The organism is Candidatus Afararchaeum irisae, assembly GCA_034190545.1.
GTDB lineage: Archaea > Halobacteriota > Halobacteria > Halobacteriales > Afararchaeaceae > Afararchaeum > Afararchaeum irisae.
Window position 1 is genome coordinate 1 of the sequence record JAXIOF010000001.1, and the last position, 57,331, is coordinate 57,331.

57 protein-coding genes and 1 tRNA gene (1 of these 58 cut by a window edge) are annotated in these 57,331 nt (G+C 56.7%); 32 read left to right on the top strand and 26 right to left on the bottom strand.

What is annotated here, in order from left to right; translation table 11 throughout:
* Positions 1-86 precede the first annotated feature (86 nt).
* Genes SV253_00005 through SV253_00020 form a run of 4 tightly spaced genes read right to left on the bottom strand, consistent with a single transcriptional unit; the run spans position 87 to position 5,621 of the window.
* Positions 87-1,826 carry an adenosylcobalamin-dependent ribonucleoside-diphosphate reductase gene (locus SV253_00005; GenBank protein MDY6774473.1) on the bottom strand — a complete coding sequence of 580 codons (1,740 nt, stop codon included), beginning with the start codon at positions 1,824-1,826 and terminating at the stop codon, positions 87-89.
* A 49-nt stretch (positions 1,827-1,875) separates the two neighbouring features.
* Positions 1,876-3,756 carry a Glu-tRNA(Gln) amidotransferase subunit GatE gene (gene gatE, locus SV253_00010; GenBank protein ID MDY6774474.1) on the bottom strand — a complete coding sequence of 627 codons (1,881 nt, stop codon included), beginning with the start codon at positions 3,754-3,756 and terminating at the stop codon, positions 1,876-1,878.
* Between the two features lie 46 nt (positions 3,757-3,802).
* On the bottom strand, positions 3,803-4,852 hold the full coding sequence (locus SV253_00015) for a hypothetical protein (protein MDY6774475.1): 1,050 nt from the start codon (positions 4,850-4,852) through the stop codon (positions 3,803-3,805).
* Between the two features lie 4 nt (positions 4,853-4,856).
* Positions 4,857-5,621 carry a sulfite exporter TauE/SafE family protein gene (locus SV253_00020; protein ID MDY6774476.1) on the bottom strand — a complete coding sequence of 255 codons (765 nt, stop codon included), beginning with the start codon at positions 5,619-5,621 and terminating at the stop codon, positions 4,857-4,859.
* Between the two features lie 54 nt (positions 5,622-5,675).
* Here SV253_00020 and SV253_00025 point away from each other — a divergent pair, with 54 nt between their 5' ends.
* Positions 5,676-6,251 carry an MBL fold metallo-hydrolase gene (locus SV253_00025; GenBank protein MDY6774477.1) on the top strand — a complete coding sequence of 192 codons (576 nt, stop codon included), beginning with the start codon at positions 5,676-5,678 and terminating at the stop codon, positions 6,249-6,251.
* A gap of 1 nt (position 6,252) precedes the next feature.
* Here the strand turns inward: SV253_00025 and SV253_00030 are convergent, their stop codons facing one another.
* Complete coding sequence (locus SV253_00030; protein ID MDY6774478.1) at positions 6,253-6,519, bottom strand: ubiquitin-like small modifier protein 1; 267 nt, start codon at positions 6,517-6,519, stop codon at positions 6,253-6,255.
* A gap of 31 nt (positions 6,520-6,550) precedes the next feature.
* A complete protein-coding gene (locus SV253_00035) occupies positions 6,551-6,988 on the bottom strand; it encodes a desampylase (protein ID MDY6774479.1) in 438 nt (145 codons plus the stop codon).
* A gap of 94 nt (positions 6,989-7,082) precedes the next feature.
* Between SV253_00035 and SV253_00040 the strand changes: the two genes are divergently transcribed.
* Positions 7,083-7,709 (top strand): CBS domain-containing protein, encoded by a 627-nt coding sequence (locus tag SV253_00040; protein MDY6774480.1) that lies wholly within the window; start codon positions 7,083-7,085, stop codon positions 7,707-7,709.
* Positions 7,690-8,253, top strand: coding sequence for a DUF192 domain-containing protein (locus SV253_00045; protein MDY6774481.1), 564 nt, complete (start codon positions 7,690-7,692; stop codon positions 8,251-8,253). The genes SV253_00040 and SV253_00045 overlap by 20 nt, the downstream gene beginning before the upstream one ends.
* Here the strand turns inward: SV253_00045 and SV253_00050 are convergent.
* On the bottom strand, positions 8,234-9,310 hold the full coding sequence (locus SV253_00050; protein MDY6774482.1) for a M20 family metallopeptidase: 1,077 nt from the start codon (positions 9,308-9,310) through the stop codon (positions 8,234-8,236). The two genes, SV253_00045 and SV253_00050, sit on opposite strands and share 20 nt — an antisense overlap.
* A gap of 93 nt (positions 9,311-9,403) precedes the next feature.
* Between SV253_00050 and SV253_00055 the strand changes: the two genes are divergently transcribed.
* The 5 genes from SV253_00055 (at position 9,404) to SV253_00075 (ending at position 14,715) form a co-directional block, all read left to right on the top strand.
* Positions 9,404-11,119: a cation:proton antiporter gene (locus SV253_00055; GenBank protein MDY6774483.1), complete on the top strand. Its 1,716-nt coding sequence runs from the start codon at positions 9,404-9,406 to the stop codon at positions 11,117-11,119.
* Positions 11,082-12,650, top strand: a complete 1,569-nt coding sequence (locus SV253_00060) for a cation:proton antiporter (GenBank protein ID MDY6774484.1) — start codon at positions 11,082-11,084, stop codon at positions 12,648-12,650. The genes SV253_00055 and SV253_00060 overlap by 38 nt, the downstream gene beginning before the upstream one ends.
* On the top strand, positions 12,569-12,778 hold the full coding sequence (locus tag SV253_00065; protein MDY6774485.1) for a hypothetical protein: 210 nt from the start codon (positions 12,569-12,571) through the stop codon (positions 12,776-12,778). The genes SV253_00060 and SV253_00065 overlap by 82 nt, the downstream gene beginning before the upstream one ends.
* Before the next feature lie 218 nt (positions 12,779-12,996).
* Positions 12,997-14,334, top strand: a complete 1,338-nt coding sequence (gene glnA, locus SV253_00070) for a type I glutamate--ammonia ligase (GenBank protein MDY6774486.1) — start codon at positions 12,997-12,999, stop codon at positions 14,332-14,334.
* A gap of 51 nt (positions 14,335-14,385) precedes the next feature.
* Positions 14,386-14,715, top strand: a complete 330-nt coding sequence (locus SV253_00075) for a hypothetical protein (GenBank protein MDY6774487.1) — start codon at positions 14,386-14,388, stop codon at positions 14,713-14,715.
* Between the two features lie 4 nt (positions 14,716-14,719).
* On the opposite strand, the gene hisG is transcribed toward SV253_00075, so the two are convergent.
* From hisG to SV253_00100, 5 genes are all read right to left on the bottom strand, one after another.
* On the bottom strand, positions 14,720-15,568 hold the full coding sequence (gene hisG / locus SV253_00080) for an ATP phosphoribosyltransferase (protein MDY6774488.1): 849 nt from the start codon (positions 15,566-15,568) through the stop codon (positions 14,720-14,722).
* A gap of 67 nt (positions 15,569-15,635) precedes the next feature.
* Positions 15,636-16,289 carry a triose-phosphate isomerase gene (tpiA, locus tag SV253_00085; protein MDY6774489.1) on the bottom strand — a complete coding sequence of 218 codons (654 nt, stop codon included), beginning with the start codon at positions 16,287-16,289 and terminating at the stop codon, positions 15,636-15,638.
* A 30-nt stretch (positions 16,290-16,319) separates the two neighbouring features.
* Complete coding sequence (locus SV253_00090) at positions 16,320-16,838, bottom strand: multiprotein bridging factor aMBF1 (protein ID MDY6774490.1); 519 nt, start codon at positions 16,836-16,838, stop codon at positions 16,320-16,322.
* A gap of 43 nt (positions 16,839-16,881) precedes the next feature.
* Positions 16,882-17,256, bottom strand: a complete 375-nt coding sequence (gene sepF / locus SV253_00095) for a cell division protein SepF (protein ID MDY6774491.1) — start codon at positions 17,254-17,256, stop codon at positions 16,882-16,884.
* 63 nt (positions 17,257-17,319) lie between these two features.
* A complete protein-coding gene (locus tag SV253_00100; GenBank protein MDY6774492.1) occupies positions 17,320-17,796 on the bottom strand; it encodes an RNA-binding protein in 477 nt (158 codons plus the stop codon).
* Between the two features lie 72 nt (positions 17,797-17,868).
* On the opposite strand from SV253_00100, the gene SV253_00105 reads away from it, so the two are divergent.
* The 4 genes from SV253_00105 to SV253_00120 all read left to right on the top strand — a co-directional run bounded on the left by SV253_00105 (position 17,869) and on the right by SV253_00120 (position 19,861).
* Positions 17,869-18,087: an LSM domain-containing protein gene (locus SV253_00105; GenBank protein ID MDY6774493.1), complete on the top strand. Its 219-nt coding sequence runs from the start codon at positions 17,869-17,871 to the stop codon at positions 18,085-18,087.
* Positions 18,088-18,101: 14 nt separating this feature from the next.
* Complete coding sequence (locus tag SV253_00110) at positions 18,102-18,275, top strand: 50S ribosomal protein L37e (protein MDY6774494.1); 174 nt, start codon at positions 18,102-18,104, stop codon at positions 18,273-18,275.
* A 12-nt stretch (positions 18,276-18,287) separates the two neighbouring features.
* The gene (purF, locus tag SV253_00115; protein MDY6774495.1) at positions 18,288-19,712 is read left to right on the top strand and encodes an amidophosphoribosyltransferase; all 1,425 of its coding nucleotides are present in this window, start codon (positions 18,288-18,290) and stop codon (positions 19,710-19,712) included.
* A 64-nt stretch (positions 19,713-19,776) separates the two neighbouring features.
* Positions 19,777-19,861: transfer RNA gene (locus SV253_00120), tRNA-Leu, on the top strand.
* Positions 19,862-20,078: 217 nt separating this feature from the next.
* Here SV253_00120 and SV253_00125 read toward each other — a convergent pair.
* Positions 20,079-20,393 carry a DUF167 family protein gene (locus SV253_00125; protein ID MDY6774496.1) on the bottom strand — a complete coding sequence of 105 codons (315 nt, stop codon included), beginning with the start codon at positions 20,391-20,393 and terminating at the stop codon, positions 20,079-20,081.
* 106 nt (positions 20,394-20,499) lie between these two features.
* Here SV253_00125 and SV253_00130 point away from each other — a divergent pair, with 106 nt between their 5' ends.
* Both SV253_00130 and SV253_00135 read left to right on the top strand, forming a co-directional pair.
* On the top strand, positions 20,500-21,966 hold the full coding sequence (locus SV253_00130; protein MDY6774497.1) for a tryptophan--tRNA ligase: 1,467 nt from the start codon (positions 20,500-20,502) through the stop codon (positions 21,964-21,966).
* Positions 21,967-22,011: 45 nt separating this feature from the next.
* Complete coding sequence (locus tag SV253_00135; protein ID MDY6774498.1) at positions 22,012-22,566, top strand: FAD-dependent oxidoreductase; 555 nt, start codon at positions 22,012-22,014, stop codon at positions 22,564-22,566.
* An 88-nt stretch (positions 22,567-22,654) separates the two neighbouring features.
* On the opposite strand, the gene SV253_00140 is transcribed toward SV253_00135, so the two are convergent.
* Positions 22,655-22,939, bottom strand: a complete 285-nt coding sequence (locus SV253_00140) for a sulfurtransferase TusA family protein (GenBank protein ID MDY6774499.1) — start codon at positions 22,937-22,939, stop codon at positions 22,655-22,657.
* Positions 22,940-23,019: 80 nt separating this feature from the next.
* Between SV253_00140 and SV253_00145 the strand changes: the two genes are divergently transcribed.
* Positions 23,020-23,274 (top strand): thioredoxin family protein, encoded by a 255-nt coding sequence (locus SV253_00145; protein MDY6774500.1) that lies wholly within the window; start codon positions 23,020-23,022, stop codon positions 23,272-23,274.
* 17 nt (positions 23,275-23,291) lie between these two features.
* Here the strand turns inward: SV253_00145 and SV253_00150 are convergent, their stop codons facing one another.
* The 4 genes from SV253_00150 to SV253_00165 all read right to left on the bottom strand — a co-directional run bounded on the left by SV253_00150 (position 23,292) and on the right by SV253_00165 (position 25,023).
* Positions 23,292-23,834, bottom strand: coding sequence for a GNAT family N-acetyltransferase (locus SV253_00150; protein MDY6774501.1), 543 nt, complete (start codon positions 23,832-23,834; stop codon positions 23,292-23,294).
* Positions 23,831-24,199, bottom strand: coding sequence for a universal stress protein (locus SV253_00155; GenBank protein MDY6774502.1), 369 nt, complete (start codon positions 24,197-24,199; stop codon positions 23,831-23,833). Before SV253_00155 ends, SV253_00150 begins: the two co-directional genes overlap by 4 nt.
* A 58-nt stretch (positions 24,200-24,257) precedes the next feature.
* Entirely contained in the window at positions 24,258-24,731 is a 474-nt protein-coding gene (locus tag SV253_00160) for a phosphate-starvation-inducible PsiE family protein (GenBank protein ID MDY6774503.1), read from the bottom strand.
* Positions 24,732-24,828: 97 nt separating this feature from the next.
* A complete protein-coding gene (locus SV253_00165; GenBank protein ID MDY6774504.1) occupies positions 24,829-25,023 on the bottom strand; it encodes a cold shock domain-containing protein in 195 nt (64 codons plus the stop codon).
* A gap of 188 nt (positions 25,024-25,211) precedes the next feature.
* On the opposite strand from SV253_00165, the gene SV253_00170 reads away from it, so the two are divergent.
* The 6 genes from SV253_00170 (at position 25,212) to SV253_00195 (ending at position 32,396) form a co-directional block, all read left to right on the top strand.
* On the top strand, positions 25,212-26,774 hold the full coding sequence (locus SV253_00170) for a 2-isopropylmalate synthase (GenBank protein ID MDY6774505.1): 1,563 nt from the start codon (positions 25,212-25,214) through the stop codon (positions 26,772-26,774).
* A complete protein-coding gene (gene ilvB, locus SV253_00175) occupies positions 26,771-28,594 on the top strand; it encodes a biosynthetic-type acetolactate synthase large subunit (protein ID MDY6774506.1) in 1,824 nt (607 codons plus the stop codon). The genes SV253_00170 and ilvB overlap by 4 nt, the downstream gene beginning before the upstream one ends.
* Complete coding sequence (gene ilvN / locus SV253_00180) at positions 28,591-29,151, top strand: acetolactate synthase small subunit (GenBank protein ID MDY6774507.1); 561 nt, start codon at positions 28,591-28,593, stop codon at positions 29,149-29,151. The genes ilvB and ilvN overlap by 4 nt, the downstream gene beginning before the upstream one ends.
* Positions 29,152-29,217: 66 nt before the next feature.
* Entirely contained in the window at positions 29,218-30,246 is a 1,029-nt protein-coding gene (ilvC, locus tag SV253_00185) for a ketol-acid reductoisomerase (GenBank protein MDY6774508.1), read from the top strand.
* Positions 30,247-30,347: 101 nt separating this feature from the next.
* Complete coding sequence (leuC, locus tag SV253_00190) at positions 30,348-31,751, top strand: 3-isopropylmalate dehydratase large subunit (protein MDY6774509.1); 1,404 nt, start codon at positions 30,348-30,350, stop codon at positions 31,749-31,751.
* Positions 31,752-32,396, top strand: coding sequence for a 3-isopropylmalate dehydratase small subunit (locus SV253_00195; GenBank protein MDY6774510.1), 645 nt, complete (start codon positions 31,752-31,754; stop codon positions 32,394-32,396).
* Here SV253_00195 and SV253_00200 read toward each other — a convergent pair.
* Positions 32,393-32,890: a hypothetical protein gene (locus SV253_00200; protein MDY6774511.1), complete on the bottom strand. Its 498-nt coding sequence runs from the start codon at positions 32,888-32,890 to the stop codon at positions 32,393-32,395. The two genes, SV253_00195 and SV253_00200, sit on opposite strands and share 4 nt — an antisense overlap.
* A gap of 85 nt (positions 32,891-32,975) precedes the next feature.
* Here SV253_00200 and msrA point away from each other — a divergent pair, with 85 nt between their 5' ends.
* From msrA to SV253_00215, 3 genes are read left to right on the top strand one after another with little or no spacing between them, the layout of a single operon-like run.
* Positions 32,976-33,527: a peptide-methionine (S)-S-oxide reductase MsrA gene (gene msrA, locus SV253_00205; GenBank protein ID MDY6774512.1), complete on the top strand. Its 552-nt coding sequence runs from the start codon at positions 32,976-32,978 to the stop codon at positions 33,525-33,527.
* Between the two features lie 55 nt (positions 33,528-33,582).
* Positions 33,583-34,482: a 2-hydroxy-3-oxopropionate reductase gene (locus tag SV253_00210; GenBank protein ID MDY6774513.1), complete on the top strand. Its 900-nt coding sequence runs from the start codon at positions 33,583-33,585 to the stop codon at positions 34,480-34,482.
* Between the two features lie 57 nt (positions 34,483-34,539).
* Positions 34,540-36,246, top strand: coding sequence for a methylmalonyl-CoA mutase family protein (locus SV253_00215; protein MDY6774514.1), 1,707 nt, complete (start codon positions 34,540-34,542; stop codon positions 36,244-36,246).
* Positions 36,247-36,320: 74 nt separating this feature from the next.
* Here SV253_00215 and SV253_00220 read toward each other — a convergent pair whose 3' ends face one another.
* Both SV253_00220 and SV253_00225 read right to left on the bottom strand, forming a co-directional pair.
* Entirely contained in the window at positions 36,321-37,298 is a 978-nt protein-coding gene (locus tag SV253_00220; protein MDY6774515.1) for a transcription initiation factor IIB, read from the bottom strand.
* 64 nt (positions 37,299-37,362) lie between these two features.
* Positions 37,363-38,250, bottom strand: coding sequence for a universal stress protein (locus tag SV253_00225; protein MDY6774516.1), 888 nt, complete (start codon positions 38,248-38,250; stop codon positions 37,363-37,365).
* A 94-nt stretch (positions 38,251-38,344) separates the two neighbouring features.
* Here SV253_00225 and SV253_00230 point away from each other — a divergent pair, with 94 nt between their 5' ends.
* Genes SV253_00230 through SV253_00245 form a run of 4 tightly spaced genes read left to right on the top strand, consistent with a single transcriptional unit; the run spans position 38,345 to position 44,670 of the window.
* A complete protein-coding gene (locus SV253_00230; GenBank protein MDY6774517.1) occupies positions 38,345-41,317 on the top strand; it encodes an FAD-linked oxidase C-terminal domain-containing protein in 2,973 nt (990 codons plus the stop codon).
* A gap of 30 nt (positions 41,318-41,347) precedes the next feature.
* Positions 41,348-41,551, top strand: coding sequence for a hypothetical protein (locus SV253_00235; GenBank protein ID MDY6774518.1), 204 nt, complete (start codon positions 41,348-41,350; stop codon positions 41,549-41,551).
* A 48-nt stretch (positions 41,552-41,599) separates the two neighbouring features.
* Positions 41,600-42,313: a DnaJ domain-containing protein gene (locus tag SV253_00240; GenBank protein ID MDY6774519.1), complete on the top strand. Its 714-nt coding sequence runs from the start codon at positions 41,600-41,602 to the stop codon at positions 42,311-42,313.
* Positions 42,314-42,339: 26 nt separating this feature from the next.
* A complete protein-coding gene (locus tag SV253_00245) occupies positions 42,340-44,670 on the top strand; it encodes a DEAD/DEAH box helicase (GenBank protein MDY6774520.1) in 2,331 nt (776 codons plus the stop codon).
* A gap of 11 nt (positions 44,671-44,681) precedes the next feature.
* Here the strand turns inward: SV253_00245 and SV253_00250 are convergent, their stop codons facing one another.
* Positions 44,682-45,917, bottom strand: coding sequence for a transposase (locus SV253_00250; GenBank protein ID MDY6774521.1), 1,236 nt, complete (start codon positions 45,915-45,917; stop codon positions 44,682-44,684).
* A 409-nt stretch (positions 45,918-46,326) separates the two neighbouring features.
* Between SV253_00250 and SV253_00255 the strand changes: the two genes are divergently transcribed.
* Positions 46,327-46,806, top strand: a complete 480-nt coding sequence (locus SV253_00255; protein ID MDY6774522.1) for a GNAT family N-acetyltransferase — start codon at positions 46,327-46,329, stop codon at positions 46,804-46,806.
* Between the two features lie 21 nt (positions 46,807-46,827).
* Here the strand turns inward: SV253_00255 and SV253_00260 are convergent, their stop codons facing one another.
* Positions 46,828-48,309 carry a glutamate synthase subunit beta gene (locus SV253_00260; protein MDY6774523.1) on the bottom strand — a complete coding sequence of 494 codons (1,482 nt, stop codon included), beginning with the start codon at positions 48,307-48,309 and terminating at the stop codon, positions 46,828-46,830.
* Entirely contained in the window at positions 48,309-52,913 is a 4,605-nt protein-coding gene (gltB, locus tag SV253_00265) for a glutamate synthase large subunit (GenBank protein MDY6774524.1), read from the bottom strand. Before gltB ends, SV253_00260 begins: the two co-directional genes overlap by 1 nt.
* Before the next feature lie 173 nt (positions 52,914-53,086).
* On the opposite strand from gltB, the gene SV253_00270 reads away from it, so the two are divergent.
* Genes SV253_00270 through dapB form a run of 3 tightly spaced genes read left to right on the top strand, consistent with a single transcriptional unit; the run spans position 53,087 to position 55,442 of the window.
* The gene (locus tag SV253_00270) at positions 53,087-53,737 is read left to right on the top strand and encodes a helix-turn-helix domain-containing protein (GenBank protein MDY6774525.1); all 651 of its coding nucleotides are present in this window, start codon (positions 53,087-53,089) and stop codon (positions 53,735-53,737) included.
* Between the two features lie 42 nt (positions 53,738-53,779).
* Positions 53,780-54,658 carry a 4-hydroxy-tetrahydrodipicolinate synthase gene (gene dapA / locus SV253_00275; GenBank protein ID MDY6774526.1) on the top strand — a complete coding sequence of 293 codons (879 nt, stop codon included), beginning with the start codon at positions 53,780-53,782 and terminating at the stop codon, positions 54,656-54,658.
* Entirely contained in the window at positions 54,651-55,442 is a 792-nt protein-coding gene (dapB, locus tag SV253_00280; GenBank protein MDY6774527.1) for a 4-hydroxy-tetrahydrodipicolinate reductase, read from the top strand. The genes dapA and dapB overlap by 8 nt, the downstream gene beginning before the upstream one ends.
* 438 nt (positions 55,443-55,880) lie before the next feature.
* On the opposite strand, the gene dapF is transcribed toward dapB, so the two are convergent.
* Together dapF and SV253_00290 are read right to left on the bottom strand one after the other, a co-directional pair.
* Positions 55,881-56,714: a diaminopimelate epimerase gene (gene dapF / locus SV253_00285; protein ID MDY6774528.1), complete on the bottom strand. Its 834-nt coding sequence runs from the start codon at positions 56,712-56,714 to the stop codon at positions 55,881-55,883.
* 5 nt (positions 56,715-56,719) lie between these two features.
* Positions 56,720-57,331: the 3' portion of a DUF106 domain-containing protein gene (locus tag SV253_00290; protein ID MDY6774529.1), read on the bottom strand. It continues 336 nt past the right edge of the window; 612 of the gene's 948 nt are visible here — the last part of the coding sequence; the start codon falls outside the window, past its right edge; its stop codon occupies positions 56,720-56,722.

The following is a 57,331-nucleotide window of genomic DNA, read 5'->3' on the forward strand; positions in this document are numbered from 1 at the left end:
CACCGACGATTGGTTCGAAAAAATATTAAGTACTGACTTCTACACATGAGCGAATCTAATTTTTCTTTCTCACACTCTTCTTTATTCTACTCGGTTCGTACCCATTCGCACTCGGTTCCACACTCTTCCTTGAGGGGACTCTCACCGAGAACCTGCTGTCTCTTCGAGCCGGTTCTGAAGACTGTGACCCCCTTCACTCCGAGTTCGCGCGCCTTGACGAATATTTCCTTTACGTCCCTGACAGTCGCCGACTCGGGGAGATTCACCGTCTTGCTCACTGCGTTGTCGACGTTCTCCTGAAAAGCCGCCTGGATCTCGATGTGTCTCTCTGGGGGTACGTCGTGTGCCGTCTCGAAGAGTCTCTTGACATCGTCGGGTATCTCTTCTATGTCTTGTATAGTCGCTCGTCCCTCAACCTTCTCTATCAGATCTTCAGAGTAGAAACCGCGTCTCTTCGCGGTCTCGATGAACCTGTCGTTAACCACTTCGAGACCTCCCATGACGTTTTTCTCATACGCGACGTTGTATATCGGCTCTATGCTCGCCGAAGATCCCGCTATTAGGGATATACTTCCCGTGGGGGCTATAGTCGTAGTCGTGAGGTTCCTTACCTCGGTCTCGATCGTGGACTCCTCCCAGTTGGGAAAGACACCTCTCTCATCTGCAAGGTTCTCGGAGGCGTCCCATGCCTTCTCGCTCACGAACTCCATGAGTCTCCTCCCGAACTCGACGGCTTCGTCGGAGTCATAGGATATCCCGAGGTCGACGAGAGCGTCGTGGAACCCCATCACACCGAGACCCAGTCTCCTGTTTCTCTCGACGGCGTCGCGTATTTCTTCGACGGGGAACTCCGACATCTCTATACAGTCGTCAAGAAACCTCACTCCGAGACGTACAGTCTCTTCGAGATTTTCCCAGTCAATCCCGTCGCCGTCCGTCATATGTGAGAGGTTTACCGATCCGAGGACACACGCCTCGTACGGAAGCTCGGGAACCTCGCCGCACGGGTTGGTCGCCTTTATCTCTCCTATCTCACGTATCGGGTTGTCGTCGTTTACCGTGTCGAGGAAGAGAACTCCGGGATCGCCCGTCTCCCACGCCACTTCGGCTATCAGATCGAGTATATCCTCGGGGTCTTCAGAATCTACCTTTTCGCCGTTGCGCGGATTTATGAGGGGGTACTCGTCGCCCTCTTGGTAGGCTTCCCAGAAATCCTCGTCGGTCGCAACTGAGATGTTGAAATTCCTGAGAGACTCGGGGTCTCTCTTCTCAGATATGAAGCTCCGTATGTCGGGGTGATCGTAGTCGAGAACTCCCATGTTAGCGCCTCTCCGTCGTCCGCCCTGCTTGATCTGTTCGGTCGCGGCATCGAATATCTTCATGAAGCTCACAGGACCGCTTGCGACTCCTCCCGTCTTCTTGACGACATCACCCTCGGGACGTATCTCTGAGAAAGAGAAACCCGTTCCTCCGCCGCTCTGGTGGACGAGAGCGGTCTGTTTGACGGCTTCGAATATCGACTCGATCGAGTCCTCGACGGGGAGAACGAAACACGCCGCTAACTGCTGGAGTTGGGTTCCGGCGTTCATCAGAGTCGGCGAATTAGGGAGAAAGTCGAGACTTGATATCGCCTCGTAGAACTCTTCCTTGACCTTCTCTCTATCTCGCCCGCCGTACTTCTTCTCCGCCTTCGAGACATTAGATGCGACGCGTCCGAACATCTCGTCGGGAGTCTCGACTACCTCCCCTTTCTCGTCCTGTCTCAGATACCTCTTCCTCAGAACAGTCTCGGCGACTTCGTCGAGTTCGGACTCGGGCTCCGCCATAGCCGTCGTATAAAAGACGCCCACGTATAACTCTACCGCGCCTCTCCCTCTAACCGTTCACTGCTTGACCGAGCTTTTCCTGTAGAACGTCCGAGACTAGCTCTCCGTCCGCCTTACCTCTCATCTCTTCCATTACGACACCCATCAGGGCACCGAATGCACCCATGCCCTGTTCGTCTATGAGACCCTGTTTCTCGTCTATGACGTCCTCTACGACCTCTTCGACCTCGCCACGTCCCGCGCTTCTCAGACCGAGTTCGTCGACGAGCGTGTCTGTCCCTTTCTCGGTCTCAGCGAGTCCCGTCAGAAGCTCGGGGACCCCCTCCTTAGCTATCTCGTCTTCGACGACGAGCTCGAAGACAGAGAGTATCTCGTCGTCGGTGATCTCCTCGACGGGGACGCCTTCTCTCCTGAGTTCGACGAGGTCGCTTTCGAGCGTCTGTGCCACGAGGGACGGGTCGGCTCCCATCTCGACCCCCTTCTCGAAGAGAGGCATGTTACGTCCGAATGCGACCTGCTCGGCGAGGTTCGAGTCGAGACCGTACTCCTCCTCGTACCTCTCGGCTCTCTGGGTCAGAAGCTCGGGCTCCTCGACCTCGACGTCGCCGAGGTCGACCGAAAAGACGTCGGTTTCGGGGTACATCCTCGCCGCTCCCGGGAGAGGACGCAGGTAGCTCGAAGTTCCGTCCTGGTTGGCATCGCGCGTCTCCTCGGGGACTCCCTCAAGCGCCTCCTCCGCACGTTCCTTCGCCGCCTCTATCGCTCTCTCGGCGACCTCGGGCGAGTTGGCGACTATCGCGACTGCGTCGTCTTCGCCTGCTTCGACTTCGTCCCTCAGCCTCCCGATCTCGTCCTCGGTGATCCCGTACCCGGGAAGCTCGTCGGTGTGGAATATGCCTCCCGCTCCTCTCTTCTTCGCTCTGTCACTCATCTCGGTTCCGAGTCTCCTGTCGTCCTGTATCTCTCTTCCCACGACGCCGTCGAATCCTCTCAGGACGACTCCCATGACACGTCCGCCCGAGTCGAGCGCGCTTCTCAGGACTCCCGACTCTGTACCGTCGAAGACGTCTGTGACGTCGTATATATCTCCGACTTCTGCCTCGTTTTCGACGAGTTTGTCACGTATTTCGAGGAGGCTCTTCTGTCTCCTCGCCTCTTTCTCGACTATCTCGCCTATCATGTCGAGTTCCTGGACGCCCTTTATCTCGATACGCGCGCCCTCGTCTATCGATATGTTGATATCCTGACGTACAGTCCCGAGTCCTCTCTTGACCTTACCCGTTGACCTCAGAAGCATGCCTATCCTCTCTGCCGCTTCCTGTGCCTGCTGAGGCGTCCGTATGTCGGGCTCGGTTCCTATCTCGACGAGCGGAATCCCAAGTCTGTCGAGTGAGAAGACGACCTCGCCGTCGGTCTCCTCTACTCTCTGTGCCGACTCCTCTTCGAGACACAGGTCGGCGACACGCACATCTCCCTCCGAGGTCTCGATCTCGCCGCCGTGTGCGACCATAGACGACCTCTGGAATCCGGTCGTGTTAGAGCCGTCTATGACTATCTTTCTCATGACGTGTGCCTGATCGATCCTTCTCATCCCCATGAGTTCGGCTATCTCAAGAGCGGTTTCGAGAGCCTCGTCGTCGATCTCCTTCGGGGGCTCGTCGTCCTCCTCTACGAGACACGTCGTGTCGTAAGCCTTGTACCGGAAGACGCGGTCGAGTATGCTCTCTTCGAGCGCTGCCTCGTCGATCTCTCCGAGTTCGCTCCTCGCGGGATGGAGGTAACGTTCGAACTCCCTCTCGGCTTCGTCGACCTCTCTCAGACTCGTGGGACAGTTACAGAAGAGCTTCGTCTCGGTGTCGAGCTGCTGGTGTATCTCTAGCCCCGCCTTGAGACCGAGGTCGGAGTAGTCGAGATCCGCGTTCGTGCTCATACAGTTTGGTCGAACGCAGGGAGTTTAAGAGTAACGTAAACCGGGCTTAAGAGTCGGCGTATCTCTCGAAGACGTACTCTTCGGGTTTTCCTCTCAGGACGTATACTCCGTACCCCGTGTCTTCGAGAACCTCGGCGACCTCTCTCTGGCGTTTCGACATACGGCTGTCGCCGTACTTGACCTCGACGAAACACGGCTCCTCGGGTCTCCAGTCAGACTCCTCGGTCTCCTCGTCCCAGTCGTCGATCCTTGACTGAGAACCCTCGACGTAAAAATCAGGGATGCCGCTCACGTCTCCGAAGACGTGTTCGAGCCTGCGTCTCACGTCTCCGAGTCGTGCTTCTCTCAGAGCCTCACGTCCACGGAGACAGTCGACTCTCCTCTCGGCGCACAGATCCGAGAAGAACTCCTCGAATCCGCGTCCCTTCTTCTGGTTCTCGACTGATAATCTTGTCCTATCGGCGAGTGAGTCGCGGTACTTCTCACGGACGTGTCTCCAGACATCGGCTTCGAGTCCGCGTGTTACTCGGTGTCGGTGTAGAACCGGGTATCTCTCGCTGAGAAGAGCTTCGACGTCTTCCCGTCTCTCGATCTCTGTCAGATCAGCGTCCACGAAGATGTCTTCGAGTAGGTCATCCCTGATCCTCTCGCGAGTCTCCTCGGAGACGAATGAGCCGAAGTCGACGACCGACGACGGAGTGGCGAACCTGCGTATCTCCCAGACCTCAGACCCCGACGCTCGTACGACTTCGCGGAGGTAGTAATCTGAGAGAACCTCGTCATCCTCGAAGGCTTCGACGACGCTGAAATCGCTCGTATCGGTGACATACTCATCCACTGCTGTCCCGAGTATCTCCGAGGTCATCGACTCGACATCCTCGGCTGTCGTGCCTCCCACGACTATCCTCCCGTCGTCGAGGCTCAGACACGCGATGTGACCCACTCTGCCGACCTCGTCTACGTAACAGCCGAAGCAGTAGGTCTCGGCGTCGTCTCTCGAAGGCGTTAATCCGTTCTCGACGAAGAGGTCGGTCTCCAGAGAGCCCGTCTCGCCACAGACACGGCACCGTGATCTCGACCAGCCGAAGTAAGCCATTGTATTATGATAGACCTCTCGTTACCATTCTCACTCCTATGAACAGTAGAAGGACTCCGAATCCTCTCTTCAGGCTCTCGTCTGGGACGTACGCCGAGACGTGGGGTCCGACGCCCGCTCCCACGGTTATGCCGGCTATCAGGGGAAGCGCGAGTTCGGGTATGAGGTTGCCCTGACCGTACTGTTTGTACGACGCCACGACCGCACTCGGGAACATGGCGAAGAGCGATGTCGCTACTGCGCGCGTGATTGTGAGTCCTAGTAGCATCGTGAGTACGGGAACCATGAGGGAGCCGCCGCCGATACCGAAGAGACCCGACGAGAAGCCGACGACCCCTCCGAAGACAAAGACAAGTATACTACCATACCGTCCCTCAACGTCGACGGTCGCTGAGACGTCGGAGTCGAGTGCCATCTTGATCCCGGGGTAGAACATGAAGACGCCGAACGACGTCGCTAAGACCGACTCGGGGAGTACGTCGCTCGCAACTGCGCCCGCATAGCCGCCGACGACTGTCATCGGAGCGATCAGGAGACCGAGACGTAGGTCGACCGCGCCGTTTCTGAGGTAGCCGACGCTCGAAGAAAGCGACGTGAAGGCGACCGCCGATATGCTCGTCCCGACCGCGAACTTCGTCTCCGAGACGAAGCCCCCGAGTACGAGAAGGGGCACCATCAGACCCCCTCCTCCAATTCCGAGAAGGCTCGAAAATACGCCTATGAAGAAAGCCGCGACGAAGAGCGAGACTGTTTCGGCGAAGACGACCATGCTGTCTAATTGTAATTGCGTTGGAGTAAAGTCAGTCTTTTCGGAAGTAGACGTATGGAGATCACTAATCTCACACGAGACTCAGAAGCCTTCACCTCGAACGTCTTCTTAGTCGAGGGCGACACGAACGTCTTGGTCGATGTCGGTACCGTCCCCGGTATAATAGACGAAGTACGTGAAGCCGGGGGTATCGACGCAGTAGTTCTGACCCACTCACACCGCGACCACGTCGAACTCCTCCCGCGCGTCAAGCAAGAGTTCGATGTCGATGTCTGGGGCTACGACGGTTCGTTCGAGGCAACTGACCACGAGATCGACGACGGCGACACCGTCGAGATAGGCGACGAGACCTTCGAGGTTCTCTTCACTCCGGGTCACAAGACCGACCACGTCTGTCTCGTAGGTGAGACTGTCGTCTTCGCGGGCGACCTGATCTTCGACGGCGGCGCGTTCGGCAGGACGGACTTAGAGGAGGGGAACCGTGAGGCACTCATCGAGAGCATACAGAGGCTTCTTGAAGTGGTGGAGGACAAAGATGTGGAAGTCATCTACACGGGGCACGGCTCGGCGATACGCGGCGACGTCGAGGGCGCGGTACGTATGTCTCTCGAAAACGCGCGTCAGCTTTAGTCTAACCGCCGCTCGCAGCAGGAATTATACGTATCTCGTCGTCTTCTTCTAGGCTTGTCTCGATCCCCGCGAGGTTCCTTATGTCCTCGCCGTTGACATAGACGTTTATGTACTCCTTGACGTCGCCGTCGTCCATGACCTTCTCCTCTATCTCGGGACCGTGTTCCTCGGTATAGGCGTCTATCGCTTCCTCGACTGTGTCACCCTCTACCTCTACCTTCTTCGATCCCTCGTTCGTGAGAACCGCTGGAATGTTTATTACTGGCATTGTCTTAATTAGGGAAGTTTTGTGTCAAAAGCTAATCGGTACTCGTCTCCCGGCTGTCACCGTCGACCTCTATCTCCTCTCTCTCGAACTCGTCTCCCGTCCAGATCCAGGAGCCTACCTTGGGTTCGTCGTCACCGAGTGAGACTATGACATACGAGTGTCCCGTCCACGTAGCCCTATCGGCGTCAGTCTCACTCGTCCTGAATGGACCCTCGGGATGTGAGTGGTAGAATCCGACTACGTCGAGACCCTCGTCCTCTATAGCCTCGACTATCTCGAACTGTTCCTGGGGATCTATGAGGTAGTTCGTCTCGGGAGTCTCGCTGACGTTCTCGCAGTCGTAGATCTTCTCGACTGTCGCCTCTTTTTCACCCCTCTCACCCGCGAGCACGCCACAGATCTCGTAGGGCTTGCCATCCTTCGCGTGGTCTATTATCTCGTCGTAGTCGTCGACGTCGAACTCTATCATCACTCCGTGGTACGTCGCCTCGCGCCTAATATATTCCGGCACGTCTCCCGGTGTCCCATCAGTTTTAAGTCTACGAATTACTATCGGTTATATAATGGATCTTCCGACGCCCGAGAGACTCCGGGAAACGAGAAAGAGCCTCGGACTCACACAGGACGAACTCGCCGAGATGGCTGACGTCTCACAGCCTCTCATCGCACGTATCGAGAACGACGATGTCGACCCGCGTTTCTCGACCCTGAGACGTATAATCGATGTCCTCGAATCCGTCGAGGAGGAACAGAACGTCAAGGGAGAGTCGGTCACGGCTGAGGATCTGATGACGACTGGTATAATCAGTGTCTCGCCCGACGACACAGTCAAGGAGGTCGTCGACACCTTACAGGAGACGGGCTACTCACAGCTACCCGTCATAGAGGACGACGTCCCCGTCGGATCGGTAACCGACGCCCTGATAGCCCACGCTAGGTCGGAGATAGACGACCTCCCAGACGCAGAGGTCTCTGAGGTGATGGACGAGTCTTTCCCGACCGTCTCACCCAACGTCGATGTTGACACACTCTCGTCTTTCCTCGACGGAGCGAGCGCAGTACTCGTCACCACTGAGGGCTGTGTCGAGGGAATAGTCACCGACGCCGACATAGCCGCTTACTTCGGACGTTCCGAGTCTGAGGACGAAGACGAGCACGGTGGAGACGGCGATGACAGGGACGACGAGTAGGAGCCTCGTAGTAGTCTTAGCCCTCGCGCTCACGGTCGCCGGAGCCGGCTGTCTCTCGTCACCGGAGCCGTCTCCCGAGGAGACTGATACCGACGCTGACGCCGCCGACGCCGACGGAACTGCGAACTTCACAAATACGACGGATGGAGCCGAAGCCACTGCAGTCTTCACCCACGAAGGCGAGACCGTAGCCAGGCTCAGTCTCGAAGTCGCCGAGACTCCCGAGGAGAGAAGTAGGGGTCTGATGTACCGCGAGAGCCTCGAAGACCGAGGAGGGATGGTCTTCGTCTACGCCGAAGAGGAGAGACGTTCCTTCTGGATGAAGAACACCTACATACCTCTCGACATGGTCTTCGTCGGCGAGGACGGCAGGGTCAACGCCGTGAGGCACGCGTCTCCTCAGCCCAACGCTTCTGTCTCCGAACTCCGGAGGTACACGGGCGACGCCAAGTACGTCATAGAGACCAACAGGGGGTTTGCCAACGAGACGGGAGTCGGTGAGGGCACACGTGTCGAGATAGATCTCAGTCCAGAAGACGGCTGAGGACGCGTGTCGCCGTCACTACCTCGTCGGTCTCGACGTACTCGCGTTCGGAGTGAGCGACTGCGACCTCGTTCCCATCTTCGTCTGTCTCGGATATCGAGCCGGGACCGAAGACTGCGACGGGCATCTCCTTAGCGAGGTACGACGCCTCTGTCGCGGCGTCGAAGGGTCTCAGACGTGACTCGCCGGTGACCTCCTCGACTGCGTCGACGAGACGCTCCACGTCGTCTTCGTCGGTACGGAAGGCATCGAGGAAAGGTGTCGGACGCTCGGAGAACCTCACCTCGTAGTCGCAGTCTATACCTTCCATCTCCCTCTCGACCTCTTCGAGGAACTCGTCCTGTGTCTCGGGGGGAACGCTTCTCCTGTCTATGAAGAGGCTCGCGTTCTCGGGAACCTGGTTCTTTGCCTCGCCGCCGTCTATCTGTGTCACTGTCAGACTACTCTCTCCGAGGAGGTCGTCGTACTTCTGTTGTGTGGCTTCGAGCCTCCTCACCGCCTCCGCAACACACGAGACGGCGTTCAGACCGCTCTCCGGCGCGGCGGCGTGTGCAGCCTCTCCGAAGAAGTCAGCTATCACCTCGTAACGTCCTCTCGCGGCTGTGCAGACGTCGAGGTCGGTAGGCTCTCCGACTACACACAGGTCGGCGTCGAGGCTCACGTCTTCGAGGTAGTCGTAGAGACCTACTGAGTCGGTCTCCTCGTCGGGTGAGACTACGAGAGTCACACGTCCGTCCTCGGGATCGGCGCGCGAGAACGCCGACACCATCGCCGCGAGGCTCGCCTTCGCGTCACACGATCCTCTTCCCCTCACGACACCCGAGTCGGCGTCGTATCCGTACTCGATGTGGGGCGGTACCGTGTCCATATGTGTGTTGAGTACGGTGTGGAAGCCGCCGCTGTCTCCCTTCTCGGCGACTACACAGCCCGAACTGTGGAGCTTCGCGCCGTCGATGGATTCGAGTAGATACTCACGTATCTCGTCGACCGAGTCGTGGCTCTGTATCTGAACCATCTCTCTCAGGAGATCTACCGGACTCTGGGGATCTGTCTTCATATCTTATCTCCGAAGACGAGACCTCGACGTAAGTCTCTTTAGAGATCTGGCTGACCCGAGGCTTGATTAAACCCGGTATCAACTACTCAGACAATGGCTGTCGAGTCGGCACCTGCGACCGATCTGGCTACGATAATAGTAACAGCCACAGCCGTCGGCTTCGTCGCGCGACGGACGGGACAGCCTACGATAATCGCTTACATACTCACTGGACTTCTTCTCGGACCGCCCGTTCTCGGAGCCGTGACCCCGAGCGAACTCACGGAGTTAATGTCGGAGCTCGGACTTGCCTTCCTCCTGTTTTTACTCGGGATCAAGATGAGGATCGAAGACATCAGACACGTACTCTCTCCTGTAGTTAGGGTCTCTGTCCCACAGATGATACTCGTCGCAGCCGCGGGAGCCGTCACAGCAGTCGGTCTCGGCTTCGGTCTCATAGAGTCGGCTCTGATCGGCGCGGCTGTGACCTATAGCTCGACGGCGGTCGTCATCAAGATGCTCACAGACAACGACGAAGCCACGACGCTCCCCGGTAGGATCGACATAAGCGTACTTCTGGTACAGGACATCGCCGTGGTGGTTCTCCTCGCTCTTCTCTCGACCGGTGGAAGCCGCGGAGTCACCGATACGGCTCTCACACTCGTCACCGTACTCATCCTCATATCCCTCATAGGCGTCGCCTCGATGGCTTCCTCGCGTTACCTCCTTCCGGGGGTCTTCCGACGTGTCGCCGACGACAAGGAGGTCTTCCTCGTAGTCTCGATAGGATGGGCTTTCCTCTTCATACTCGTGTCTCTCCGGCTCGGTCTCTCGGTCGAGATAGGCGCGTTTCTCGCGGGAGTCTCTATCGCACAGCTTCCTTACAGCACCGAGCTACAGGATCGGATAACTCCTCTCACCGACCTCTTCATACTCGTCTTCTTCGCGTCGGTCGGTCTCGGACTCGAAGCCTCGGAACTGACTGCGTATCTCGGGGAGGCAGCCGTCGCCTCAGCCGTACTCATACTCGTCAAGTTCGTGGTCTTCTTCGTACTTATCGCCTCACACGACTTCAGCCTCGAAACGACCTTCCTAGGAACCATACATATGGTACAGGTCAGCGAGTTCGCACTCGTCTTCGGCGCCGTCGCAGTCTCCGAGGGTCTGATCGACGAGGGGGTTCTCGGCTTCCTGAGTCTCGTCGACGTCTTTACGATGGTCTTCTCCGTCTACGCTATTAAGTACAGCCACGGTATCTACGACGTAGTCTCACCGTGGCTCTCGAAGATCCGCGACTGGGACGGCAGGGAGGAGGTCTCCACCGAACATGAGGCACACGCCGTCGCAGTGGGTTTTGACAGACTTACTGAGGACGTACTACCCATACTCCAGGACAGTTACGGAGACGTCGTCGTCATAGACCGGAAGACGAGCCACATACAACAGCTAAGAGCTGAGGGGAAGTACGACTACGTCTTCGGCGACTTCCGACATGCCAAGGTACGCAAGGAGGCGAATCTCAAGAAAGCCTCCTTCGTCCTGAGTTCGAGCGTCGAGACCGACGTCAACCGAGCCATAGTCGAGGAGGTTTCCGACGACACGACTGTCTTTGTAGAAGCCGAGCGCACAGAAGACGCCGTCGAGCTCTACGACGCCGGCGTCGACTACGTCATAATGAGCACACATCTTGCGGCGGAGAAGGTCTCGGAATACTTAGAGGAGTACTTTGAGTCACGCGACGCCTTCTTCGACGCCACACGGAGCGATATAGACCGTATAAGGCGCGGATCAGTTGGCTCCGAAAGACGTGGAGGTGGTGACTCTGGCTGAGTCGGAGATACTCACGGCTCTCGCGGTTGTCTTCATAGGAGCGGGGGCGACACTCCTCGTCGTGAGCCGTCTCTCGGTGTCGAGTCTCCCGTTCTACATACTCGTCGGAATGGCTGTGAGTCCCTTCGTCGACTACACGACAGTCCTCGACCTCGCACGCTGGGGGATAGCGTTTCTCGTCTTCGTCCTCGCAACACGTATAGAGTTCGAGGCTGTCTCGTCTGTCTTCCGTGACATAGAGCTCGCGACGCTGGCACAGATAACCGTCGTGGGTCCTCTCGGCTTTGGGGTCGGATACCTCTTCGGTCTCGATCCACTCTCCTCTGTCTACTTCGCGGTCGCTGGAACACTCAGCTCTACTCTCGTGGGTAGTAAGTACTTCGAGACTGCGGGAGGATACAGACTCATACACGACAGGCTCTCGTCGTCGATACATCTCTTCGACGACCTCGTGGCTGTCGGCGTCCTTCTCGTCCTCTCAGCCGAGACTTACAGTACCGACGCTGTCGCAGCCAACATAGGCTACGGTGCTGTGATCCTCCTCGCCGCGCTCTTCGTCTACAGATACGTCTTCGGTCTTCTGGTACGTCTCGCTGACGGCTCCGACGAGCTAGTTCTTATGGGAGCCCTCTCGGTACTGTTTGTCTTTCTCACCGCCGCCGAGTTAGCGGGTGTCTCCGCCGTAGTCGGCGCATTCGCGGGAGGGATAGCCGTCAGACGTGACTCGACCGACGCGATCGAAGTCTTCAACGGAATCCAGTCGATCAGAGACTTCTTCGTCACCGTTTTTTTCGTGACTCTCGGAGCCCTAGTCGAGGTTCCCACCCTCGACGTGGTGCTTTTAGCCGCCTCACTCGTCGTCTTAGTCCTGTTCGTAAACCCCGCTATCACCGTCCTCTCGCTCGTCTATGAGGGCTATGACACACGAACCGCACATCTCGTGGGTACAAGTACTGACCAGGTCAGCGAGATGTCTCTCATAATTGCTATAGAGGGATTCCTGGTAGGAAACCTCGGAACAGAGATCTTCGACTCGATCATAGTAGCCGCGGCTGCGACTATGGCTCTCACCACAGTTGTTCGTAGCTACGGGGGGCTCCTATACGACGGGGTCTTAGGCAGCCTCATATCCGTGAGACAGACCGAGAAGATCGACCGGAGGAGCCACGTCGAGGACGTCTCAAACCACGTCGTAGTCGTGGGATACGGACGTCAGGGCAGACATATAACTGACGTCTGTGAGAGACACGACCGTGACTACGTCGTGATAGAGAACGATCCCCTACTCTGGGACGACATACGTCTGACCTCCGGAAGCTACGTCTTCGGCGACGCCCTCACCGACTACTCGTGGGAGAAGGCAGACGTCTCAGACGCAGAGTTAGTAGTCTCGACCGCGACAACCCCGAGACCTCCGGGAAGATACTCGGTCTCGACACCCCAGCCGACGTGGTTCTCCGTTCGAGGTCGGTCGAGAACGCGAGGAGATGGCTCGAAGAGGGCGCAGCCTACGTCGCAGTCCCCGAGCTAGTTGCCTCCGAACAGCTAACTGAGCACGTCGAGTCGGTCGTAGCGGGCGAGAAGGACGTCAGAGAGCTACGTGACTCCCACCTCGGTGACCTACTCGACTCAGATCGGTGGAGCATCCGACGTGAGTAGCGGTTGGTGCACGTGGATATTTTTGAGTTATATCTTTACAATATGGGATATACGACAGCTCAAATACCTCTATCTGGAGAGACGTACAGATTATTTTAAAGTTGTGGTTATAACTCCCTGCTATGGATCAATATCCTTATATACTTCTCTCTAATTTACTAAACTGCGAGAAAGCATACGGGAGAAAACTGGAATATCTAAAACAACAGAGGCTAAAAATGACGACTGTGAACGAAGCACTTGAAACGATAGAGGAAGAGGACGTAGACTTTCTGCGTCTCCAGTTTACGGACATCTTAGGAGTAGTGAAGAACGTCTCTATACCCGCTGACCAAGCCGAGAAGGCGTTCGAGGAGGGTATCTGGTTCGACGGATCGTCGATAGACGGATTCGTGAGGATACAGGAGTCGGACATGCGTCTAGATCCCGACCCCGACACCTTCGCCATACTCCCCTGGAAGCACAAGGAGAGCGGAGCGAAGACAGCACGTCTCATCTGTGACGTCAAGAACATGGACGGGGAGCCCTTCGAGGGCGACCCAAGATATGTTCTTAAGAGGGCACTTGACAGGGCAGACGAGATGGGATTCGACACTGTCAACGTAGGACCCGAGCCCGAGTTCTTCGCCTTCGAGACAGACGAGGACGGCAACGGTACGACAGAGCCCCACGACTCGGGAGGCTACTTCGATCTCGCTCCGAAGGACATGGCGAGTGATCTCCGACGTGACATGATATTCGCGTTAGAGGAGATGGGATTCGACATAGAGGCTAGCCACCACGAGGTTGCCGAGGGACAGCACGAGATCGACTTCAAGTACGACGACGGTCTCACGACTGCCGACAACATAGCCACCTTCCGCTCGGTCGTGAGGGCGGTCGCCGAGCTAAACGACGTACACGCGACCTTCATGCCCAAGCCCATAGCGGGAATCAACGGAAGCGGAATGCACACACATCTCTCGCTCTTCGACGACGACGGAAACGCATTCCACGACCCCGACGACGAGTTCGGTCTCTCGGATACTGCGAAGTCGTTCCTCGCCGGACTTCTCGAACACGCACCAGCGATCACGGCGGTCACGAATCCGACAGTCAACTCGTACAAACGTCTCGTGCCGGGATACGAGGCTCCCGTCTACGTCGCTTGGAGCGACATCAACCGTTCGGCTCTGATACGTAAGCCCGCCGCACGTACACCCGCGGCATCACGTGTCGAACTCCGTTCACCCGATCCGTCTTCGAATCCGTACCTCGCGCTCGCGGTCATGCTCCACGCCGGACTCGACGGAATCGAGAGAGGACTCGAAGCTCCCGATCCTGTCAGGGAAAACATCTACGAGTTCGACGAGGAGAAACGTGACGAGTACGGCATCGACACTCTTCCCCCCAACCTCAAGGAAGCAGTCGACGCCCTTGAAGAAGACGACGTCATACTCGACGCACTCGGCGACCACGTCTCCGAGAAGTTCGTCGAGGCGAAGAGACACGAGTGGAACGAGTACAAGGCGTACGTCTCCGACTGGGAGACCGACAGGTACCTCGAGACGTTCTGACACTGACTACATAACACACTTTTTTTCTTCCGCGCCGAGAAACACCGAGTAATGGCGTTAGTCGACAGGGTGTTACAGGTCGTGGGCTTCGTTCTGATGAACTCCGGGTTTCTGTACCTAGGCGTGCGTTTCTCGACGGGAGACGCGAGCATCAAGAAGAGTCTCGCCATCTCTCTCGCAGTCGCGGTCACCGCGGGAGCCGTCTACCTCGCGTCGCCTCCGGGTGTATTAGGAGTCCTCGGAGTCGTAGTCGTGACCTACATAGCCGTACAGACAGCCTACGACCTGAGTAACGCGAGAACAGCCCTAGCTCTGATAGCCTACTTCGTCCTGACCCTCGCGGGCGGAGTTATAGGAAGAAATCTACTGTCTCTGGTCTGACTGACTACCGCACCATTCTCTCTATCGGCACGACGAGTACGTCCTGTGCGCCCTCCTGTTTGACGAGGTTGATCGTCTCGTAGATCTCCGACTCGTCGACGACTGCGTGGACAGCCACCATCCCTTCCTCTCCTTCGACCTCCATGACAGTGGGTCCTCCGAGCCCGGGTATGACCTCCTCGACGTCTTCGAGTGAGTCGTCGGGGACATTCATCATTATGTACCTCTTGCCCTCAGCCTGAATTACGCTCCGTACCGCGTTCTCGACCTCCTGAACCTTGGGGTCGTCGGCGGAGTCGGGACGCGCGAAGAGCTTGACGCTCGACTTGAGAACCTCGTCTATTATCCCGAGACGGTTGACCTCTAAGGTCGTTCCGGTGCTCGTGATGTCGACTATACCGTCCGCCATCCCGACGTGAGGTGTGAGCTCTGTCGCACCGCTGACCTCTACGAGTTCGACGTCGACGCCCTTGTCGTCGAAGTAGTCCTCGGTGACGTTCGGGAACTCGGTCGCGACCTTCTTTCCTTCGAGATCCTCGACGGAGTCTATGTCTCCTTCCTCGGGCGAGGCGAGTACTAGACGGCAGTCTCCGTATCCGAGATCGAGAAGAGCTTCGAGGTTAGTGCGTGACTCACGTTCCTGGTCGAGTCCCGTAATTCCTATGTCGGCGGCACCGTCTCTGACGTACTCGGGTATGTCGCTCGCCCTCGCGTATATAACCGTGATATCGGGATCGACCGTCTTCGCATAGAGCTTCCTGTCGGCTCCGTTCTGTATCTGGAGACCCGCCTTCTCCAGAAGCTCGACGGTCGGCTCGTGGAGGCGTCCCTTGTTGGGAATCGCAATTCTCATTGTGTTACAAGAGAGGATTCTTCGGACTTAAGGGTACTCTATTAGGTCTATGTCCGTCTATGTACGACTAAGCACCCGTCACGAGGTCTAACATAGCTTCCTTCGGGTCGTCCGCCTTCACGACTCCGCTCGCGACTAGGACGCCCTCAGCACCGAGTTCGAGAGCTGCCTCGACGTCTTCTCCCGAAGATATACCCGCGCCACACAGGAGATCGGCGTCGGAGTGTTCCTCGACCGCCTCGGCGGCGTCCCTCACAACGCCGGGATCAGCCTGACTAACCGGTGTACCCGTTCCTATGAGTTCGGGCGGTTCGACTGCGACGTAGTCGGGTTCGAGAACCGAAGCCGCGCCCGACTGTCTCGGATTGTTCGCACAGACGACTGTTTCTAAGTCCTCTCTTTCGGCGGCTCTCAACGAGCCGTCTATGTCGGCGAGCTTGAGACGGTTTTCCGAGTGGTTGATAAGGGTTCCTGTCGCTCCCGCCTCGGCGACGCCTTCGGCTAGGATGCTTCCCGTGTTACTCCCGGGCTCTACGGGGTCGACGTGTTCGGCGAATGTCTCACATCCCGTCTCGGCGACCCTGTGTATGTCGGAGGGCTGTGGCGAGACGACGACACGTGCTCCGGTCTCGTCGGCGACTTCGACGGCTGCCTCTCCTATCTCACGCGCCTTCTCTCCCGTACCTGCTGCGTAGGTCTTGAGGTTGACTATCAGAAACATATACTATACTACCGAAAATAGACCGAGTGACTAACTGTCTTTCCTTTCGACGATATCGCCGAGCGTGTATCCGTCGGAGCTACCCTCCGAAGACCAGTCTCCCTCGCTGACTCCTTCCTCCGTGAGCTCGATTTCGAGGCTCGACTCTAGCTTCTGTCTCACCTTCTCGTCGGGTCTCATGTCGCCCTTCTCTATCTTTCTCACGAGGCTGACCTTCTCGTTGATCTCGTCTGCGAAGTCCTCCTGACTAAGACCCTTTGACTCGCGCGCCTTTCTAACCCTCTCGTCGTAGTCGGCTGCGAGAGTGCCTATCTCGTCGAAGAGATCCTTGTTACGGCTACGGCTCTTGGTTCTGCTTTTCGACCTACTCGGTGTACTCTTGCCCTCCTGGCTCTGGCTCCCGTTTTCCTGGCTCGAAGCATCGGCTTCGCTTTCCTCGTGAAGGACGGTGCCGAACTCCTCACAGTTAGAACAGACACGTAGCTTGCTGCCCTCTATACGTATGACGCTCGGATCCTGTGTCTCGGCACCACACATCTCACACTGCAATTAGTTTCACCGACTCAGTCTACGTCTTCGAGACGTATAAATATTATCGGGCTATCTTGTCGCGGCTAATCGAGACACCACGCGGGGCTATGATGATCTGATCCTCTCCCTTCTGGACTATGTCGCCGCCGACCTCGTCGGTGACGTCCCTGAACTCCTCCATTATACGTTCAGTCTTCGACTCGTTCGACCTGAAGTAGGATATGTCGGCTACTACGAGGTCTCCGTCGTATATCAGATCCTTGACGTCCATTATCCCCTCACGTCCCGTGAGCTCTGCTATATGTACGGTCATGTCTGCGTCACCCGTCTCGCCCATCTCGTACTCTTCGAGGTCGAGCTCTACGTACTCGTTGTGAGACCCGCGACCGCCGTTCCTCGTAGATCCTTCTCCTAGAAGCTTGTCTACTATACCCATACTACGGATTTTGTACTTACTAACATTAATCCTTCGTCAGACGACTGACAGACTTCTGACAGTTCACGGCTCGAACTCCCAGATCTCGTCGCCTACGTGGTGGAGGCTCTCGACGACCTTACCCTCGTCACCCACCATGTCGTCGCCCCGTGTCAGACCGCGTCCTACCGCGAGAGGCTTGTCGTGGTTCTCCTCCTTCACGACTACGAGGTCGCCCTCCTCGATACCGTCGTCGGCTTCGACGACTCCCGGACGCATCACGTCTGCGCCGTTCGTCACGAACTCGACCGCACCCGCGTCGACTGTGACTGTTGCCTTCTCGGGACGGAGTTCGAGTGCCCCCTTGACAGTCACGAAGTACTCGCCGTCGAACCTCATTATAAGTGGCTCTCCGTCGGCGAGAAGCAGGTCGTAGTCCTCCTCAAGCTCTATCTGTTCGAGACGGTAGTCACCGAGGTCGACGTCGAGCTTCTCCTCTATGCTCGACTTGATCTCGTCCGCCTCGTCCTCACGCAGATAATGCCTCGATCTTACCTCCATATCCGATAGATATCTCACGAATTCATAAAACGTTCGACAGTATTAAGTCGCAACAAGGTTTAGTAGGGTGCAATGCAAGAGATGCCACTCGACGTCCTGGAGGATCACGTCGACTCTCAGGTAGTAGTACGTCTCAAGGACGGCGAACGTTTCGTGGGGACGCTTACGAGCTTCGATCAGCACATGAACGTAGTCCTCGATCCTCTTGAGTCCGAAGAAGTCGAGGAGTACACTCACGTCGAAGACACAACCGTTATACGAGGAGACAACGTTGTCTCCATCAGACTCTAAACAGGTGTCACACAATGGGAAAAGGAACACCAACACAGGGAAAGCGTAACAAGAAGACTCACGTGAAGTGCAGGAGATGCGGAGAGAAGAGCTACCATCTCAAGAAGGAGAGATGCTCAAGCTGTGGCTTCGGAAAGTCGTCGAAACAGAGATCGTATAACTGGCAGGACAAGACGGGAGACAACTGACCCTTTTATTTCATGCAAGATAAGTGCGGCGTAGTCGGGGTACAGCTCTCGGATACGGCTTCCGAGAACTCCGCGGCGTTACCCGTCTACTACGCGCTCTATGCCTTACAGCACAGGGGACAAGAGGGCGCGGGTATAGTCACGTGTGACGGCTTCCAGCAACACTCGAAGAAGGGTCTAGGGCTCGTCGCCGATGTCTTCGACGAGGATGACATGGGAGACCTCCCCGGCGACTCGGGGATAGGACATATACGTTACCCCACGTCGGGCAAGATCGACGAGAAGTCTTGTCACCCCTTCACTGTGACCTCGAAGCAGGGATCGATAGCCCTCGGACATAACGGTAACCTCGTAAACACCGACTCCATAAGGGACGACCTCGAGTCGCTCGGACACGCATTCACGACTGAGTCGGACACAGAGGTCATGGTTCACGACCTCTCACGTAATCTCCTCGACAACGACCTACTCGAAGCCATAGAGAGGTCGATGAGGAAGATAGATGGCGCGTACTCGATCACGATGATGCACAACGACACCGTGATCGGGATACGTGACCCTCTCGGGATACGTCCTCTCTGTATAGGGAAGCTCGACGAAGGATATATAATAGCCAGCGAGTCAGTCGCCATAGACGTCTTAGACGGCGACTTCGTGAGGGACGTACGTCCGGGCGAGGTAGTCGTCTTGGACGACGACGGCAAGGGATTCGAGTCGTACCAGCTCTTCGAGAAACAGCCCGCACACTGCTTCTTCGAGTACGTCTACTTCGCGCGCCCCGACTCGGAGATAGACGGCAGGCTCGTCTATGACATGAGACGTAAGCTCGGAAGGCTCCTCTACGAGAGACACGGTGTCGACACCGATATAGTCTCACCCGTGCCTGACTCGGGACGCGCCTTCGCGACGGGATACGCCGAGGCGGGTGACATCGAGTACGCCGAGAGCCTGATGAAAAACAGGTACGTCGGACGTACCTTCATAATGCCGACACAGGACGCACGTGAGACCGCGGTAAGACTCAAGCTCAACACCATAGCCTCGAACATAGAGGGCAAGACGGTCACTCTCATAGACGATTCGGTCGTGAGGGGCACGACTTCGAACCAGCTCGTCAAGCTCCTCAAGGACAACGGCGCAGAGGAGGTACATATGCGCATAGGCTCGCCTCCGATTATATCGCCGTGTTACCTCGGAATAAACATGGCAAGCCGCGACGAACTAATGGCGAGCGACAAGTCGGTCGCCGAGATACGTGACGAGATAGGAGCCGACAGCCTCGAATACCTCGACGTCGCCGACATCTCCGAGGCTCTCGACATGCCGAAGTCGGAGATGTGTACGGGATGTGTCACCGAGGAGTATCCCATGAATATCGAGGGCGAGATATGTGGCAGGTGCTCGTCGGCGTCTGACGTCGAGGTCGCAGACGACTGAGATTAGAAAACCCAGACAGAATGGAAATTATAAAGTTAGTCCCCTCTCTACAGAGTAATGTAGAGCGTGGGTAGCCAAGCTAGGCCAACGGCGCAGCGTTGAGGGCGCTGTCCCGTAGGGGTCCGCCGGTTCGAATCCGGTCCCACGCAGTTTTTCTGAGTGAAACGAAGAAAAACGAGTAGGAGCGGTATTCGAACCAAAGAACAAGCGACAGCGAACTGACTGAGGTTCGAATCCGGTTCCACGCATACGAACGAAGTGAGAATCGCGGGGCGGGGAACATGAGTGACCGTGTCCCACGCAGTGAGCGAACTTTTAGTGGACGAAGGAGTAGGATCGATTCGAGACCTAAGCCAATATGTCAGTCTATTCTATGTGCCGCACGAGTATATCCAGCACCGACTCCCTGTCGGCGTCGACTGTGACCGTCTTCTTGCTACCGGTCTTCCCCCTCGTAACAGCTCCTCTCACGCCTAAGAGAAGCTCCAACTCGTCGAGTAGCTCCTCGTTCGCTCTTCCGTCCTTTGCGGGCTCCGAGAGACGCGCCTCGAACCTGCCGCGCCACTCGTTGAATCCGTCGGGGACTCTCGTCTCGGAGGCGTTCGGGGTGACGTCGAACTCGATCAGTGTCATCCCCTCGCTGGAGACCTCGACGGCGTCCTCGGGTGAGTGTGTAGCCATAGGGTGACTTGATCCGGCTTCTACTTGTACCTGTCTCTGTCTCCTGACACGTCGTGTGACGCCGGAACGAAAGGATTTTTGCCCGAACGAGGACAAGACTCCCTCGATGGTTGAGTTAGATCCGTGGGGCTCCGCTACAGTCGAAAGCTACTCGAAACTCTTCGAGGAGTTCGGTATAGACGAGTTCGATTCCTCGGAGGTTCCCGAGCCGATGGACCTCATGAGGCGCGGCATAATATTCGGACAGCGTGACTACGACCTCATAACTGACGCCATGAAGTCGGAGTCGGACGGCGACTACGCCGCGCTCTCGGGCTTCATGCCCTCGGGGAACGTCCATATAGGCAACATGATGGTGATGCGCGAGCTCATCTGGCACCAGAGACAGGGTGCCGACACCTACTTCCTGATCGCCGACCTCGAAGCCCACTCGGCGCGCGGAAAGTCATGGGAGGAGTGCCGCGAGATATCGCGCGACTACATACTCTCGATGATAGCCCTCGGATTCGAGCCCGACAACGGGACTATCTACCGACAGAGTGAGAACAGGGAGCTACAGGATCTCGCCTTCGAACTCGGCGAACAGACCAACTTCAACGAGCTCCGTGGGATCTACGGATTCGACGGCGACACCAACATAGCACATATGGAGAGTGTCCTGACACAGGCGGCTGACATACTCTATCCTCAGATCGACGAGCCTAAGCCGACTGTCATACCCGTCGGCGCGGATCAGGACCCACATCTGCGTCTCACACGGAGCCTCGCAAAACGCATGCGTATGTTCGGCGTCACCGAGGCTTATGCGAGCTTCGAGATCGACGAAGACGCGAAAGCCGTAGTCTCGGAAGCACTCGAAGAACTCGGAGGTGAGGCAACTGCGGAGGAACTCGCCGAAGATCTCCGCGGAGAAGTCGAAGACGACCTCGACGACGACCTTCTCAAGACTCTCGACTCGGGAGGCGACGAGAAACTCCGTCCACGTACACGTATACTCTCACGCGACGCTCCTGACGACGCCTTCGACGACCTCGTCGAAGCTATCGAGTCGGAGCACGAAGACGTCGAGGTGTACGACGAACACATAGATGTCTTCGGACTCGACGACGCCGCCGAGGACGGTATCAGAGAGACAGTACGTCAGACCGAGGTCGACCACGGAGGCTACGGATTCTACGCACCGTCATCGATATACCACAGATTTATGACAGGTCTCACAGGAGGAAAGATGTCGTCGAGCATACCCGAGAGCCATATCGCCCTCACCGACGACCCCGAGGAAGGTGCCGACAAGGTCATGAGTTCGAAGACGGGAGGAAGGGAGACCGCCGAAGAACAGAGGGAGAAAGGCGGAGAGGCAGACGACTGTCCCGTCTACGAACTCTACGCCTATATGCTCGCCGAGGACGACGAACACGCCAAGACAGTCTATGACGAATGTGTCAACGGCGAACGTCTGTGTGGTGGATGTAAGTCGGAAGCCGCCGATCTAATGGAGGAGTTCTTAGAGGAACACCACGAGAAACGCGAGGAGGCGAAGGAGAGGGTCGAGGAGTTCGGCGTCGAGCTTTAGCCGAGTTGCGTTATACTTATACTATAGTAAGTGGATTTTTTGGACATGGCAGACACAGACACAACAGTCACAGTAATAGGAGACGGTCCAGCGGGTCTGGGTGCCGCCCTCATACTCGCGAAGGACGGTCAGGACGTCGAGGTATTCGGAGACGACGAGTCGAGGATGCACGACGCTTACCTCTACAACTACCCCGGCATAGACGAGATACACGGCTCCGACTTCATGGAGATTCTGAGGGATCAGTGTGAGGATTTCGACACGAGCATCAACCACGAGAGGGTCGAGGAGATAGAGGTCGAAGACGACGGCTTCACGGTTACTACGGAGTCGGGTGACGAGTACAGTTCGGAGTACACCGTAATAGCCACGGGACTCGACAAGGATCTCGCGGAGGACATCGGCTTAGAGTTCGACGGCGACTCCGTCGAAGCCGACAAGTTCGGAAGAACCAACGTAGACGACCTCTACGCCGCGGGATGGGTCATGAGAGGACACAAGATAGAGGCGGCTATCTCGGTAGGAGACGGACAGGCTGTCGCACTCGACATACTCTCCGACATCAAGGGAGAGCCCTACCACGACTTCGATGTTCCCTGACCTGGTCGGAGTAGCTCAGAAAACAGAAGAATACAGAAGTATCTCGTAGCTGACTCACACGCTAAAAAATCTTTTCCGACTTATTTACTCAGGCTGCTTTACGTATGTAGAGTCTGAGAACGTCGCCTTCCTTTTCGAGTCCCAGGAACTCGTTACCAGTCCTATCTGCCCACGACTGAACGTCGCTCTCGGCTCCCGGATCTGTCGCGAGGACTTCGAGAACCTCGCCGTCGCCGATGTTGTCTATCTCCTTTTTGGTCTGTAAGACCGGCATAGGACAGCTTTCCCCCTTTACGTCTAACGTTTGGTCAACTTCTACTTCCATTTTTGTCACCCCAAATACCGTACTCCACCTTAGAACACAGGTAAACATATATCTTTCCCTGTCTTGTCAATACATCCCAAGACAGCCTGCGCCATAAATATTATTTAGATAGGGTCTCTATCACGAGTATGGGAGTAAAAGTAAAAGACTTCTACGCTGACTGGTGTGGACCGTGTAAGAAACAGGATCCCATAATAGAGGATCTAGAGGAGAAACATCCTGACGTTGACTTCGAGAAGGTAGACGTCGACGACAACCCCGACACCGCGAGGGACTACGGAGTACGTTCGGTTCCGACTATAATAGTCGAGAAGGACGGAGAGATAGTCGAGAAGTTCATCGGAGTCACGCAGGCTGAGAAGATAGAAGCCGCGATGGACTAGACTTTTCTGTTTCGGGATTAGGAGTCGGCTATCTCCATACCCATTCTCATACCAAAGGGCTCGGTGCTGAGCTTCTCGAAGCCGACGTCCCTGTAGAGCGAGATAGCCGCCTCGTTCCATCTTTCGACAGTTAGCCAGATCTCGTCGACGTCTTTCTTGACTGCGTGTCCAAGGAGTGCACGTATCAGACGAGAGCCTATGCCCGACCTCTGGTACTCCTGATCGACGAATATAGCGAGACTGTGTCTTCCCTCACCGTCAGGAACGAGTATAGCGTGTCCGACAGCAGTCGACTCACTCCAAGCCACGACGCTCACGCCGTCCGTGATAGAGTCGAGCCAGTCACGTATCTCGTCCTCGTCTATCGGCGGTATCCCCTGAGCGCGATCCTGAGTGTCGAAGCCTCTGTACATCTCAAAGAGTGCCTCGAACTCGTCTTCTACCTCCGACCTACCGTACTCTCTCAGACGTATGTCACGTCCGTCCCTGTCCTCGAACCTCAGAGGAGGCGACTCGAACCTACTCACCGACTTCTCGGGGTACTGGTCTTCTTCTTTCATCTCACGAGTTTGACAGATATATTAGAGTTGAGTATAACGAACTCGGCTATGTGTCCTATCCTTATCTTACCCATCGGACTCTTCTCGCCGCCTCCGAGGACTATCTCGTCGAAGCCCTCACGCTCCGCGATATCGACTATACGGCTCCCGGCGTGTCCCTCGACACGTCTGACCTCCGACGAAACGTCGTACTCATCGAGTATCCCACGAACCTTCTCCTTTACGTCGTCGGCGTCTGAGTCACTCCTCGGGTTGTCGACTACCGCAACTGTGAGGTCGTCACCCGTCTCCTCAGTTCTCTCAGCGGTTCGTCTGAGGGCACGAACCGAGTCCTCGCTTCCACCGATTCCCAGAAGAATCTTCATTATGCGTACGTATATAGACCCTGGAGAATGAATATACTAACGGAACAGACGTCTACGTCTATGTCTCTGTGACCGTTTCGCGGTTCTGTATAACGAGTAGAAAGCCCATGGATGCGAGTATGATACTGTAAGCCACTGCGGCTAAGAGAGCGTCGTAGGTACTCGCGTACTCGGAGGTTCTGAAGATTATCGCTTTACGTACCATCGCTATGACTCCGGTGTATATGATGAGTCTTACTATGACACGTGTGTCGCTTTCCTCGATGTAGGCTATTACTGTCTGGTATATCTCGGCTATTATGAGAAGGAGAAGACCCGTATCTATGAACCCCATCACGACGGTGGGCTGTGTTATGCTTCCGTCGACAGTCGCCTCTAATATCTGGAGAGACAGGTCGAATACGCCTACAGCGAACAGAAGGGCGAATATGACTCCAGCGGCTACCTCGACGTAATGTACGACCTTCTTAGTCGACGAAGCTATCGACAAGGGCGACAGTCTCATCTCTCCGGCGTCGTCGGAGTCAGACATACTCTATCCTTGCCTCCGGTGTTTAATAACCGTGACGCAGTTGGAACTACCCGTACCGTACTTTACTCAGCTATCAAAAAACAGTTAGCTAGCTAACTTATGCTCGGACGAGGTTGTCCGCTCTGGGACCCTTGTCGCCCTCGACTATCTTGAATTCGACTTCCTCACCTTCTTCTAGGTCAGGACCTCCAATGTCCTCCATGTGGAAGAAAACATCGTCGTCTGCTTCGTCCGTTTCGATAAATCCGTAACCCTTCCTGTCATGGAAAAAGGTTACCTCTCCTTCTGCCATGTTACTACATAATTACCCTAGAGGGATATACTTACCGGAAAGACACCTCCACGTCAAAGACCCTCATTCCCTGTCCGTCTTCCGACAGCTTTAAATATATGAGATACGAATTTCGGGTACCATGTCCCATAATGGAGAGGGTAGTAGAAGGGATCTGATTCCTTCGACGCCAGGCGACCACCAGGGGAATCGTTTTTTGGGATCACAGTGTAGACTCTGTTAGTATATTTGATACTACGCTTAGAGACGGCGAACAGTCTCCAGGGACGTCATTCTCGCACGACGACAAGATCAAGATAGCAGACACCCTCGACGAGATGGGTGTCGATATCATAGAGGCGGGCTTCCCGATCAACAGTGACGAGGAGTTCGAAGCTGTACGTGAGATTACACAGCGCGTCGACTCCGACGTCTGTGGTCTTGCGAGGGTCAAGAAGCCCGACATAGACGCTGCTATAGACGCAGACGTCGATCTGATACATACGTTCGTCTCGTCGAGCGACGTCCAGATCGAGAACAGCCTCGACTCGTCACGTGAGGAGGTTCTCAACATGACGGCGGAGGCTGTCGAACACATAACTGACCACGGCTATGACTGTATGTTCTCGCCGATGGACGCGACACGTACCGACTTCGACTTCCTCGTCGATATAGTCAGTACGGCGAGCGAGGCGGGAGCCGACATAGTCAACATACCCGACACAGTCGGTGTGATGCGTCCGACTGCGATGAAACGTCTCATATCGGGTCTAAGAGAAGAGGTCGACATACCTTACGACGTCCACTGTCACGACGACTTCGGTCTTGCGACCGCGAACTCGATAGCCGGAATCGAGGCGGGTGCTGTCCAGACACAGGTCAGTGTCAACGGAATAGGCGAGCGTGCCGGAAACGCGGCTCTCGAAGAGGTCGTGATGTCGATAGAGAGCATATTCGGTGTCGACACCGGAATAGACACCACTAAGATATACGAACTCTCGAAGCTCGTCGAACGTCTCTCAGGAATACCTCTGCCACAGAACAAGCCGATCGTGGGAAGCAACGCCTTCTCACACGAGTCGGGAATCCACGCCGCAGGCGTGATAGAGGACTCCTCGACATTCGAGCCCGGAATAATGACCCCCGAAATGGTGGGTCACAGACGCCGTCTCGTGATGGGCAAGCACACAGGAAAACACAGCGTCCGTGAGACGCTCCAGGACGCAGGATACGACCCGTCGGAGGACGAGGTCAATGAGATCACGAGACGTATCAAGTCGATGGGTGGCAAAGGGAAACGCATCACAGACGCCGACGTCTTCGCAATCGCCGAGAGCGTTATGTCGAACGTTCCCGAGTCGGAGAAACTCATCGACCTAGACGAGGTGAGTGTCGTCACGGGTAACAAGACTACGCCGATGGCGAGCGTAAAGGCGGACGTCGACGAGGAGGTACGTGTCGACGCGAGCGTCGGAGTAGGTCCTGTTGACGCTGCACTCAACGCCGTCGAGTCGATAATGGAGAACGAGGAAGGACACGACCACGACATAGAGATAACTGACTTCCATATCGACTCGATAAGCGGCGGAAGCGACGCCGTCGCCAACGTCTACGTCGGAGTAGCCGACTCGAAGGGACGTGAGGCAAACGCCAACGCGTCGAGCGAGGACATAACTACGGCGAGTGTCGAGGCTGTCGTCGATGCCATAAACCATCTCGTCAGGAAGAGGGAGTCAGACGACGAGATAGAAGAAACCGAGGCAACACCATGAGCAAGTCCGAGGAAGAGAAGTCTGAGAAAAAATCACAGACACAGACAGAGACAGAGAACGAGGCACAGGCTGAGGAGACTCAAGCCGAAGCCGAGGCAGGTTCGGAGGAGAGACACGAAAGGAGAGGAGCACGCGCTCTCGTCGAGGGTCTAAAAGACGAGGGCGTCGAAACGATGTTCGGTATAACCGGCGGCGCAGTCATGCCCGTATACGACGAGCTCTACGACGATGACGACATAGAGCACATAATGATGGGTCACGAACAGGGCGCAGCCCACGCCGCCGAGGCGTACCACTCGGTCTCGGGACAGCCCGGTGTCTGTCTTGCGACCTCGGGCCCGGGTGCCACTAACCTGATCACGGGGATAGCAGACGCGAGTATCGACTCACGTAGTGTCGTCGCTATCACGGGTCAGGTTCCGACCGACCTGATAGGCAACGACGCCTTCCAGGAGACAGACACACGTGGAATCACGATGCCTATCACTAAGCACAACTACCTCGTCGAGTCGAGCGACGAGGTTCCCGACACTGTCCAGGAGGCTTTCCACATAAGCTCGACCGGACGACCGGGTCCTGTCGTGATAGACCTCCCGAAGGACGTCTCGAAGGGTAACACCCAAGCACAGAAGCGAGACGTCGAAGTCGAGGGCTACAACCCGACATATAAGGGACATCCCGAACAGATCAAGAAAGCTGCGGAGGCTATACAGGACGCCGAAAAGCCCGTGATCTTCGCGGGCGGTGGTGTCATAATGGCAGAAGCGAGCGACGAGATACGTGAGCTCGCTATGGAGAACGACATACCCGTGACGACTAGTCTTCAGGGACTCGGAGCCTTCCCCGAGGACCATCCTCTTTCGCTCGGAATGCTCGGAATGCACGGAACCGGCTATGCCAACCGCGCTATCACCGAGTCTGACCTCCTGATAGCCATAGGCACGAGGTTCGACGACCGTGCGACAGGAAAGATCGAGTCGTTCGCGCCCCGTGCCGAGGTCATACACGTCGACATCGATCCCGCCGAGATATCGAAGAACATCCACGCCGACATACCCATTGTCGGGGACGCGAAGGAGGTCACACGTAACCTCAACGACTACATAGAAGCCGAGTTCTCGTCACCCGACACAGCCGACTGGCTTGAGAAGATCGACGACTGGAAGGCGAAGTACCCGATGGAGTACGAAGACGACGAGGACAGTCTCAAGCCACAGTACGTCATTGAGGAGATCGACAGGATGACTCCCGACGACACCGTCGTCACGACGGGAGTCGGACAGCACCAGATGTGGGCGGCTCAGTGGTACACCTACAAGGAGCCGCGAACGTGGGTGTCGAGCGGCGGACTCGGTGCGATGGGTGTGGGGCTCCCGATGGCGATAGGAGCCAAGTACGGGGCTCCCGACCAGGAAGTCGTCTGTATAGACGGGGACGGCTCGTTCCTGATGACGGTACAGGAGCTCTCGACCGCCGTCCGTGAGGAGCTCGACATCACGGTCGCGATACTCAACAACTACTACCTCGGAATGGTGAGGCAGTGGCAGGAGCTCTTCAACGACGAGAGGTACGCCGAGTCGGAGATGGAGAAGCTACCACAGTTCGACAAGATCGCAGAGGCGTTCGGCGCTCACGGGGAGCGCGTCGAGTCCGAGGACGAGGTCGAGGACGCACTCGAAGCCGCGTTCGAGTACGACGGTCCGAGCGTCATCGACTTCATAATCGATCCGATGGAGAACGTCTTCCCGATGGTTCCGGCGGGAAGCGGAAACGACGAGTTCATAATGGGCAAAGGAAGTCCCGGGAGTAGAATATCATGAGTCAGCCACAGAGAGAACCAAGCGGAGTCCGTAAGGGAGAGTCTGAGAAGGGAGACGGAGTCAGGGAGCACACACTCGCAGTTCTCGTCGAGAACAAGCCGGGTGTTCTTTCTCGCGTATCGGGTCTCTTCACACGGAGAGGCTTCAACATAGACTCGCTCGCAGTCGGCGAGACCGAGAACCCCAACTACTCACGTATGACGATAGTAGTTAAGGCAGACGACAAGACGATAGAGCAGGTCTCGAAACAGCTCAACCGTCTCATAGAGGTCATAAAGGTCTCGAACCTCACAGAGGACGAGTCGGTCGAACGCGAGCTTGCGATGGTAAAGGTCTCGTCGGACGAGGAGGTCAGGAGCGAGATAATGCAGATAACCGACATCTTCCGTGCGACAGTAGTCGACGTCGGAAGAGAGTCGCTCGTAGTCGAGGTCACGGGCGACTCCGACAAGATAGAGGCGATAGTCGACATGTTGCGCCAGTTCGGAATACGTGAGATGGTCAGAACCGGAAAGATCTCTCTCGCGAGAGGTCCTAAGACGACGAAGGCGGACTGAAACGAGACGAGAGAGTAGGATAGGGAAGACTAATAACCCTCTGTTCATACCATACGGATAGAAACAATGACTGACACAGACGTAGATACGGATCCAGACACGGAGATAGACGCTTACTACGACGACGACGCCGATATGTCGTACCTCGACGGTAAGACTGTCGCAGTCCTCGGATACGGGTCACAGGGTCACGCACAGGCACAGAACCTCGACGACTCGGGGGTCGACGTCGTCGTAGGTCTGAGACAGGACTCGTCGTCTTGGGAAGCCGCGAAGGAAGACGGTCTCACGGTAATGGATACGGGTCAGGCTGCCGACAAGGCTGACGTCGTCCAGATACTCGTCCCGGATACCGTCCAGCCCGATGTCTACGAGAACAGCGTCGCCCCTAACCTCGACGAGGGAGACGCTCTGATGTTCTCACACGGCTTCAACATACATTATAACCAGATAAGACCCCCCGAGAACGTCGATGTCCTCATGGTTGCGCCGAAGGCTCCCGGACATCTCGTGAGAAGAACCTACGAGAGAGGCGAGGGTACACCCGGACTCCTAGCCGTCGAACACGACTACACCGGAGAAGCCGAGGAGATAGGACTCGCCTACGCGAAGGGAATCGGCTGTACGCGTTCGGGTGTGCTTGAGACGAGCTTCAAGGAGGAGACGGAGACTGACCTCTTCGGTGAACAGGCTGTCCTCTGTGGTGGAGCCTCCGCACTCGTGAAGCAGGGGTACGAGACACTCGTTGACGCGGGGTACTCGCCCGAGATGGCTTACTTCGAGTGCATGAACGAGCTAAAGCTCATAGTCGACCTGATGTTCGAGGGCGGTCTTGAGAAGATGAGAAACTCGATAAGTGACACCGCCGAGTACGGCGACCTCACACGTGGACCTCGGGTCATAGACGAAGACGTGAGAGAGAACATGGAGGAGGTTCTCGAAGAGGTTCAGAACGGTGAGTTCGCACGCGAGTGGATAACTGAGAACCAGACTGGACGTCCCGTCTATAGCCAGCTAAAGGAGAGAGACGAGAACCACGAGATAGAGGCAGTCGGCGACGAGCTACGTTCGTTGATGACGTGGGTCGACGAGTAATACTAATAAGACAGCTCCGCGGTTTCTTCTTCGTAACACAGTCAATCACCAGAGGTTATAGACTACGAGAACCTACACAACACACGAGAGAACAGAACAAGATGTCAGAACGAACACTATACGACAAGGTCTGGGATCGCCACGAGGTACGTCAGCTTCCCACGGGACAGTCACAGCTCTTCGTAGGGCTCCATCTCATACACGAGGTCACGAGCCCACAGGCTTTCGGGATGCTGGAGGAGCGCGACCTCGAAGTCGCATTTCCCGACAGGACTTACGCCACGACCGACCACATAGTTCCGACGAAGGATCGCTCACGTCCGTTCGAGGACGAACAGGCAGAGGTCATGCTCCAGGAGCTAGAGAAGAACACTCAGAAGTACGACATAGAGTTCTTCGACCTCGACTCGGGACACCAGGGAATCGTCCACGTAGTCGGACCCGAGATGGGTCTCACACAGCCCGGTATGACGATAGCGTGTGGCGACTCACACACGAGCACACACGGCGCGTTCGGCTCGATCGGCATGGGGGTCGGCACGAGTCAGATACGTGATATATTCGCGACGGGCTGTATAGCCGCCGAGAAACAGGACGTCAGACGTATACAGGTCGAGGGATCGCTCAGCGAGGGCGTCTACGCGAAGGATCTCATACTCCGTATCATCGACGAACTCGGCGTCGAGGGTGGAATAGGCTACGTCTACGAGTACGGCGGACCCGCGATAGACGAGCTCGACATGGACGGAAGGATGTCGATATGTAACATGAGCATAGAAGGAGGTGCGCGAGCGGGATACGTCAACCCCGACGAGACGACCTTCGAGTACATAAAGGGACGTGAGTACGCTCCCGACGACGAAAACTGGGACGACGCCGTCGAGTACTGGGAGTCGATAAGATCCGACGAAGACGCCGAGTACGACGACTACGTCGAGTTCGACGCCGACGAACTAGAGCCGATGGTGACCTGGGGAATAACCCCCGGACAGGTCGTCGGAATCTCCGAGAACACTCCGTCTCTCGATGAACTCCCCGAGGGAGACCGTGAGACTGCCGAGAAGGCGTACGACCACATGCAGTTAGAGCCCGGACAGTCGATGGAGGGCGTAGACGTAGACGTCGCCTTCCTCGGCTCTTGTACGAACGCACGTCTCTCCGACCTCAGAGAGGCGGCGGAGGTACTCGAAGGACACGAGGTAGACCCCGACGTCAAGGCTCTCGCAGTACCCGGATCACAGGGTGTCAAGAGACGAGCCGAGGAGGAAGGCATAGCCGATGTATTCAGAGAAGCGGGCTTCGAGTGGCGAGGCGCGGGCTGTTCGATGTGTCTCGGAATGAACAACGACCAGCTTCAGGGTGACCAGCTGTGTGTCTCGTCGTCGAACAGGAACTACATAGGACGTATGGGAAGCAAGGAAGGACGTACGGTTCTCATGAGCCCCGCTATGGTCGCCGCCGCGGCGGTCGAGGGTGAGATAACCGATGTGAGGAGGATGATATAGATGTCCGACACCGACACTGATACCGAGATCGACAAAAACGACAACGACAGCAGAAAGTCCGTCAGACGCGTGACGGGAACCGGAGTTCCGCTGAGAGGCGACGACATCGACACCGACCAGATAGTCCCCGCGAGGTTCCTCAAGGAGGTCACATTCGAGAACATGGGGAACTACGCCTTCTACGACGCACGCCGTGACGACGACGGCGAACTCAACGACCATCCGTTCAACGTCTACAACGGAAACATACTCGTAGTCAACGACAACTTCGGCTGTGGATCGTCACGCGAACACGCCCCACAGGCTCTTATGCGGTGGGGTATCGAGGGTATCATAGGCGAGTCGTTCGCCGAGATATTCGCCGATAACTGTTCTTCGCTCGGAATACCGACGGTGACAGCCGACCACGAGACAGTCGACGAGATACAGTCGACGGTCGAAGACGATCCCGAGACACCTATCGAGATCAGAATTCAAGACGAGACCGTAACCGTCGGAGACGAGACAGTAGACGTCGGTATAGAGCCGTCGCTCAAGGAGGCTCTTCTCGAAGGCATCTGGGACACGACCGCGCTCATGAAGAGTAACCTCGACGAAGTACGAGAGACCTACGAGGAGCTACCCTACACCTCGAACTTCGACTAGATCTCGCCCGCGCCGAAACCTCTCTCCTCTCCTACCGAGAGGTACGACTCGACGAGTGCCCCGACCGCGTCTATGTGTCTTATAACCGAGAGGAGTGAGTGGTTGAGTTCCTGTCTGTCTATCTCGGGATACAGAACCCTCTCTATCGAGAGACGGTGAAGCTCGTCGAACTCCGCGATCTCTCCCTGTGGGTTGACATACCGGAATGTGCCCTCGAACGTCCTGAGGAGACGCCGTATCCTCCTGTCGATCTCGTCCTTCGTCTCCTCGTGGAGAGCGTCGAACTCCCTCAGGCTGTCCTCTACTGTCATGCTCGCCGTAAGCACGACGACGTCCTTCGGCTTGAGCTTAGCAACCCTCGCGCTGCCTCTCGACGTAGAGACGTCGTAGAGGAAGTCACGCGTACCCTCGTCCGACTCGATGAGTTTGACCTCGAATATCTGACCGTCGATGTAGTTACTAATCTTCTCCTGTGTGATTGAATCTGAGGTCATAATACTCCCGAGTAGGGCGCGGTATACATACTTTGGCTTTGATCTGACCGGGAAGCCTCTTCTACCCCGAGTTCATATACCGAGTATGACCACGGAGAGAGCCACCTTCGCCGGGGGATGTTTCTGGTGTACCGAGTCGGTATTCAAACACGTCGAGGGAGTCGACTCCGTAGTCTCGGGGTATACGGGAGGCGAAACTGACGATCCTACGTACAAGGAGGTATGTACGGGAAAGACGGGACACGCCGAGGCGGTACAGGTGAGCTACGATCCCGACGTCGTGAGTTACAGAGAACTTCTAGAGATCTTCTTCTCGACACACGACCCCACGACTCTCAACAGACAGGGACCCGATGTCGGAAGCCAGTACAGGTCGGCGGTCTTCTACCACGACGATGAACAGAGGCGCGAGGTCGAGTCGCTCGTCGACGAACTCGAATCCTCCGACGAGTATCCCTACGGAAAGGGAGATATAGTCACCGAGATAAACGAGCTTGAGGAGTTCTACGAGGCAGAGGAGTACCACCAGGACTACTACGACAAGAACCCCGGAAACGCCTACTGTAACGCCAACATCGAGCCGAAGCTCAGAAAGCTGAGGAAGAAGTTCAGCGACACCGTCGAGTCGGACGTGTAGATGTAGATTATCCCGAAGAGCTTTTGAGCTTTCTAAATGATCAAATAAAACATACATGACAGACGACAAGACTGTCGGATTCATAGGTCTCGGAATAATGGGAAAGCCGATGGCGGAGAACCTCTTGGAAGCGGGCTACTCGGTAGTCGGAAACAACCGTTCGCCCGAGCCCGTCGAGGATCTGGTTAGCCAGGGTGCCGACTCCGCCGCGACGCCCGAGGAGGTCGCGGAGAGAAGCGATGTCGTGATCTCCGTCCTGCCCGACTCCGACGTCGTGAAGGACGTCGCTCTCGGAGACGACGGAGTGATAGACGGAATCAGCGAGGGCGACGTCTTCATAGACATGTCGACTATCTCCCCCACTGTCACACAGGAGATAGCCGACGAGCTACACGAGGTCGGCGCTGACATGCTCGACGCTCCGATAAGCGGCGGAGAGGAGGGCGCAATAGAGGGAACACTCTCGATAATGGTCGGCGGAAACGACGACACCCTCGACGACCACCGCGATCTATTCGAGGTCATGGGCGATACTGTGACCCACTGCGGAGACCACGGCTCGGGACAGGTCGCTAAGGCGTGTAACCAGATCGTCCTCGGCGTGACACTTCAGGGAGTCAGCGAGGCACTCGTCTTCGCCAAGAAGGCAGGTGCGGATCTCGATGCAGTCCTCAACGCCATAAGCGGGGGTGCGGCTTCGTGCTGGGCACTCGACGCACGTGCCCCGCGTGTTATAGAGGGCAACTTCGACCCCGGATTCTTCGCGTCGTACCATTACAAGGATCTGCGTATAGCCACAGACGCCGGCGAGGCTTTCGGATCGCCGATGCCCGCGACGGAGCTCGTCCACGAGATGTTCAAGTCTATGGAACAGAAAGGACTCGGGATGGAGGATCACTCAGCGATTATCAAGATAGTCGAGGATCTCGCCGACGAGAAGGCACGAGTCGAGTAGGCGCGCCGGATTCCGATAGGAGATTTTTTATATTAGTTTCGTCCATTGTTAAGTAGTATGTTTGATGATGAAGAACTCGACGAGATAAAACAGGAACGCGAGGACTGGGAGGAAGAGACACTCGGTCCGGTTCTCGACTCGTACGGCGAACGCAAGGACGAGTTCGCTACCGTCTCGAACCTCGAAGTCGACCGTCTCTACACACCCGAGGACATAGACCACCTCGACTACAACGACGACATAGGCTTCCCCGGTGAGGAGCCCTTCACGCGTGGAGTCTACCCGACGATGTACCGCGGACGTTTCTGGACGATGCGCCAGTTCGCGGGATTCGGAACCGTCGAGGAGACCAACGAGAGGTTCCATTACCTCCTCGAAAACGGACAGACGGGTCTCTCGACGGCTTTCGACATGCCTTCTCTGATGGGACGTGACTCCGACGACCCGATGAGTGAGGGTGAGGTCGGAAAGGAAGGCTGTGCAGTCGACACTCTGAGGGACATGGAGATACTCTTCGACGAGATACCCCTCGAAGACGTCACCGTCTCGTTCACCATAAACCCGAGTGCGGCTGTCATATACGGCATGTTCGTCGCGCTCGCCGACAAGCGCGGTGTCGACAGGGAGAAGCTCAACGGGACATTCCAGAACGACATGTTCAAGGAGTTCATCGCACAGAAGGAGTGGGTCATACCCCCGCGTCCCGCTATAGACCTCGTCGTCGACACCATAGAGTTCGCGACGAACCAGAACCCCAAGATAAAGCCCGTCTCGATCTCGGGATACCATATCCGTGAGGCAGGTACGACGGCGATACAGGAGCTCGCCTTCACGCTCGCAGACGGATTCGGATACGTTGAGGCGTGCATGGAACGTGGAATGGACGTCGACGACTTCGCTCCTCAGCTCTCGTTCTTCTTCAACTCGCACAACTCGATGTTCGAGGAGATCGCGAAGTTCCGCGCCGCGAGGAAGATCTGGGCGGACAAGATGGACGAGTGGTACGACGCCGAGGACATAGAGTCGAGGAGACTCAAGTTCCACACACAGACAGCGGGACAGTCACTCACCGCACAGCAACCTCTCAACAACGTCGTCAGGACGACGATACAGGCACTCGCGGGAGTCCTCGGAGGCACTCAGTCGCTCCACACTAACAGCTACGACGAGGCTCTCGCACTTCCGAGTGAGGAGGCGGTCAAGGTCGCTCTCAGGACACAGCAGATCATCGCACACGAGTCGGGAGCCGCCGACGTCGTCGATCCCCTCGGAGGCTCGTACTTCGTCGAGTCGCTCACCGACGAGGTCTACGAGAAGACGATGGACTACATCGACCACATCAAGGAGCTCGGAGACGGCTCCGTCCTAGAGGGTATCTTTGTCGGACTCGACGAGGGATGGTTCCAGAAGGAGACACACGAGTCCGCCTTCGAGTACCAGCAGAGGGTCGAGAGCGGCGACGAGGTCGTCGTCGGTGTCAACAAGTACGTCGAGGAAGAGGACGACCAGGACATCGACATACTCCACGTCGACGAACAGGAGGCGTACGAGACACAGATCAACCGTCTCAACGAGGTCAAGGAGGAGAGAGACGACGAGGCTGTCGACGAGGCACTCGAAGACCTGCGTGAGGCTATCGAGAACGACGAGAACACGATGCCTTACATAGTCGCCGCGGTCAAGGAGTACGCCACGATGGGCGAGATAATGGGAGTCTTCAAGGACATACACGGAGCCTACCACGAGAGCAAGCTGAGAGCGTAAAGTAGTATATAAGAGTAGAGTTCTCTTCTCTCTTCATCTCATCTTCTTCTCTTTTCTGCTCTATTCACGTTTATTTATACTGCAGCGCCGATGTGCTCCGCCTGCTCCTGGTAACGGTTACGTATCGTAACCTCGGTGATGTCGGCGACCTCGGCGATCTCCTGCTGAGTCCTCTTCTCGTTTGTGAGCATCGAGGCGAGGTATATCGCGGCGGCGGCGTATCCCTTTGGCGACTTGCCGCTTGCGAGTCCCTGTTCCGACGTCTCACGTATAATCTTCTTCGCCCTCTCCTCGACCTCGGAGCTGAGCTCAAGCTCTGAGGCTATACGGGGCACGAACTCGACGGGGTCGGTCGGACCGATTTCGAGTCCGAGCTCACGCATTATGTACCTGTAGGTCCTCGCCAGCTCCTTCTCGTCGACACGTGAGACCTCGGCGACCTCGTCTATCGACCTGGGTATGCTTCCCTGTCTCAGCGCGGCGTAGAGTGCGGCGGCTGCGACGCCCTCTATTGAACGTCCCGGGAGGAGATCCTCGTCTACGGCACGTCTCTGTATCATCGAGGCGACCTCACGCGTGTTCTCGGGGACGTTGAGCGCACTTCCCATCCTGTCTATCTCTCCGAGAGCGTACCTCAGACCACGCTCCTTGCCCTTAGCCTGCGACCTCTTGTGCCACTTACGCAGCCTCTTCATCTGGGCGCGCTTGTTCGACGAGAGCGAGTTGCCGAATGCGTCCTTGTCCTGCCAGTCGATCTCTGTCGAGAGACCCTTGTCGTGCATCTTCTCAGTACGCGGCGCGCCTACACGTGCCTTCGAGTCCCTCTCCTCCGAGTCGAATGCCCTCCACTCGGGACCCTGGTCGATATGCCCCTCGTCGACTACGAGACCACAGTCCTGACAGACGGTCTCTCCCCTCTCAGGATCTTCTATGAGGCTGTCGGAGCCACACTCGGGACACTCCAACTCCTCTGACTCCTTGTTCACCTCCTCTGTCTCGTCCTCTTCGTCTCTCTCGTATGTTCTTATTGATGTTGATGTGTTATTGACCATTACACTTATACATTAGTGCCCGAGACATTTAAATGTGTCGGTGACCTTGGGTAAATGTCACCGTCTAACGCACGGTTATGACGGGGACGTCTGAGGTCTCGATCATCTTCCTCGTAGTGCTTCCGAGCATCACACCCGAAGACGACCCTCCGTGTGATCCCATCGTGACTATGTCGACGTCGTGGCTCTCGGCGTAGTCGAGTATCTCGTCGTAGGGGGTACCCTCACGTAACGCAGTCGTGACGCTCAGACCCTCGGAGTCGGCTGTCTCACGTAGCTCTTCGAGGGACTTCTCGCCGCCCTGTTTGAGACCTCCCACGATACTTCTCGGTAGGTCGGCGTTCTGTGACAGCTCGGTGTCGACGACGTAGACGACGTGGAGTCTCGCACCGTACTTCTTCGCCATCCCCATACCGTGTTCGGCTGCGTCTCTTGCCTCGTCGCTTCCGTCCGTCGGCACAAGGACGGAGTCGTAAGACGGCGGCTCTTCTATCCTGTTCCTCTCGGACTCGGCTCCGACTCCGACTCCGTTTCTCACTGTCATCACAGGTACGTCCGACCGTCTCACGACCCTCTCGGTGGTGCTTCCGAGTATGAACCTCTCACGTCCGCTCTTCGCGCTCGTACCCATGGCTATGAGGTCGACGTCGTTCCCGGCGGCGTAATCGAGTATCTCCTCGTGAGCCACCCCCGTCCTCACGACGGGTCTCGCCTCGACTCCATTCTCCTCGGCTTCCTCGACTACTTCGCGCGTCGCCTCACGTCCCTTACTCTCGAACTCCTCGATTATGTCGTGTCTCTCGCCGGTCTCGACGGGTATTCCGCCGTTGACGTCGGCTACGTATATCGGAACCACCTCGGCGTCGTGCCTCTCGGCTACTGAGAGGGCGTGTTCGACGGCGGTGTGTGCCGTCTCGGTTCCGTCGGTCGGGACGAGTATCCTATCGTACATACTGGGCTTACTACAACTCCACTCCCTAAATAAGTCATCCCCGCTTCGGGAGCCATCACTCATCTTTTATTCTGAGGGCTTCGTAGACACACGTATGTCAGAGATTCCCTCCGATCCCCGCGCCGACTATACCTATACTTCCAACTCTGCTTCGGACATTCCCTCATCTGTCGAGTCCATGAAGGATGAGTTCGACTGTGAGGTACGTCTCGACGACTTCTCACGCAGTCTCTACGCGACCGACGCGAGCATATACGAGGAGACGCCCATAGCGGTTACTTTCCCTGAATCGACCGAAGACGTCTCGGACATACTCGACTACTGTTCCCGTAACTCTATACCCGTTCTTCCGAGGGGTGGCGGAACCAGCCTCGCGGGTCAGGCGGTCAACGAGGCGGTCGTCCTCGATTTCACGCGCCGCATGGACTCTGTCGTCGACGTAGACACCGAATCGCGCACCGCGACTGTCGAGGCGGGAGCCGTAGTCGAGGAACTCAACACGCGTCTCGAAGACCACGGTCTCAAGTTCGCGCCCGATCCCGCGTGGAGGGACAAAAGTACGGTAGGAGGCGCGATAGGCAACAACAGTACAGGGTCGCACTCCCTCAAGTACGGAAAGACTGGAGCCTACATAGAGAGATCTGAGGTCGTACTCGCCGACGGAACCGTAACGACCTTCGGCGAGATCAGACTCGAAGAGCTACGTGAGAAAGCCGACCCCGACGGCGACCTCGAAGAACGGATCTACGAAGAGGTCTTGCGTACTATAGACGAAGAGTCGGAGACAGTCGAGGAGACGTACCCAGACCTCAAGAGGAACGTCTCGGGATACAGCCTCGACCGTCTCGTCGAAGAAGCGAAGCACGGAAAGGTCAACCTCGCGCGTCTTCTCGCTGGAAGTGAGGGAACACTCGGTGTTGTGACGCGTGCGACCCTCTCACTCGAAGAGATTCCCGCCGAGAAGTCAGCCGTTCTTCTTAGCTACTCCGATCTCTCCGACGCACTCAAGGACGTCTCGGATGTACTCGACCACGACCCCGCCGCAGTCGAGGTTCTCGACGATGTCCTGATAGACCTCGCACGTGACACAGACGAGTTCTCGGGTGTGGTCGAGATGCTCCCCGACGGAACCTCGTCTGTACTCCTTACTGAGTTCTACGCCGAGGATGACTCCGAGGCGAGGCGCAAGGTCGAGTCGCTCGTCGACGACAGGCTGGGTAACCGCGCATTCGACCATCTCGAAGCCTACGACGACGACAGACGCGAGAGGTTCTGGAAGCTCAGAAAGAGCGGTCTGCCTATACTCCTGTCGCGCACGACCGACGAGAAGCATATCAGCTTCATAGAGGACACCGCCGTCCGTCCCGAAGACCTACCCGAGTATGTCTCGGAGTTCGAGGAGATACTCGAAGACCACGGCACCTTCGCTAGCTTCTACGCCCATGCCGGACCCGGCTGTCTCCACATACGTCCTCTCGTGAACACAAAGACCAACGACGGCGTCGAGAAGATGGAGTCGATAGCTGACGAAGTTACAGACCTCGTCGTCGAGTACGGCGGATCGGTCTCGGGGGAACACGGCGATGGAAGGGCGAGGACCCAGTGGAACTCGAAGCTCTACGGCGACGAAGTCTGGGAGATCTTCAGAGACCTCAAGTCCGCCTTCGACCCTGACTGGATACTCAACCCCGGACAGGTCTGTGGCGACGTGAGTATGACCGATAGTCTCAGACACGGCTCCGACTACTCCCTCGACGCTGGTTCCGAATCCGACTCCGACACCGACTTCGAGACATCGCTCAACTGGGACAACGAAAATGGCTTCGAGGGGATGGTCGAGCTCTGCCACGGCTGTGGCGGATGCCGAGGTAAGCAGGAGACTACGGGAGGTGTGATGTGTCCGACCTACAGAGCGTCGGAGGAGGAGATAACTTCGACGCGCGGTAGGGCGAATCTCCTCAGACGTGCTATGTCGGGAGACCTCGACGCCGACGCCTTCGACACCGAGTTCATGGCTGAAGTAATGGATCTGTGTATCGGCTGTAAGGGCTGTGCGACTGACTGTCCGAGCGGCGTCGACATGGCGAAGATGAAGGCGGAGATAGAGAACGAGTACCACGACAGACACGGTGCGTCGCTCAGGGAGAGGATATTTGCGAACCCGGATAAGTTCCTCTCGCTCGGTAGCACGTTCGCTCCTGTCTCGAACCTCGTCACACAGATTCCGGGAGCGCGTTATCTCTTGGAGAAGACAGTCGGTATCGCACGTGAACGTCCCCTCCCGGAGTTCGAGAGAGAGACGTTCGAGGACAGATTCCCGTCGTCCCGTGTCTCCAAGTCGGAAGCCGAGGCGAAGGCGGTTCTCGTCGTCGATCCCCAGACCAACTACACAAAGCCCGAGGTGGGGATCGCGGCGGTCGACGTCCTAGAGTCGCTCGGTGTCCACGTCGATATACGTACAGATCCGACAGGACGTGCGGCGTACTCACAGGGCTTCGTAGACGGGACCCGTGCGACCGCTGAGGATAACGTCTCGGATCTGGGTACACGTGTCTCGGAGGGATGGGATGTCGTCGCACTCGAACCCTCCGACGCAGTTATGTTACAGTCCGACTATCTGGATCTGATCGCGCGAGACGAAGCCGAAGTCAGAGCCGAAGTCGAGAGGGTCGCGTCTAACACGTACGGCTTCTTCGAGTACGTCGACACCGTCCTCAAAACTCTCCCCGACAGCGAGGACTCTGCGTCTCAGAAACTCGTCTACCACGGACACTGCCACCAGAAGGCTGCGAAGAAGGATCACCACGCTCTAAACGTCTTGGACGAGGTGGGCTACGAAGTTGAAGACCTCGACTCGGGATGCTGTGGCATGGCGGGGAGCTTCGGCTACGAGTCGGAACATTACTCGATGAGTGCCGCGATAGGCGAGATACTCCTCGATCAGATAGAGACGTCCGACGGCGACGTAGTCGTAGCACCCGGGGCGTCTTGCAGGACTCAGCTTGAGGAGTACGACGGCGAAGTAGTACATCCCGTCTTCAAGCTCTCCGAAGCCTTATTGAATTAGATTTATGGAGGCGTGACACGTACTTGGTTCATGTCCTACATCGAGCGGCTCCGAGACAAACCCATAAACATCGCGTACGTAGGCGTCGCAGTCTTCTTCCTAAACCACGTCTTTGAGGTCTTCCTGTCCAAGTACGTCTCGTACGCCCTAATGGGAATAGCACTCCTGCTGTTCGCGTACGGAGTCTACGGAAACATCAGCTCGTCTTCCCCCAGAGACGACTCGTCGGCTTAGAGAGAGAAGCGAACTGCTTAATCCACAGCGCGTCTATATACAGCGTCAGTGTTCCCCATAATCGTCCTCGCGGTCGCCCTGGGAGTCGGAGGGGGGCTTCTCGTAGCCTACTTCCTGAGCTACGTCTCCGCTTACTTCCGAAGAGCACTCTACGGAGACCCCGGTCACGAGAGTCAGACCTGGACGTGGAGAGGACGTGACCCAACAGGAAAGACCGAGGACGACCTCAGACGTGAGTCCTACGAGAGAATAGAGAAGTTCCTCCGGAGACACGGCTACGACTACGTCTCCGAGAAGGAGTTCGACATCGAGGGTCAGACGGTGACGGCACCCTACTACATACTCGACGACGAAATAGCCGTCTTCCTCGACGACTGGCACGACGAGTACCTCGTGTCGAGCACGGGTGTCAGTACTGTACTCATAGGCTTATACGACACTGACCAGTACACTGCACTCAGAAGAGCACTCGGTATCGAGGAGGACTGGCGCGACGAGATCTACTTCGAGGACGACGACGAGATCTCGGATCTCCGTGTCCTCGGGCTCGAACCCGATACCCAAGGAAGCCAAAGCCAGGACAGTGACGGAGACAGTGACAGTGACATGGATATAACCGCAGACGAGGTCAGAGAAGCCTACAGGGAGCGAATAAAGGAGACACATCCCGACCTCAACGACTCCGACGACGCAGACGAGGAGTTCATGCGTGTCCAGGAGGCGTACGAGAGCCTGATGGAGGAGCGTGAGGCAGAACCGTAATTAGTCTCTGTCACCAATCTCCTTTAATGTCAGAGTCAGGGACTGCGGACGTAGAATCCGACTACATAGACCATCCTCTACTCAACGACTCGACAGTGGAGAGGAGGATGTACCAGCTTGAGCTTTCGAGTGCCGCTCTGTCGTCCCCGTCTCTTGTTGTACTCCCGACCGGAACGGGAAAGACGTCTGTCTCTCTCCTCGTTACCGCGGCACGTCTCAACCGTCTCGGGGGTAAGTCCCTACTTCTCGCGCCTACGAAGCCCCTAGTCGAACAGCACGCAGAGTTCTTCCGCGAGGCACTCGAAGTACCTGACTCCGAGATAGTCGTATTCACTGGCGACACCCCACCCGACGAGAGGAGCGATGTCTGGGAAGACGCACGTGTAGTAATCGCTACGCCTCAGGTCATCGAGAACGACATAATCGGGAGCCGTATAGATCTCTCCGATGTCGTACATCTCACATTCGACGAGTGCCACAGGGCGACCGGCGACTACTCGTACGTCTACATAGCCGAGAGCTACGCGAGAGACGCTAAATCCCCGCTCGTGACGGGAATGACTGCGTCACCGGGGTCGAACAAGGAAGAGATACTCGAAGTCTGTGACAACCTCGGGATCGAGAACGTCGAGATAATGACCGAGGAGGACTCCGACCTCTCGGAGTACACACACGACACCGACGTAGAGTGGAAACACGTCGATGTCCCCGACGAGATTCTCGAACTCCGTGACCTGATCGAGGATGTCGTAAAGGACAGGATGGAACGTCTCAAGAGCCTTGGGGTGATCAACACCGCACGCACTGACATCTCGATGAACAAGCTCCTGAGTGCGAGGGGGGAGATACAGGAGATGATTGACAACGACGAGTCGGCGGGCTACTCGGCGATGTCTATACACGCCGAGGTCATGAAGCTACGCCACGCAGTCGAGATAGTCGAGACACAGGGCGTTGACACTCTCGTCTCTTACTTCGAGAAGCTCGAGAACGAGGCTAGGTCTTCGGGCGGAAGCAAGGCGGTCAAGAGACTAATGTCGGAAGACCGGATACAGGAGGCGAGACGCAGAGTCGAGGAGTACGACGGTCTCCATCCCAAGATGGAGGTTCTGAGGCCGTACGTCGTAGACGTCCTGTCGGGAGACGACCCGTCACGTGTCATAGTCTTCACCGAGTACCGCGATACTGCGGCGACACTCACTGACTTCTTCGAGTCCCACGACGGAATCGAGCCACAGAGGTTCGTGGGACAGTCGAACAGGGACGGAGACCCGGGGATGACACAGAAAGACCAGAAGGAAGCCATCGAGGGCTTCAAGTCGGGCGAATCGAACGTCTTAGTCGCCACCTCGGTCGCCGAGGAGGGTATCGACATACCCGAGGTCGACCTCGTCCTCTTCTACGAGCCGGTGCCTTCGGAGATACGGAGCATACAGAGGAGAGGACGCACGGGAAGACAGAGACAGGGAAACGTCGTCGTACTCATCGCCGAGGACACGAGAGACGAGGCGTACTTCTGGTCGGCAAAGAGGAAAGAGAAGAAGATGAAGTCGGAGATGGAGGATCTCAAAGGCGTCGCCGACGAGATCAACGACGAGATAGGTGACAACCAGAGAACTCTCGGCGAGTTCGACGAAAAGGAGGATGACGCCGCCGAGACCGAGACGACCCGTACTGACTCAGGCGTTCAGACTGATACCGAGGAAGACGACAGTATCGTAGTAGTCGCCGACCAGCGTGAGACTAAGTCGAACGTCGTAAAAGAAATTGACCGAAGCGACGACGTCGACGTCCGTCTCGAAACACTCGATGTCGGAGACTACGTCGCCAGCAGCCGGGTGGGTGTCGAGAGGAAGACGACTGACGACTTCGTCTCGAGTATCACGGGAGAGAGATCGGTCTTCGAACAGGTCAAGAATCTGTCGTCGAACTACTCGTCGCCTATGATGGTAGTCGAGGGAACACCCGAGGATCTCTACTCGAAGGGCGTCCATCCCAACGCAGTCAGGGGTGCACTCACCTCAATCTCGATCGACTTTGGAGTCTCTGTCGTCTTCTCACGCGGAGACGAGGACACAGCCGAGCTTCTGATGGCGGCGGCGAGGAGGGAACAGACCGAGAACGACACCGAGGTACAGCTTCACGACGACAAGTCGAGCGCGACAGTCTCTGAACAGCAGGAGTACGTGGTTTCGAGCATCGCCGACGTCGGACGTGTGATAGCTCGGAATCTCCTTGAGGAGTTCGGGACTGTCGAGAACGTCATGACTGCGTCTGTCGAGGATCTCAAGCAGGTCGACAAGGTCGGCGAGAAGACTGCGAGACGTATACGTGAGATACTGACCGAGGAGTACTGAGTCTCTGTGAACTACCCCTGCCTACTCGCCGCCTTCGGCGGCTCCTTGAGGCAGGGGCTTCCTGCTTCCACGACGCGCTTTGCAGACACCGAATTGGTGTCCGTAGGGAGCGCAGTCTCCACAGGCGTTCGTTCGGAGTGTCCCACTCCTACATCTTCAAGACCACGAGAAAGGATGTTCCACGCCGCGTTCGCGTCTCTATCCGCTTCAAACCCACAGGACGGACAAGAGTGTTCCCGCAACCACAGCGGTTTATCAGTCTTGACACCACAGGACGCACACTCTTTCGTCGTTCCGCCGGGTTTCACCGCGACGAAGTGCGTTCCTTCGCGTTCACACTTGTATTCGAGCATCCGCAGGAAGGTTCCCCACGCCGCACCTGCGCGGTTCCGTGAGTTACCCGGCAGTTCGACCAGTCCTTTTGCGTCCAAGTCCTCCACAGCCACCAAGTCGTACTCGGTAGCGTAGTAGTTCGACAACTTGTGGAGGAAGTCACGACGCTTTCGCTTCAACTCGGCGTGGCGTTCAGCCACGACTTTTCGTTGTTTCTCCCAGTTTGCAGACCCGTGTTCTTTCCGAGAGAGGTCACGTTGAGCGCGTTCCAAGTGTTCACGTTCGTCGGACAAGTCAAGCGAGCCGACCGCCGTGCCGTCCGTATCGTGAGCGTACTTGAGAATCCCTACGTCGATACCAACGACTCGCCCGGGATTCTTCGGTTTCTCGGGTGTGGCTTCGTCCACGTCGATGCCGAACGTTGCGAACCATTCGCCTGTGGGTTCTTGCTTGACCGTGACTTGTTTGATGGTCGCGTCCTCGGGAATATCTCGGTGAAGGTGAATCGGAATCTCACCGAGTTTACTCAACCACAACGTAGCCCGACCACTCGTATTCTTGAGTTTGAAGCCAGACTGGTTGTAGGTGAGCGACCGATACTCTCGTGGCGGTTTCCACTTGAGCATCCCTACGGCGCGTCCGTTCTCCTTCTGCGCTTTGAGCGTGGAGAGGTTGTCGTAAACGCGCTTGACGACCATCTGGAGGACTTTTGAGTGAACGTCCCTGAGGTCGTCCCACCACTCTTTGAGGTCAGGAAGCGTGTTCTGTACCTCGTATCGAGCGGGAATCTCGTCTGCCTCGTTGACTTTGTGGAGGACGTGGTTGTAGAGTTGTCTACAAGTATCGACGTGGTGTAGAAGCGTCTCTGTGAGGGCTTCTGATGGGTTGAGTCGATACTTGTAGTTGTAGTGCATCTATGATTCTCGCTCCTCGATAAGTTCGTCCAGTTTCTCTTGGACGAACGAGGAGAGGTTCAGATGGTTGTGTTGAATCCACTCCTCTTGATCCTCACGGATAGAGATGGTTTTTCGCGTTGCCACATCATAAGATATGTAATTTGCATACAAGTAGTTTGTGGATGGCGTGGGCCTGTGGGCCGGTTGTCGCAGAGTGTTTGAGAGACGAAGACGGCGCTGTATCCCCTCCCTACTGTGCTACTCGGTCGCTCCGCTCCCTGCGTTGTGTTGAAAATCGGAGATTTTCATACGTATGCGAATCTCTGATTCGCAACACTCCTTGAGGAAGGGGACTTAGCGCCTGCATTCAAGTTAAAATCCAAACGTCTCCGTTAGGCATAATTCTCGGCGTCCCGAATCTCCGACAATGCTAGAGCTACGTGAAGCCGAACCCTCTGATGTCCCTACGCTTGAGGTAATACGTCAGCAGTCTCTCGAAAGAGGATTCAGCCAAGTCGACGAGTACGACAGGTCGGTCTTCTCACGCCTGATCGAACACGACTCCGACTCGCTTCGTGACGAGATAGACTCGGAGTCGTCGGTCGTCTTAGTCGCCGAGACCGACCTCACACCCGTCTGTTTCGGCGTGCTTGCTGAATCTTCGGAGTCGGTAAGACTCGACGGTCTCTACACCTCACCCAACCACTCGAACTGCGGCTGTGCGAGCCGGATTCTCGACGAGTTCGAGGAGATAGCTGACGACGACGGCTCCATCACTGTCGATGCCCCCCTTAACTCGGTCGGCTTCTTCGAGTCGAAGGGATTCGAGAAGGTGAGAGACAAGCAGAAAGACGGCATAAGGGTAGTTAGACTCGAAAAAGACGCGACAAGTCGCGAAGACGAATAAGAACAGACTTAGTTAAGTTAGCTACATCCGGTTGAGAGGCTCGTTCTGTGTCCTGAGGCTCTCGGGCAGATTCGTGTCTCCGGTGAGGTACTCGTCTATCTCCCTCGCGGCGTCTCTTCCGTCGGCTATCGCCCAGACGACGAGCGACGCGCCTAAGTTAGCGTCTCCCGCGGCGAAGACTCCGTCTGCTGTCGTCATCATCGAGTCGTCCGTTTCGAAGGTTCCGTCGTCGCCTATCTCGACGCCTATCTCGTCGAACGGGTTACTGTCGGGACCCGTGAATCCTATGGCTATCAGGACGATGTCGGCGGGAATTTCGAGGTCGGGGTCTATGACCTCCTTGTCGACGCGGTTTCCGTCGTCGTCGTACTCCCACTCGACCCTCTCGGCTTCGAGGTAGTCGACCTCGCCGTCTCCGTCGTCGTCGACGAATCCAGTCGTGTTGACGCTGAACTCCTCGACTCCGTCTTCCTCCTGAGCGTACGACTTCTTGTAGGTCAGCTTCTGTTCGGGCCAGGGGTTGTCCTCGGATCTCTCCTTCGGCGGCTTCTTGTTTATGCCTATCTGGACTACCTGTTCGGCTCCCTGTCTGTGGGCGGTAGCTACACAGTCGGCACCCGTGTCTCCGCCACCCATCACGACGACGTTCTTGCCCTCGGCGTCTATGCCGTTTTTGGCTTCCTTGCCCGCCTGTCTCCTATTATCGTCGGTGAGGAACTCCATAGCGAAATGGATGCCGTCGAGGTCACGTCCGGGTAGTGTTATGTCACGGTGTTTCTGGGCTCCGACGGCTATACACGATGCGTCGTACTCCTCGGTGAGTTTCTCGGGTTCGACTTCTTCTCCGACACCAGCGTTCGTCTTGAGCTCTATGCCCTCCTCTCTTAGCTGGTCGACACGTCTAGCGACCCTGTCCTTGTCGAACTTGAAGTCGGGAAGTCCGTAGGTCATCAGACCGCCTATCTCGTCGTCCCTCTCGAAGACAGTGACGTTGTGTCCCGCCCTGTTTAGCTGCTGTGCGGCGGCGAGTCCCGCGGGTCCGCTTCCGACGACCGCAACCTCGTAGTCGGTGCGTTTCTCGGGTGGCTTCGGCTCTATCCAGCCTTCCTCCCAGCCCTTGTCGGAGATCGCTCTCTCTATGCTCTTTATCGTGACAGCGTCGTCGTTGTAAGCGAGCGTACACGCGTCCTCACACGGAGCGGGACAGACGTATCCCGTGAACTCGGGGAAGTTGTTGGTGGCGTGGAGCCTTTCGAGTGCCTCCTCCCAGTCGTCCCTGTACACGAGGTCGTTCCAGTCGGGGATTATGTTCCCGAGGGGACAGCCCCCCATACACGTCGGGACTCCACAGTCCATACATCTCTCACCCTGGTCGTCTAGCTCGTCCTCGTCCCAGTCGGTGTCCCAGACCTCGTCGTAGTCGTCCTTCCTGTCTTCTGGGTCACGTTTGCCTATCGGCTTCCGGCTGTGTCTCTGGTATCCGTCGGGATGTTTCTCAGCCATCAGTCATCACCTCTTCCTCTCTCTGCTGTCTGAGGAGGCTTCGGGGGTGGCGAGACACGTATGTCCTCGCCCTCTTCGAGACGCTCCTCGACGACCTCGGCGTAGGGGTCGGGCATCACCTTGACGAAGGAGTCGACGTACTCGTCCCAGCTGTCGAGTATCTCGCGTGCCTTCTTGCTTCCCGTGTACCTGTGGTGGTTCTCGACCATGCGTCTGACTATGTGTTCGTCTCTGTCGTCGAACTCGTCTATATGTACCATTCCCTTGTTGACCTTCGACTCGAAGTCGCCCGACTCGTCGAGGACGTAGGCTTCTCCGCCGCTCATTCCTGCGCCGAAGTTCTTACCCGTCTCGCCGAGTATGACCGCAATACCGCCGGTCATGTACTCACAGCCGTGGTCTCCGACTCCTTCGACGACTGTCTTGACTCCCGAGTTTCTGACGGCGAATCTCTCTCCGGCGACTCCGTTGAAGTAGGCTTCTCCTCTCGTCGCGCCGTAGAGTGCGACGTTTCCTATGAGTATGTTGTCGTCAGCCTCGTACTCTGCCTCGTCGGGAGTGCGTACGATTATCTTTCCGCCCGAGAGACCCTTTCCGAGGTAGTCGTTGGCGTCTCCGTCGAGGTCTATCGTCATTCCGTGTGAGAGGAACGCACCGAGGCTCTGTCCCGCCGAGCCTTCGAGGTCTAGCTTTATGGTGTCATCGGGGAGTCCGTCGTCTCCGTACCTCTCGGCGACCTCGGCACTCAGCATAGTGCCGAGAGTCCTGTTCCTGTTCTCGATCTTCCTCTCTATCTCGACGCGCTCGCCGTCTTCGAGTGCGGGGCGCGCTTCCTCTATGAGCTCATTGTCGAGCTTCTCGTCGATCTTGTGGTTCTGTTCGACCGTCTTCGTCTTCTCGTCTTCCGACTCGGGGAGTTCGAGAACCTGTGAGAGGTCGACCTTCTGAGCCTTAGGATGCTCGACGTCGTTGTTGTGTCTGAGCTTGTCGACGCTTCCGATCATCTCCTCCATCGTCTTGAAGCCGAGATCCGCCATTATCTCACGTACCTCCTGAGCCATGAACCTCATGTAGTTGACGACGAACTCGGGTCTTCCGGGGAACTTATCACGCAGGTCGGGATCCTGTGTCGCGACTCCGACCGAACACATGTTGGTGTGGCACTTCCTGAGCATCACACAGCCACACGTGATGAGGGGAGCGGTTCCGAAGCCGTACTCCTCCGCGCCTAAGAGCGCGGCGACGGCTATGTCACGTCCCGTCTTCATACCTCCGTCGACACGTAGCTTTATACGTGATCTCAGGTCGTTTGCGAGGAGAACCTGGTTCGCCTCGGCTAAGCCGAGCTCCCAGGGTAGTCCCGCGCTCTTTATACTCGTCTTCGGCGAGGCTCCTGTGCCTCCTGACTCTCCGCTTATGAGGAGGGCATCAGCCTTCGCCTTCGAGACTCCCGCGGCGATAGTTCCTATCCCCGCTTCGGAGACGAGCTTGACGTGGACATCAGCGTCGGTGTTCGAGCACTTGAGGTCGTGTATGAGCTGTGCGAGATCCTCTATCGAGTAGATGTCGTGGTGGGGCGGCGGCGATATGAGATCGACTCCGGGAGTCGTGTACCTCGTCTCGGCGATTATCTCGTTGACCTTACCGCCGGGGAGATGTCCGCCCTCTCCGGGCTTCGATCCCTGAGCCATCTTAATCTCGATTCCCTCGGCGTTCTTGAGGTAGTTCGATGTCACGCCGAACCGTCCGCTCGCGACCTGCTTGATCTTACACTCCTTCTCGGTGTCGAACCTCTCGACGGGCTCGCCACCTTCTCCCGATCCTGCTTTTCCGCCTATTCGGTTCATCGCTGTCGCGAGCGTCTCGTGAACCTCCTTCGACAGAGATCCGAACGACATCGACGACGAGAAGAACCTCTTACAGATCTCCTCGACGGGCTCGACCTCCTCTATGGGTATCGAGTCGGAGTTCTCGGTGTCGAACTCTAAGAGACCGCGTAGGGTCTGGAGGTTCTCCTCCTGTTGGTTGATTATCGACGAGAACTCCTTGTAGGTCTCGTAGTCGTCCGCCTGTGCGGCGTGCTGGAGCTTTCCTATAGTCTGTGGGTTCCACTGGTGGAACTCGCCGTCACGTCTCCAGTAGAACTCGCCTCCCTGTTCGAGCTCTAAGTTGCCTTCGACCGTCTCTCCGAAGCCGAGTTCGTGGCGTTCGAGTAGGTCTTCTTCGAGATCCTCGATTCCTATTCCCTCAGTTCTCGCGGTCGTGCCCTCGAAGTACTCGTCGACGAACTCCGAGTCGAGCCCTATCGCCTCGAATATCTGGGCTCCCTTGTAGCTTTCAAGGGTCGAGATACCCATCTTAGACATCACCTTGAGGAGACCGTCCTCGACGGCGTGGACGTACTTGTCTATCGCCTCGTCGGGGTCGAACTCTATCTCGCCGTCGAGTACCAGGTCGTGTATCGTGTCGTAGGCGAGGTAGGGGTTGACTGCGTCGGCACCGTAGCCTATCAGAGTACAGAAATGCTGGACTCCACACGGCTGTCCCGTCTCAAGCACGAGACCGACACGTGTTCTGAGACCCTCACGTATCAGATGGTGGTGTACCGCACCTGTGACGAGGAGACTCGGTATCGGAACCCTGTCCTCGCTCGTCTTCCTGTCAGAGAGGACGAGTAGCTCGTATCCGTCGGTAATCGCCCTCACAGCCTCGTGTCTGACCTCCTCGACAGCCTTCCTGAGGTCTTTGCCCTTCTCGTAGGTGACGTCTATCTCGTACGACTTGATTCCGTTCTGGTTAATTCGCTTTACAGCCTCAAGCTCCTCGTTCCTCAGAACCGGAGAGTCGAGTGTGAGCTGACGGCAGTGTTCGGGGGTCTCTCCTAGGATGTTGTTCTGCCGACCTATGTTACTACGGAGCGATGTGACAGTCTCCTCACGTATGTAGTCGAGGGGCGGGTTAGTGACCTGAGCGAAGAGCTGTTTGAAGTAAGTGAAGAGGGTTTTGTTCCTCTCCGAGAGGACTGAGGGCGGAGTGTCGTTACCCATAGCTCCTATGGGGTCTTTGCCTTCCTCAGCCATCGGCTGTATCAGACGTTCGACGTGTTGGAGCGTGTATCCGAAGCTCCTCTGGTAACGCGATATGTCGCCGTCTCCGTACTCTCCGAGACCGTACTCTGGAACGGGATCTTTCTCGTCGACGAGATCTTCGAGACTGACGCGGTTCTCATCGAGCCAGTCGGAGTACTTCTCGTCCGTGAGACCCTCGAAGACCTCTTCGTCGGGTATTATACGTCCCTCGTCGGCATCCGTCGATACCATCGACGAGCCATCCGACCTTTGGTCGGAGACGTCCGCAAGGAACATCTGTCCGGGCTGTAGCCTGCCTTTCTCCTCTACGTCCTCGGGAGGAGTGTCGAGTACACCCGCTTCGCTCGCCATTACGAGACGGTCGTCCTCTGTGACGTAGTACCTGCACGGTCTCAGACCGTTTCTGTCGAGAACCGCGCCGACGCTGTATCCGTCGGTGAATGCGACGAGTGCGGGACCGTCCCACGGCTCGACTATGCTAGAGTGGTAGTCGTACCAGTCCCTTCTGTCATCGTCGATGCTCTCGTCCTTGTCCCACGCCTCGGGTATCAGCATCCGGAGGCTCTCGGGGAGCGACCTCCCGCTCTCTACGAGGAGTTCGAGGACGTTGTCGAGTACCGCGGTGTCGCTCTGTCCCTCCTCTGTGACGGGCTTGAGCTTGTCTATGTCGTCGCCGAAAGTCGGACTTTCGAGGTCGGCTTCGCGCGCCTTCATCCAGTTGAAGTTGCCCCTGAGTGTGTTTATCTCGCCGTTGTGTACGATAGAACGGTAGGGATGTGCGAGCTCCCACGCTCCGAGAGTGTTGGTCGAGAAACGTGAGTGGACGAGTGCGAGGCTCGAAACCACGTCTCCGTCGGAGAGGTCGCGGTAGTAGCTCCTGACCTGAGCGTTCGTGAGAAGACCCTTGTAGACGATCTTTCTCCTGTCGAGAGAACAGATGTAGAAACGTTCCTCGCCCGCGGGCTTCTCCTCCTCGACGGTGTTCTCTATGACACGTCTCAGGACATAGAGATCCGAGTCGATCTCGTCGGCTGCCTTCTCGTCTCTGTCTCCGGGACGCACGAAGAACTGTTTGACGTCGGGCTCCGACTCTAAGGCAGTCTCCCCGAGGTCGGAGTTGTCGGTCGGCACGTCTCTCCAGGCGAAGACCTCGTATCCCTCGTCGTCGGCGGCGTTCTCTATTAGATCACGTAGCTCGGGCTGTTTCTCCTCGTCGTCGGGGAAGAAGACCTGTCCGACGCCGTACGAGTCGAATCCGAGACCGTCGACCTCTTCGACCTCCGACTCGAAGAATCCGTGGGGCTTCTGTATCAGAATACCCGATCCGTCTCCTGTGTTCTCCTCAGCACCTCTCGCACCTCTGTGGTCGAGGCTTTCGAGCATCTCGAGAGCGTCCTCGACTATCTCGTGGCTCTTCTCGCCAGAGAGGTTCATCAGGACGCCTACTCCGCAGTTGTCGTGTTCGTGTGACGAGTCGTAGAGTCCACACGACTCGAACTCCGAGTTCAACGGCATGGAGAGTCCACCTCCTCCGTCTGGTTCTCGCGTTCGTGTGCGTGTGTAATCCTCGCGGGCACACGTACCCGATCCGTAGAAGTATGTATGACAGTCATTCCCAGTAGAATTTCGTTCTGCTACGGTAAAACTCTTAAGATTGACTCCGTAATATCCGAAGAGATTCAAGTCCTATGTCGAGCATATTCGGGTCAGAGTCTGAGACCGAACTGTCGTCAGAACAGGACGGAGAGCCGCGTGTCATGGGAGTCGACAGCGAAGACGCCGAGACTCTCATAAACGCGCTGTCGTCGGCAACCTCACGTGAAATACTCGCTGAGATACACGACTCTCCATCTACGCCGTCGGAGATAGCCGCTGAGACCGACACGACGGTACAGAACGCGCGTTACCACCTCGGAAAGCTACAGGACGCCGACCTGATCCGTGTCGCCGACACCAAGTACTCCGAGAAAGGTAGAGAGATGAGTATATACGCGCCCTCGGAGGAGCCCCTCTTAGTCTTCGTGGGGCGCGAGGACGACTCATCGACATCGGGAATCAAGGACGCCTTAAAGAGTATATTTGCCGCCATACTCGGACTCGGCGTTGTAAGTCTCGGTGTCGAGTGGGTGGTCGAGTCTCAGACTTCGGCTCCTGCGCCGACTCCCGAGGACACAGGAAGCAGTGGTGGAGGTGGAGTCGGTATACAGTCGACCGAACAGCTTCAGGCTGAGACAGCACAGCAGGCGTCACAGACGGTTCCTCCGGGAGTCCTCTTCTTCGCTGGTGGAGTAGTCGTCCTACTCGGTGTCTTCGCGTGGTGGTACCTGAGGAAGAAGTAAGCACCACAACCAACTTATACCTCTCGTGCCCTTAGACCAGACATGGATGTCACACGAGGAGTCTTCCCCGCGATAGTTACACCCTTCGACGACGAGGGAAACGTCGACTACGACGCCTACGAGTCCAACATACGAAGGCTTGAGGACGCGGGGGTTGACGGGATAGTTCCGTGTGGATCGACGGGAGAGAGCGCGACACTCACCCACGAAGAACACAAGAAGGTCGTGGAGACCGCCGTCGAGGTCGCCGACAAGCCCGTCATAGCGGGCACAGGTTCTAACTCGACCCACGAGGCACTCGAACTCACCAAACACGCCGAGGAAGCGGGTGCCGACGCCGCTCTCCTCATCTCACCTTACTACAACAAGCCCAACGACTCGGGTCTGACGAAGCATTACGAGACGGTTGCCGACGAGACGGATATACCTCTGATACTCTACAACGTCCCGAGTAGAACGGGTCAGAACATGTCTACGGACGTCGTCGTAGAACTCGCCCACCATCCCAGCATAGTCGGGATCAAGGAGGCGAGCGGCGACATAAACCAGATCAGCGAGCTGTGTAGAAGGACGCGCGACGAGGAGTTCGAGGTCGTATCGGGAGACGACGCCATGACCCTACCTCTCATGAGCGTCGGAGGCTCGGGAGTCATAAGTGTAGTCGCCAACATCTTCCCCGAGGCTATGTGTGACCTCGTCTCGGCGTGTGACGAGGGCGACTACGACGAGGCGCGCGACCTACACCACGAACTACTTCCCGTATTCGACGCGATGTTCGTCGAGACGAATCCGATACCCGTCAAGAAGGCGATGGAAGTCCTTGGCTACTCGGGGTCGGGTCTACGTCTCCCTCTCGACGACATAAGCGACGAAAACGCCGAGGTAGTCAGAGACGCCGTGGAGGGATTCGAGAATGACTGACGGTGAGACGGGGACTGAGGCGGAGACGAAGGTCGCAGTCGCGGGCGTCCGTGGACGTATGGGACGTCTCATACTCGACGTCATAAAGACGAGGAACACAGTCGAACTCGTCGGCGCGGTCGACAGGAACGGCGTCGGGGACGAGATACGTGAACACGGCGTCGAGATAATGTCGCCCGACGAAGCCGAGGAGGCTTTCGACGAAGCCGACGTAGCTATAGAGTTTACCTCACCCGAGGGGACACAGAGGTTCGTCGAAGCCGCCTTATCGACACGTACGCCTCTCGTGACGGGTACGACGGGTCTCACCGACGAGACCGAGTCGAAAGTAGAAGACGCCGCCGACGAGATACCCGTGCTCCAGTCGAGTAACTTCGCGACGGGTGTGAACGCCTTCTGGGAGATAGTCGAGGAAGCCGCGTCGCTTCTCCCGGGGTACGACTACGAGGTGACAGAGACCCACCACAGACACAAAGTCGACGCGCCCTCTGGTACCGCGCTCACGACGGTAGAGAGGATAGAAAACGGCATAGGAGACCGCGAACACGTCCACGGAAGAGAGGGCGATTCTCCGAGGGGTGACGAGATAGGAGTACACGCCCGCAGAGCGGGAGAGATCGTCGGCGAGCACGAAGTTCTGATATCCGGTGAGGGCGAGTCTGTCATAATAAAGCACAGAGCCGGAGAGAGACGTGCCTTCGCAGCGGGTGCGGTCGACGCCGGAGTCTTCCTAGCCGGACAGGAGCCGGGTCTCTACGGAATGGACGACGTTCTCGACCTGTAATGTAACTAATCTAATATACTCACCGAGGAAAACAGACGTATTGACCACCTCCACGCCCTAAAGGACGTGGAATCCCGTCACGGGATTTCGGGTACAGACACCGTACCCATCCGGTTTCAACCCGCATTAGCCGGAAACCGGCGACACACCGGAGAAACTGTCGTTTTCTTCCGGTTAGGGTTGTGGCTGGGTCAACTCAGCCCCGTCTCCAACCGAGTCATTAACCAGAGACTTTTGCTCTGGTTTCTCTCCGTTGGAGTAGTACCAATATGTAACTCTTCAGAGCTATTAAAACATAGTGTGAAATCCGGTAGGTCTACGTAGTCCGTAGGTTAGGAGTGTTGTCGCTTGACCCCCGTTCGTCAATCTTCGATTGACGTGCTTGCTAATCACAGATTAGCGAACGCCTGAAGACGGGGGTATGCGCTCGACTATATATCAGACTTCTCCTTCGTAGACTATCTCGGCGGGTCCCTTCATCATCGCCGATCCGTCCTCGAAGCTTATCCAGAGGTCGCCGCCGCGTGTCTGTATCCGCAGTTCTCCGTCGTCGTCAGTCTTTCCGAGTTCGCGCGCTACCGCGCCGACTGCGACACTTCCCGTGCCACACGACAGAGTCTCTCCCTCGACGCCCCTCTCGAAGGTTCTTATCTTGTAGCCGTCTTGAGTCGGAGACGCGAAGTTGACGTTCGAGCCCTCAGGAAAGACGTCGGCGTGGCGTATACCGGGAGCCTCTTCCTCGACATCTATCTCATCAGCCTCATCGACGAAGACCACTGAGTGTGGGACTCCTGTGTTACACGAGGTCAGACTGTAGCCGCCGATCTCCTCCTCGACTATACGTCTCTCGGCGGGGACGTCTTCGGGATCGAAAGAAGGCTCACCCATATCTACGGTAACCATCTGTTCGCCGTTCTCTCGGCTGTGTCTCGTCTCCTTGACTCCATCGAGTGTCTCGACATCCACCGTGACGGTCACATCCGAATCCGACTCATCGACGAAGCCCTCTTCCACGGCGTAAGCCACGAGACATCTCACGCCGTTCCCACACATCTCGACCTCTTCTCCGTCAGGCTGGTAGAGTGACATACGTACGTCGTTGTCTCGGCTTTCGGGCTTCTGTAGGAAGAGGACTCCGTCGCCGCCTACCCCGAAACGTCTCTCGCAGTACTCAGACGCGAAGCCCTCCTTGTCCCCGACGGCTTCGGAGTCCCACTCATCGACTATCAGAAAGTCGTTGCCGTTTCCGTGTGCCTTCGTGAACTCGGTCATCTATATCATGTCGAGGGATTGACCCCGAGTACCTTCCTCATTATCTGTCCGAGACCGAACGAACAGAGTATGTACCATCCTAGCCACGCCTGTACAGGACCTATAAGTGTCGAGTTGAACTCTATCGCGCCGTCGGTGAACGGCGTGTTTATCGTCGGCATCTCGCCCGCGGTTTCGAGTATCATCGGCTGTCCCGTCCGGCTCGTGAAGTTCCAGTAGAGCCACATGAAGATGGGTATCGTCATCATCATTATCCACACCGAGGGACGGAACTGCATCTTCATGATGCCCATCTGTTCGGAGAACATCTCCTTCTGCTCCTCCTGGAGCTGTGCCTGCTGTGAGTCGTCTCCTCCCATCTGAGCCTCCTTCATCTCCGACTGTATCTCCTTCAGCTCCTCCTGTTTCTTATTTACCCAGTCCCAGTCCATCAGGTACATCTGGAGGAAGCTTGAGTACAGACCCGTTAATGTCGCGAGTATGAGTATTATGATGTAGTAGGGAAGACCCAGTGACGTGTGGAGGGGAGCAAAGACGTTGTTTAGTGTGCTTCCTATCGCGTCCTGTACTGTCGCGTTCGAGTATCCGAAGAAGATGAAGAAAGCACCCACTGCGGC

Coding starts and splice junctions, on each gene's coding strand:
- SV253_00005 (MDY6774473.1), bottom strand. CDS start 1,826: ATGGCGGAGCCCGAGTCCGAACTCGACGAAGTCGCCGAGACTGTTCTG.
- gatE (MDY6774474.1), bottom strand. CDS start 3,756: ATGAGCACGAACGCGGATCTCGACTACTCCGACCTCGGTCTCAAGGCG.
- SV253_00015 (MDY6774475.1), bottom strand. CDS start 4,852: ATGGCTTACTTCGGCTGGTCGAGATCACGGTGCCGTGTCTGTGGCGAG.
- SV253_00020 (MDY6774476.1), bottom strand. CDS start 5,621: ATGGTCGTCTTCGCCGAAACAGTCTCGCTCTTCGTCGCGGCTTTCTTC.
- SV253_00025 (MDY6774477.1), top strand. CDS start 5,676: ATGGAGATCACTAATCTCACACGAGACTCAGAAGCCTTCACCTCGAAC.
- SV253_00030 (MDY6774478.1), bottom strand. CDS start 6,519: ATGCCAGTAATAAACATTCCAGCGGTTCTCACGAACGAGGGATCGAAG.
- SV253_00035 (MDY6774479.1), bottom strand. CDS start 6,988: ATGATAGAGTTCGACGTCGACGACTACGACGAGATAATAGACCACGCG.
- SV253_00040 (MDY6774480.1), top strand. CDS start 7,083: ATGGATCTTCCGACGCCCGAGAGACTCCGGGAAACGAGAAAGAGCCTC.
- SV253_00045 (MDY6774481.1), top strand. CDS start 7,690: ATGACAGGGACGACGAGTAGGAGCCTCGTAGTAGTCTTAGCCCTCGCG.
- SV253_00050 (MDY6774482.1), bottom strand. CDS start 9,310: ATGAAGACAGATCCCCAGAGTCCGGTAGATCTCCTGAGAGAGATGGTT.
- SV253_00055 (MDY6774483.1), top strand. CDS start 9,404: ATGGCTGTCGAGTCGGCACCTGCGACCGATCTGGCTACGATAATAGTA.
- glnA (MDY6774486.1), top strand. CDS start 12,997: ATGACGACTGTGAACGAAGCACTTGAAACGATAGAGGAAGAGGACGTA.
- SV253_00075 (MDY6774487.1), top strand. CDS start 14,386: ATGGCGTTAGTCGACAGGGTGTTACAGGTCGTGGGCTTCGTTCTGATG.
- hisG (MDY6774488.1), bottom strand. CDS start 15,568: ATGAGAATTGCGATTCCCAACAAGGGACGCCTCCACGAGCCGACCGTC.
- tpiA (MDY6774489.1), bottom strand. CDS start 16,289: ATGTTTCTGATAGTCAACCTCAAGACCTACGCAGCAGGTACGGGAGAG.
- sepF (MDY6774491.1), bottom strand. CDS start 17,256: ATGGGTATAGTAGACAAGCTTCTAGGAGAAGGATCTACGAGGAACGGC.
- SV253_00100 (MDY6774492.1), bottom strand. CDS start 17,796: ATGGAGGTAAGATCGAGGCATTATCTGCGTGAGGACGAGGCGGACGAG.
- SV253_00105 (MDY6774493.1), top strand. CDS start 17,869: ATGCAAGAGATGCCACTCGACGTCCTGGAGGATCACGTCGACTCTCAG.
- SV253_00110 (MDY6774494.1), top strand. CDS start 18,102: ATGGGAAAAGGAACACCAACACAGGGAAAGCGTAACAAGAAGACTCAC.
- purF (MDY6774495.1), top strand. CDS start 18,288: ATGCAAGATAAGTGCGGCGTAGTCGGGGTACAGCTCTCGGATACGGCT.
- SV253_00125 (MDY6774496.1), bottom strand. CDS start 20,393: ATGGCTACACACTCACCCGAGGACGCCGTCGAGGTCTCCAGCGAGGGG.
- SV253_00130 (MDY6774497.1), top strand. CDS start 20,500: ATGGTTGAGTTAGATCCGTGGGGCTCCGCTACAGTCGAAAGCTACTCG.
- SV253_00135 (MDY6774498.1), top strand. CDS start 22,012: ATGGCAGACACAGACACAACAGTCACAGTAATAGGAGACGGTCCAGCG.
- SV253_00140 (MDY6774499.1), bottom strand. CDS start 22,939: ATGTTTACCTGTGTTCTAAGGTGGAGTACGGTATTTGGGGTGACAAAA.
- SV253_00145 (MDY6774500.1), top strand. CDS start 23,020: ATGGGAGTAAAAGTAAAAGACTTCTACGCTGACTGGTGTGGACCGTGT.
- SV253_00150 (MDY6774501.1), bottom strand. CDS start 23,834: ATGAAAGAAGAAGACCAGTACCCCGAGAAGTCGGTGAGTAGGTTCGAG.
- SV253_00155 (MDY6774502.1), bottom strand. CDS start 24,199: ATGAAGATTCTTCTGGGAATCGGTGGAAGCGAGGACTCGGTTCGTGCC.
- SV253_00160 (MDY6774503.1), bottom strand. CDS start 24,731: ATGTCTGACTCCGACGACGCCGGAGAGATGAGACTGTCGCCCTTGTCG.
- SV253_00165 (MDY6774504.1), bottom strand. CDS start 25,023: ATGGCAGAAGGAGAGGTAACCTTTTTCCATGACAGGAAGGGTTACGGA.
- ilvB (MDY6774506.1), top strand. CDS start 26,771: ATGAGCAAGTCCGAGGAAGAGAAGTCTGAGAAAAAATCACAGACACAG.
- ilvN (MDY6774507.1), top strand. CDS start 28,591: ATGAGTCAGCCACAGAGAGAACCAAGCGGAGTCCGTAAGGGAGAGTCT.
- ilvC (MDY6774508.1), top strand. CDS start 29,218: ATGACTGACACAGACGTAGATACGGATCCAGACACGGAGATAGACGCT.
- leuC (MDY6774509.1), top strand. CDS start 30,348: ATGTCAGAACGAACACTATACGACAAGGTCTGGGATCGCCACGAGGTA.
- SV253_00195 (MDY6774510.1), top strand. CDS start 31,752: ATGTCCGACACCGACACTGATACCGAGATCGACAAAAACGACAACGAC.
- SV253_00200 (MDY6774511.1), bottom strand. CDS start 32,890: ATGACCTCAGATTCAATCACACAGGAGAAGATTAGTAACTACATCGAC.
- msrA (MDY6774512.1), top strand. CDS start 32,976: ATGACCACGGAGAGAGCCACCTTCGCCGGGGGATGTTTCTGGTGTACC.
- SV253_00210 (MDY6774513.1), top strand. CDS start 33,583: ATGACAGACGACAAGACTGTCGGATTCATAGGTCTCGGAATAATGGGA.
- SV253_00215 (MDY6774514.1), top strand. CDS start 34,540: ATGTTTGATGATGAAGAACTCGACGAGATAAAACAGGAACGCGAGGAC.
- SV253_00220 (MDY6774515.1), bottom strand. CDS start 37,298: ATGGTCAATAACACATCAACATCAATAAGAACATACGAGAGAGACGAA.
- SV253_00225 (MDY6774516.1), bottom strand. CDS start 38,250: ATGTACGATAGGATACTCGTCCCGACCGACGGAACCGAGACGGCACAC.
- SV253_00230 (MDY6774517.1), top strand. CDS start 38,345: ATGTCAGAGATTCCCTCCGATCCCCGCGCCGACTATACCTATACTTCC.
- SV253_00235 (MDY6774518.1), top strand. CDS start 41,348: ATGTCCTACATCGAGCGGCTCCGAGACAAACCCATAAACATCGCGTAC.
- SV253_00245 (MDY6774520.1), top strand. CDS start 42,340: ATGTCAGAGTCAGGGACTGCGGACGTAGAATCCGACTACATAGACCAT.
- SV253_00250 (MDY6774521.1), bottom strand. CDS start 45,917: ATGCACTACAACTACAAGTATCGACTCAACCCATCAGAAGCCCTCACA.
- SV253_00255 (MDY6774522.1), top strand. CDS start 46,327: ATGCTAGAGCTACGTGAAGCCGAACCCTCTGATGTCCCTACGCTTGAG.
- SV253_00260 (MDY6774523.1), bottom strand. CDS start 48,309: ATGGCTGAGAAACATCCCGACGGATACCAGAGACACAGCCGGAAGCCG.
- gltB (MDY6774524.1), bottom strand. CDS start 52,913: ATGCCGTTGAACTCGGAGTTCGAGTCGTGTGGACTCTACGACTCGTCA.
- SV253_00270 (MDY6774525.1), top strand. CDS start 53,087: ATGTCGAGCATATTCGGGTCAGAGTCTGAGACCGAACTGTCGTCAGAA.
- dapA (MDY6774526.1), top strand. CDS start 53,780: ATGGATGTCACACGAGGAGTCTTCCCCGCGATAGTTACACCCTTCGAC.
- dapB (MDY6774527.1), top strand. CDS start 54,651: ATGACTGACGGTGAGACGGGGACTGAGGCGGAGACGAAGGTCGCAGTC.
- dapF (MDY6774528.1), bottom strand. CDS start 56,714: ATGACCGAGTTCACGAAGGCACACGGAAACGGCAACGACTTTCTGATA.